Annotated in this window: 62 protein-coding genes, 3 pseudogenes and 2 riboswitches (2 of these 67 only partly in view); of the genes and pseudogenes, 5 read left to right on the top strand and 60 right to left on the bottom strand. The window is 45.8% G+C overall.

What is annotated here, in order from left to right; genetic code table 11:
* From hepT to QMZ64_RS01315, 14 genes are all read right to left on the bottom strand, one after another.
* Nucleotides 1-625, bottom strand: partial view of a heptaprenyl diphosphate synthase component II gene (gene hepT / locus QMZ64_RS01380; protein WP_165427416.1) — the 5' portion only. 338 nt of this gene lie to the left of the window's left edge; the window shows 625 of its 963 coding nt (coding positions 1-625); it begins with the start codon at nt 623-625; its stop codon lies off the left edge, out of view.
* A 29-nt stretch (nt 626-654) separates the two neighbouring features.
* Nucleotides 655-1353 carry a demethylmenaquinone methyltransferase gene (locus tag QMZ64_RS01375; protein WP_165427417.1) on the bottom strand — a complete coding sequence of 233 codons (699 nt, stop codon included), beginning with the start codon at nt 1351-1353 and terminating at the stop codon, nt 655-657.
* A 2-nt stretch (nt 1354-1355) separates the two neighbouring features.
* Nucleotides 1356-2132, bottom strand: coding sequence for a heptaprenyl diphosphate synthase component 1 (locus QMZ64_RS01370; protein WP_265626561.1), 777 nt, complete (start codon nt 2130-2132; stop codon nt 1356-1358).
* A gap of 144 nt (nt 2133-2276) precedes the next feature.
* Nucleotides 2277-2507, bottom strand: coding sequence for a trp RNA-binding attenuation protein MtrB (gene mtrB / locus QMZ64_RS01365; RefSeq protein WP_023857455.1), 231 nt, complete (start codon nt 2505-2507; stop codon nt 2277-2279).
* A 27-nt stretch (nt 2508-2534) separates the two neighbouring features.
* Nucleotides 2535-3104: a GTP cyclohydrolase I FolE gene (folE, locus tag QMZ64_RS01360; protein WP_020451963.1), complete on the bottom strand. Its 570-nt coding sequence runs from the start codon at nt 3102-3104 to the stop codon at nt 2535-2537.
* Nucleotides 3105-3313: 209 nt separating this feature from the next.
* The gene (gene hbs / locus QMZ64_RS01355; RefSeq protein WP_003183006.1) at nt 3314-3592 is read right to left on the bottom strand and encodes a non-specific DNA-binding protein Hbs; all 279 of its coding nucleotides are present in this window, start codon (nt 3590-3592) and stop codon (nt 3314-3316) included.
* Nucleotides 3593-4009: 417 nt separating this feature from the next.
* A complete protein-coding gene (gene spoIVA / locus QMZ64_RS01350) occupies nt 4010-5488 on the bottom strand; it encodes a stage IV sporulation protein A (protein ID WP_020451964.1) in 1479 nt (492 codons plus the stop codon).
* A 200-nt stretch (nt 5489-5688) separates the two neighbouring features.
* Entirely contained in the window at nt 5689-6405 is a 717-nt protein-coding gene (locus tag QMZ64_RS01345) for a hypothetical protein (protein ID WP_165427420.1), read from the bottom strand.
* Between the two features lie 22 nt (nt 6406-6427).
* Nucleotides 6428-6631: a DUF2768 domain-containing protein gene (locus QMZ64_RS01340; RefSeq protein ID WP_145653165.1), complete on the bottom strand. Its 204-nt coding sequence runs from the start codon at nt 6629-6631 to the stop codon at nt 6428-6430.
* A gap of 321 nt (nt 6632-6952) precedes the next feature.
* Nucleotides 6953-7993: an NAD(P)H-dependent glycerol-3-phosphate dehydrogenase gene (locus QMZ64_RS01335; protein WP_165427421.1), complete on the bottom strand. Its 1041-nt coding sequence runs from the start codon at nt 7991-7993 to the stop codon at nt 6953-6955.
* 15 nt (nt 7994-8008) lie between these two features.
* Nucleotides 8009-9319 carry a ribosome biogenesis GTPase Der gene (der, locus tag QMZ64_RS01330; protein WP_243941088.1) on the bottom strand — a complete coding sequence of 437 codons (1311 nt, stop codon included), beginning with the start codon at nt 9317-9319 and terminating at the stop codon, nt 8009-8011.
* A gap of 162 nt (nt 9320-9481) precedes the next feature.
* Nucleotides 9482-9676, bottom strand: coding sequence for a capping complex subunit for YIEGIA (locus tag QMZ64_RS01325; RefSeq protein ID WP_265626554.1), 195 nt, complete (start codon nt 9674-9676; stop codon nt 9482-9484).
* A complete protein-coding gene (locus QMZ64_RS01320; RefSeq protein ID WP_265626552.1) occupies nt 9673-10572 on the bottom strand; it encodes a YIEGIA family protein in 900 nt (299 codons plus the stop codon). The genes QMZ64_RS01325 and QMZ64_RS01320 overlap by 4 nt, the downstream gene beginning before the upstream one ends.
* The gene (locus QMZ64_RS01315) at nt 10569-11171 is read right to left on the bottom strand and encodes a YphA family membrane protein (RefSeq protein ID WP_265626549.1); all 603 of its coding nucleotides are present in this window, start codon (nt 11169-11171) and stop codon (nt 10569-10571) included. Before QMZ64_RS01315 ends, QMZ64_RS01320 begins: the two co-directional genes overlap by 4 nt.
* 72 nt (nt 11172-11243) lie before the next feature.
* On the opposite strand from QMZ64_RS01315, the gene QMZ64_RS01310 reads away from it, so the two are divergent.
* Complete coding sequence (locus tag QMZ64_RS01310) at nt 11244-11375, top strand: YpzI family protein (RefSeq protein WP_003183025.1); 132 nt, start codon at nt 11244-11246, stop codon at nt 11373-11375.
* Between the two features lie 28 nt (nt 11376-11403).
* On the opposite strand, the gene fni is transcribed toward QMZ64_RS01310, so the two are convergent.
* The 17 genes from fni to QMZ64_RS01225 form a co-directional block, all read right to left on the bottom strand.
* Complete coding sequence (fni, locus tag QMZ64_RS01305) at nt 11404-12453, bottom strand: type 2 isopentenyl-diphosphate Delta-isomerase (RefSeq protein ID WP_301441119.1); 1050 nt, start codon at nt 12451-12453, stop codon at nt 11404-11406.
* Nucleotides 12454-12468: 15 nt separating this feature from the next.
* Entirely contained in the window at nt 12469-13617 is a 1149-nt protein-coding gene (rpsA, locus tag QMZ64_RS01300) for a 30S ribosomal protein S1 (protein WP_165427426.1), read from the bottom strand.
* A 217-nt stretch (nt 13618-13834) separates the two neighbouring features.
* Entirely contained in the window at nt 13835-14515 is a 681-nt protein-coding gene (gene cmk / locus QMZ64_RS01295; protein ID WP_265626547.1) for a (d)CMP kinase, read from the bottom strand.
* Nucleotides 14516-14594: 79 nt separating this feature from the next.
* A complete protein-coding gene (locus QMZ64_RS01290) occupies nt 14595-14771 on the bottom strand; it encodes a YpfB family protein (protein ID WP_020451974.1) in 177 nt (58 codons plus the stop codon).
* Nucleotides 14772-14927: 156 nt separating this feature from the next.
* A complete protein-coding gene (gene ypeB, locus QMZ64_RS01285) occupies nt 14928-16280 on the bottom strand; it encodes a germination protein YpeB (protein WP_265626545.1) in 1353 nt (450 codons plus the stop codon).
* A 16-nt stretch (nt 16281-16296) separates the two neighbouring features.
* Nucleotides 16297-17277 carry a spore cortex-lytic enzyme gene (sleB, locus tag QMZ64_RS01280; protein WP_265626543.1) on the bottom strand — a complete coding sequence of 327 codons (981 nt, stop codon included), beginning with the start codon at nt 17275-17277 and terminating at the stop codon, nt 16297-16299.
* A gap of 137 nt (nt 17278-17414) precedes the next feature.
* Nucleotides 17415-18083: a glutamic-type intramembrane protease PrsW gene (prsW, locus tag QMZ64_RS01275; RefSeq protein WP_265626541.1), complete on the bottom strand. Its 669-nt coding sequence runs from the start codon at nt 18081-18083 to the stop codon at nt 17415-17417.
* Nucleotides 18084-18162: 79 nt separating this feature from the next.
* Entirely contained in the window at nt 18163-19131 is a 969-nt protein-coding gene (locus QMZ64_RS01270) for an asparaginase (protein ID WP_265626539.1), read from the bottom strand.
* A gap of 107 nt (nt 19132-19238) precedes the next feature.
* Nucleotides 19239-20204, bottom strand: a complete 966-nt coding sequence (locus QMZ64_RS01265) for a YpdA family putative bacillithiol disulfide reductase (RefSeq protein ID WP_301441091.1) — start codon at nt 20202-20204, stop codon at nt 19239-19241.
* A gap of 89 nt (nt 20205-20293) precedes the next feature.
* Nucleotides 20294-21568, bottom strand: coding sequence for a Glu/Leu/Phe/Val family dehydrogenase (locus QMZ64_RS01260; protein ID WP_020451980.1), 1275 nt, complete (start codon nt 21566-21568; stop codon nt 20294-20296).
* 195 nt (nt 21569-21763) lie between these two features.
* Complete coding sequence (locus QMZ64_RS01255) at nt 21764-22348, bottom strand: genetic competence negative regulator (protein WP_020451981.1); 585 nt, start codon at nt 22346-22348, stop codon at nt 21764-21766.
* A 153-nt stretch (nt 22349-22501) separates the two neighbouring features.
* Entirely contained in the window at nt 22502-23287 is a 786-nt protein-coding gene (locus QMZ64_RS01250) for a metallophosphoesterase (protein WP_265626536.1), read from the bottom strand.
* Between the two features lie 80 nt (nt 23288-23367).
* Nucleotides 23368-23757: a YpbF family protein gene (locus QMZ64_RS01245; RefSeq protein ID WP_229029999.1), complete on the bottom strand. Its 390-nt coding sequence runs from the start codon at nt 23755-23757 to the stop codon at nt 23368-23370.
* A gap of 121 nt (nt 23758-23878) precedes the next feature.
* The gene (locus QMZ64_RS01240; RefSeq protein ID WP_301441090.1) at nt 23879-24673 is read right to left on the bottom strand and encodes a LysM peptidoglycan-binding domain-containing protein; all 795 of its coding nucleotides are present in this window, start codon (nt 24671-24673) and stop codon (nt 23879-23881) included.
* Nucleotides 24615-25259: a CPBP family intramembrane glutamic endopeptidase gene (locus QMZ64_RS01235; RefSeq protein WP_265626534.1), complete on the bottom strand. Its 645-nt coding sequence runs from the start codon at nt 25257-25259 to the stop codon at nt 24615-24617. Before QMZ64_RS01235 ends, QMZ64_RS01240 begins: the two co-directional genes overlap by 59 nt.
* The gene (locus QMZ64_RS01230; RefSeq protein ID WP_301441089.1) at nt 25253-26749 is read right to left on the bottom strand and encodes a RecQ family ATP-dependent DNA helicase; all 1497 of its coding nucleotides are present in this window, start codon (nt 26747-26749) and stop codon (nt 25253-25255) included. Before QMZ64_RS01230 ends, QMZ64_RS01235 begins: the two co-directional genes overlap by 7 nt.
* Nucleotides 26742-27800, bottom strand: coding sequence for a YpbB family protein (locus QMZ64_RS01225; RefSeq protein WP_243943400.1), 1059 nt, complete (start codon nt 27798-27800; stop codon nt 26742-26744). Before QMZ64_RS01225 ends, QMZ64_RS01230 begins: the two co-directional genes overlap by 8 nt.
* Nucleotides 27801-28063: 263 nt before the next feature.
* Here QMZ64_RS01225 and QMZ64_RS01220 point away from each other — a divergent pair, with 263 nt between their 5' ends.
* Nucleotides 28064-28312: a ferredoxin gene (locus QMZ64_RS01220; RefSeq protein ID WP_003183064.1), complete on the top strand. Its 249-nt coding sequence runs from the start codon at nt 28064-28066 to the stop codon at nt 28310-28312.
* 124 nt (nt 28313-28436) lie between these two features.
* Here QMZ64_RS01220 and QMZ64_RS01215 read toward each other — a convergent pair whose 3' ends face one another.
* Nucleotides 28437-29018: an ECF transporter S component gene (locus QMZ64_RS01215; protein ID WP_265626530.1), complete on the bottom strand. Its 582-nt coding sequence runs from the start codon at nt 29016-29018 to the stop codon at nt 28437-28439.
* Between the two features lie 154 nt (nt 29019-29172).
* Nucleotides 29173-29306, bottom strand: a riboswitch (FMN riboswitch).
* A gap of 253 nt (nt 29307-29559) precedes the next feature.
* Here QMZ64_RS01215 and serA point away from each other — a divergent pair.
* Nucleotides 29560-31137 carry a phosphoglycerate dehydrogenase gene (gene serA / locus QMZ64_RS01210; protein WP_301441088.1) on the top strand — a complete coding sequence of 526 codons (1578 nt, stop codon included), beginning with the start codon at nt 29560-29562 and terminating at the stop codon, nt 31135-31137.
* A gap of 251 nt (nt 31138-31388) precedes the next feature.
* Here the strand turns inward: serA and QMZ64_RS01205 are convergent.
* The 18 genes and pseudogenes from QMZ64_RS01205 to QMZ64_RS01120 form a co-directional block, all read right to left on the bottom strand.
* A pseudogene (locus QMZ64_RS01205) lies at nt 31389-32009 on the bottom strand (peptidoglycan DD-metalloendopeptidase family protein); the annotation flags it as partial.
* A gap of 123 nt (nt 32010-32132) precedes the next feature.
* Nucleotides 32133-33239 (bottom strand): RsiX protein, encoded by a 1107-nt coding sequence (locus QMZ64_RS01200; protein ID WP_243943393.1) that lies wholly within the window; start codon nt 33237-33239, stop codon nt 32133-32135.
* Complete coding sequence (gene sigX / locus QMZ64_RS01195; RefSeq protein ID WP_003183073.1) at nt 33175-33759, bottom strand: RNA polymerase sigma factor SigX; 585 nt, start codon at nt 33757-33759, stop codon at nt 33175-33177. Before sigX ends, QMZ64_RS01200 begins: the two co-directional genes overlap by 65 nt.
* 255 nt (nt 33760-34014) lie before the next feature.
* Nucleotides 34015-34428: pseudogene (locus QMZ64_RS01190) on the bottom strand (LCP family glycopolymer transferase); the annotation flags it as partial.
* A pseudogene (locus QMZ64_RS01185) lies at nt 34428-34622 on the bottom strand (two-component sensor histidine kinase); the annotation flags it as partial. The pseudogenes QMZ64_RS01190 and QMZ64_RS01185, both read right to left, overlap by 1 nt.
* A 3-nt stretch (nt 34623-34625) precedes the next feature.
* Complete coding sequence (locus QMZ64_RS01180; RefSeq protein ID WP_243943382.1) at nt 34626-35327, bottom strand: response regulator transcription factor; 702 nt, start codon at nt 35325-35327, stop codon at nt 34626-34628.
* A 401-nt stretch (nt 35328-35728) separates the two neighbouring features.
* A complete protein-coding gene (locus QMZ64_RS01175; RefSeq protein WP_243943380.1) occupies nt 35729-37510 on the bottom strand; it encodes an ATP-binding protein in 1782 nt (593 codons plus the stop codon).
* Entirely contained in the window at nt 37507-38229 is a 723-nt protein-coding gene (locus QMZ64_RS01170; RefSeq protein WP_003183084.1) for a response regulator transcription factor, read from the bottom strand. The genes QMZ64_RS01175 and QMZ64_RS01170 overlap by 4 nt, the downstream gene beginning before the upstream one ends.
* Before the next feature lie 145 nt (nt 38230-38374).
* Nucleotides 38375-39550: a c-type cytochrome biogenesis protein CcsB gene (ccsB, locus tag QMZ64_RS01165; protein WP_265626518.1), complete on the bottom strand. Its 1176-nt coding sequence runs from the start codon at nt 39548-39550 to the stop codon at nt 38375-38377.
* Nucleotides 39551-39562: 12 nt separating this feature from the next.
* On the bottom strand, nt 39563-41203 hold the full coding sequence (resB, locus tag QMZ64_RS01160; RefSeq protein ID WP_265626516.1) for a cytochrome c biogenesis protein ResB: 1641 nt from the start codon (nt 41201-41203) through the stop codon (nt 39563-39565).
* Complete coding sequence (gene resA / locus QMZ64_RS01155) at nt 41203-41739, bottom strand: thiol-disulfide oxidoreductase ResA (RefSeq protein WP_265627789.1); 537 nt, start codon at nt 41737-41739, stop codon at nt 41203-41205. Before resA ends, resB begins: the two co-directional genes overlap by 1 nt.
* 84 nt (nt 41740-41823) lie before the next feature.
* On the bottom strand, nt 41824-42558 hold the full coding sequence (rluB, locus tag QMZ64_RS01150) for a 23S rRNA pseudouridine(2605) synthase RluB (RefSeq protein ID WP_043054363.1): 735 nt from the start codon (nt 42556-42558) through the stop codon (nt 41824-41826).
* A gap of 158 nt (nt 42559-42716) precedes the next feature.
* On the bottom strand, nt 42717-43253 hold the full coding sequence (locus QMZ64_RS01145; RefSeq protein ID WP_023857485.1) for a spore maturation protein: 537 nt from the start codon (nt 43251-43253) through the stop codon (nt 42717-42719).
* Nucleotides 43254-43257: 4 nt separating this feature from the next.
* The gene (locus tag QMZ64_RS01140) at nt 43258-43845 is read right to left on the bottom strand and encodes a nucleoside recognition domain-containing protein (protein WP_020452005.1); all 588 of its coding nucleotides are present in this window, start codon (nt 43843-43845) and stop codon (nt 43258-43260) included.
* Nucleotides 43833-44987, bottom strand: coding sequence for a D-alanyl-D-alanine carboxypeptidase family protein (locus tag QMZ64_RS01135; RefSeq protein WP_265626513.1), 1155 nt, complete (start codon nt 44985-44987; stop codon nt 43833-43835). The genes QMZ64_RS01140 and QMZ64_RS01135 overlap by 13 nt, the downstream gene beginning before the upstream one ends.
* Before the next feature lie 155 nt (nt 44988-45142).
* Nucleotides 45143-45634 carry a YpuI family protein gene (locus QMZ64_RS01130; protein WP_265626511.1) on the bottom strand — a complete coding sequence of 164 codons (492 nt, stop codon included), beginning with the start codon at nt 45632-45634 and terminating at the stop codon, nt 45143-45145.
* Nucleotides 45635-45744: 110 nt separating this feature from the next.
* Nucleotides 45745-46338: an SMC-Scp complex subunit ScpB gene (gene scpB, locus QMZ64_RS01125; protein WP_265626509.1), complete on the bottom strand. Its 594-nt coding sequence runs from the start codon at nt 46336-46338 to the stop codon at nt 45745-45747.
* A complete protein-coding gene (locus tag QMZ64_RS01120; protein WP_075754113.1) occupies nt 46328-47083 on the bottom strand; it encodes a segregation/condensation protein A in 756 nt (251 codons plus the stop codon). Before QMZ64_RS01120 ends, scpB begins: the two co-directional genes overlap by 11 nt.
* A gap of 182 nt (nt 47084-47265) precedes the next feature.
* On the opposite strand from QMZ64_RS01120, the gene QMZ64_RS01115 reads away from it, so the two are divergent.
* Together QMZ64_RS01115 and QMZ64_RS01110 are read left to right on the top strand one after the other, a co-directional pair.
* Complete coding sequence (locus QMZ64_RS01115) at nt 47266-47361, top strand: YjcZ family sporulation protein (protein ID WP_003183108.1); 96 nt, start codon at nt 47266-47268, stop codon at nt 47359-47361.
* Between the two features lie 119 nt (nt 47362-47480).
* Complete coding sequence (locus QMZ64_RS01110) at nt 47481-48002, top strand: DUF309 domain-containing protein (protein ID WP_265626506.1); 522 nt, start codon at nt 47481-47483, stop codon at nt 48000-48002.
* A 10-nt stretch (nt 48003-48012) separates the two neighbouring features.
* Here QMZ64_RS01110 and QMZ64_RS01105 read toward each other — a convergent pair whose 3' ends face one another.
* The 10 genes from QMZ64_RS01105 to QMZ64_RS01060 all read right to left on the bottom strand — a co-directional run.
* A complete protein-coding gene (locus QMZ64_RS01105) occupies nt 48013-48387 on the bottom strand; it encodes a GNAT family N-acetyltransferase (protein WP_165427452.1) in 375 nt (124 codons plus the stop codon).
* A 101-nt stretch (nt 48388-48488) separates the two neighbouring features.
* Nucleotides 48489-48953, bottom strand: a complete 465-nt coding sequence (ribH, locus tag QMZ64_RS01100) for a 6,7-dimethyl-8-ribityllumazine synthase (RefSeq protein WP_003183115.1) — start codon at nt 48951-48953, stop codon at nt 48489-48491.
* Between the two features lie 34 nt (nt 48954-48987).
* The gene (locus QMZ64_RS01095; protein ID WP_165427453.1) at nt 48988-50184 is read right to left on the bottom strand and encodes a bifunctional 3,4-dihydroxy-2-butanone-4-phosphate synthase/GTP cyclohydrolase II; all 1197 of its coding nucleotides are present in this window, start codon (nt 50182-50184) and stop codon (nt 48988-48990) included.
* A 21-nt stretch (nt 50185-50205) separates the two neighbouring features.
* The gene (gene ribE, locus QMZ64_RS01090) at nt 50206-50853 is read right to left on the bottom strand and encodes a riboflavin synthase (protein ID WP_265626501.1); all 648 of its coding nucleotides are present in this window, start codon (nt 50851-50853) and stop codon (nt 50206-50208) included.
* A gap of 11 nt (nt 50854-50864) precedes the next feature.
* The gene (gene ribD / locus QMZ64_RS01085) at nt 50865-51953 is read right to left on the bottom strand and encodes a bifunctional diaminohydroxyphosphoribosylaminopyrimidine deaminase/5-amino-6-(5-phosphoribosylamino)uracil reductase RibD (protein WP_265626499.1); all 1089 of its coding nucleotides are present in this window, start codon (nt 51951-51953) and stop codon (nt 50865-50867) included.
* A gap of 109 nt (nt 51954-52062) precedes the next feature.
* Nucleotides 52063-52213, bottom strand: a riboswitch (FMN riboswitch).
* Nucleotides 52214-52314: 101 nt separating this feature from the next.
* The gene (locus tag QMZ64_RS01080; RefSeq protein ID WP_020452015.1) at nt 52315-52659 is read right to left on the bottom strand and encodes a hypothetical protein; all 345 of its coding nucleotides are present in this window, start codon (nt 52657-52659) and stop codon (nt 52315-52317) included.
* Nucleotides 52660-52921: 262 nt separating this feature from the next.
* Nucleotides 52922-53197 carry a hypothetical protein gene (locus QMZ64_RS01075; RefSeq protein ID WP_265626497.1) on the bottom strand — a complete coding sequence of 92 codons (276 nt, stop codon included), beginning with the start codon at nt 53195-53197 and terminating at the stop codon, nt 52922-52924.
* 54 nt (nt 53198-53251) lie between these two features.
* Entirely contained in the window at nt 53252-54703 is a 1452-nt protein-coding gene (locus QMZ64_RS01070; protein WP_265626495.1) for an RNA ligase, read from the bottom strand.
* A complete protein-coding gene (locus tag QMZ64_RS01065; protein WP_265626493.1) occupies nt 54685-55098 on the bottom strand; it encodes an AAA family ATPase in 414 nt (137 codons plus the stop codon). Before QMZ64_RS01065 ends, QMZ64_RS01070 begins: the two co-directional genes overlap by 19 nt.
* Nucleotides 55099-55312: 214 nt before the next feature.
* On the bottom strand, nt 55313-55553 hold the 3' portion of the coding sequence (locus tag QMZ64_RS01060) for a hypothetical protein (protein ID WP_265626492.1). 29 nt of this gene lie beyond the right edge of the window; 241 of the gene's 270 nt are visible here — the last part of the coding sequence; its start codon lies beyond the right edge, outside the window; it ends in the stop codon at nt 55313-55315.

Here is a 55553-nt window from a genome sequence, read left to right as displayed (position 1 = left end):
TTTGATAGGACATGCCGACATAATAGCCAAACCAGTACAACGTTTTATGAATGTTTTCACCTGCACCGGCAGCAATGGCGCCAAGCTGGCAGCTCGACGCGATCAGAAGGGCTGTCTTGCGCCTGATTCTCCTCAAATAGGTTCTGAGGTTTTGCTCCATATTATATTTATCTTTGATTTGTTCAATTTCTCCAAGACAGACTTCGACAATCGCCTTGGACAAGATTTCATGGGCTTTCGGTTCGTTTATTTTCGTCATCGCTTCAAGTGAGCGAGCGAACAAATAATCACCTGTGTACATTGCAATCCGATTATCCCACTTCGCCTTGATTGTAGGCTGTCCCCTTCTCAGCTCCGCATCATCGATGACATCGTCGTGTACGAGCGAAGCCATATGTATCAATTCCAATGAAACAGCGACATTTTTAATTTTGTTAATATCGTATTCACCGAACATGCCGGAAAGCAGGACAAACACAGGACGAATCCGCTTGCCTCCGGCCTGCAGCAAATGCAGGCTCGCTTCACTGAGCAATGGATAGTCGGAGTGCACGGTCTTTTCAAGCTCTTTTTCTATCAATTCAATATCGTCATTCAAAAAAGAATAAAACGTTGTCAATTTCATATCGATTCACCCGAGTATTTCTGTAGTCATCATCGCTTCCAGCCGACATGTGTAGCCGCTACGCCGCCTGTGAACGGATGATATTGAACATTTTCTAATCCAGCCTCTTCAAACAATGCGGCAAGCTCTTTCATACCAGGAAATTCCCTGGCCGATTCCTGAAGCCATGAATACTCCTTAAAGCTTTTGGCAAACAGCTTTCCAAACATGGGCATAATAAAACGGAAGTACAGGAAGTACAGCTGTTTGAACCCGAACATTTCAGGCTGGGACGTCTCAAGGCATACAACCTGGCCGCCGGGTTTTACCACGCGCGCCATCTCTTTTAATACGGTTAAATAGTCGGGGACATTGCGAAGCCCGAAGCCGATGGTGACATAGTCGAACGTATTGTCCGGGAAGGGCAGTTCCATCGCGTTGCCGTGGATCAATTCGATCTGGCTGTAGCTGTCGGTCTTTTGTTCCGCGATGCTCAGCATGTTTTTGCTGAAATCAAGGCCCTTGATTTCCCCTGTCTCTCCGGCCGCATCAGCGAGCGCGATTGTCCAGTCGCCGGTCCCGCAGCAGACGTCAAGCGCTTTGGCTCCTTTTGGTACGTTCATGAGCCGCATCGTTTTGTCGCGCCATTTTTTATGCTGTTTAAAGCTGATGACGGAGTTCATCTGGTCGTAATTTTTATAAATCTTTTCAAACACGCCGTGTACGCGCTGTTCTTTTGACTGCACCATGATTACCCTTCTTCCACTTTCTGATGATAAGTTCGTTTTTCAGGCCGAATTTCCTGCAGGCGTTTCAGAAGCCATTTTTGGAAGGCGGGCTTTGCAGCAAGAGACTGGTTGATCGCAAGCTTGGCTTCTTCATAAGCCGCAGCAGCCAGCTGTCCGCATGAAGCCTGGCCTTCCGGAAACTCTTTCTGTATGATCGTCTCCAGCAGCCTGGAATCTGAAGCTTTTTCTTCGGCCGCAAACCTTTTAAACACAAGAAAGTCATTGGCGGCTGTTTTCCAGTGAGGCAGGTAAAAGTGGTCGGCGAGATGGTGAAAAAGTGCAGCTTCCACTATGCTGACGCTTTTTTTCAGGCTGTCCGCATCTTTTGCGGAATGGTCGTAAAGCCTGATTTTATGTTCGTTTATTTCTTTGATGGCCGCAGCGAGCGTCCGAATCATATAAATATCCTTCATACCCGATAACAGCGAGTAGTACATGCCGCTGAAATAATCACCGGCCAATACGGTCAGCTGGCGGTTTTTATAGTCGTCCTGCTTAATTGAAGCTGCGGTCGTAACTTCATCATGGGTATCAAGGGCTGTTTGAACAAGCATCGCCGTTAAGATGTAACTTTCCTTGTCAGCTTCTTTTAAATCCGTTTCCTCAAACAGAGCGTAGAAAAGAAACAGCTTATCCTCATCAACTTTCGGCGCAGTCAAATGCTTCGCCAAATATGGATGTGAAAGCTTTTGATTCAGCTTGATTTTCAAATAAGATAATTGTCCGTAGATGTCTTGCAAAGATATCACCCTTGTCCCAAAATTCGCAGTTTTTCTTTTTGATTGATTATGTATCTTTTTTGAGCGGAGAAAGTTTAATTATACCATAATTATGTTGAAAGATATTGTCTTATGCCACGCAAACGGCCATAAAAGGCCGGCTTTCTATTTTTTCGACTCGCTTTTCATCTCGCCGTTTGCCGTCTGAATCAGGGCCTCGCCCCGGATCTTGATCGCAGAGGTGTGCTCGGTAAACTGGCAGATCATCACCTCTCCTTTATCAAGCTTTTCTGAATGATGAAATCTTGTGTCCGTGCCTCTCGTCAGGCCGATCACGTTGACGCCGTCTTCAACGGCTTTGATAACGACAAAATCATTCGATTGATTATTGGTCATGTTCATCGCACACCTTCTCATTTTTAATCATGATGTTTTGATAAGCTCCAACACCTCAGAGCGAGCGGCTACATCTTGTCTAAACGTTCCTCTTACGGCTGAAGTGACAGTTTTTGAACCCGGCTTTTTCACGCCGCGCATCGTCATGCACATATGCTCGGCTTCAACAACAACCATGACACCGTGCGGAGTCAGCGTTTCAACAATGCTGTCGGCGATTGTTGACGTAATCCGCTCCTGCAGCTGCGGGCGCTTTGCCACCGCTTCAACGGCTCTCGCCAATTTGCTGAGCCCTGTCACTTTTCCCCCTTTAGGGATATAGGCTACATGGGCTTTCCCGTAGAAAGGGACTAAATGGTGCTCACACATTGAATAAAAGGGAATATCTTTAACAAGAACAAGCTCTTCGTGATCCTCGCCGAAAATCGTTTTGAAATGCTCTTTCGGATCTTCGTTTAACCCTGCAAATACTTCGGCGTACATTTTCGCGACTCTTTTCGGTGTATCAAGAAGGCCTTCACGGTTCGGATCTTCTCCGATTGCCTCCAATATTTGCCGGACAGCTTGTTCAATTTGTTCTTTGTTGATTTCTCTCATTGTTTTATATCCTCCAGAAACGCATACATTTAATTCAGATTCTAGCACACTTCAGCTTATAAAAGCAAAATGAAAGGTTTTTTGCCGGCAAAATGTTTTCCGTCTGAAAAAAAGCCTTAAAATTATGAAAAGCCCCTTTGAAAAGGGGCTTTCCTGTGAAGAAACAACATGGTATGTATTACGCGCGAAAACGGCATATATACATACAATTATTTTCCTGCTACAGCGTCTTTAAGCGCTTTACCTGGTTTGAAAGCAGGTACTTTGCTTGCAGGGATTTCAATTTCTTCACCTGTTTGAGGATTGCGTCCTTTACGAGCTGAGCGCTCACGAACCTCAAAGTTACCAAAACCGATCAATTGAATTTTTTCACCGTTTTTAAGTGCATCTAAAATTGTATCAAAAACAGAATCAACTGCTTTTGTAGCGTCTTTTTTAGATAGTTCGCTTGCTTCTGCAACCGCATTGATTAGTTCTGTCTTGTTCATGCCTTTCACCTCCTCCCAAAAGGTATCAAACAATAGATTATCATCATTTCTTCACAGTTCAACCTGTTTCTATACCTGTTTGAACAGAAATTTCAAATAAATATAGAAAAGGCATTTCACGGCTATCAGTGAAAATTTCACTTTGAGAGGAACGTTTGTCCAGTAAAGTGAAGATTTTCTGTATGTAGATTAACACATCTGAATAACCATATCAAGCATTTTAAAGCGATGATCCCTTATTCGTCAAGGTTTAAGCAGAATGAAACGAACAAATATTCCTGTTTTTCCTTTTTTAATCATAATCTTTCCTATATTTCCAGCCGCTTGCCCCTGCCGCCTCAATCCCTTTCACGGCGCCTGTTCAGCCTGTTTCAGGCATGAAAAAAAGACCTCCCGTATGATAAGAGGCCTTCCCTTTTATAAGATGATCGCAATCAAGCCGCCTGAGCCTTCATTGATGATGCGTTCGAGCGTCTCCTTCAGCTTATATCTTGCATTTTCAGGCATGAGTGACAGCTTCGCCTGAATCCCTTCTCTGACGATGGAGCTCAGGCTCCTTCCGAAAATGTCGGAATTCCAGATTGACAGCGGATCATCCTCAAAGTCCTGCATTAAATAGCGGACAAGCTCTTCGCTCTGCTTCTCTGTTCCGATGATTGGCGCAAACTCGCTCTCCACATCGACTTTGATCATATGAATCGACGGCGCCACCGCTTTCAGCCGGACTCCGAATCTAGACCCCTGCCTGATGATTTCCGGTTCATCAAGGCTCATATCGGTTAATGCGGGAGCAGCGATTCCATAGCCGGTTTGTTTTACCATTTTCAACGCATCTGATACTTGATCATATTCGGTCTTGGCATGGGCAAAATCCTGCATGAGCTGAAGGAGGTGATCCTTTCCTCTGATTTCTACGCCGACGACTTCCCTCAAAATTTCATCGTACAGGTAATCCGGCGCGTACAAATCGATTTCGGCGATCCCCTGGCCCATTTCAATTCCGGCGAGGCTGGCGCGCTCGATAAAATCAAATTCGCTGAAGTGTCCGACGACGCGGTCGACATCTCTCAGTCTTTTAATATCTTTGACGGTTTCTTTAACGGAATCTTGATAGTTTTCCCTGAGCCAATGATTCTCTTTTAACACCATGACCCAGCTCGGAAGATTGACGTTGACTTCGAGTACAGGGAATTCGTAAAGCGCTTCTCTGAGAACGCTCAGAACGTCCGCTTCCCTCATGCTTTCAACGCTCATCGCCAGCACCGGAATGTCGTATTTCTCCATCAGCTCTTGCCTGAGCGCTTCCGTTTCCGGATGGTACGGCCTTACGGAATTGATGACCATGATAAACGGTTTTCCAACCTCTTTTAACTCATCGATCACCCGTTCTTCAGCCTCGATATAATCCTGTCTGGCGATTTCTCCAATCGTGCCGTCAGTCGTAATGACAACACCGATGGTGGAGTGCTCCTGGATGACTTTTCTCGTGCCGATTTCGGCAGCTTCATGAAACGGAATCGGCTCTTCATACCAAGGAGTGTTGATCATTCTCGGCCCGTTTTCATCCTCGTATCCCTTTGCTCCGGGTACAGTATAGCCGACACAGTCGACAAGCCTTATATTCACATCGAGTCCGTCACTGACATGAACTGACATTGCCTGATTCGGAACAAACTTCGGTTCAGTTGTCATAATGGTTTTGCCAGCGGCACTTTGGGGAAGCTCATCTTGTGCGCGCGCCCGGTCTGCTTCATTGTTGATATTCGGGAGCACCACTAGCTCCATAAATTTTTTGATAAACGTAGATTTTCCTGTACGTACAGCTCCTACGACACCTAAGTATATATCGCCTCCTGTTCGTTCAGCGATATCCTTGAAAATATCGACCTTTTCCAAGTGATCCCCTCCCGGACTTCCAATCCTTTTCAATTTTTTACTTCTTCATCAATCAAAAACAGGACACTATAGTGTATGACGTTGTCCTATTTCAATATGACAGCTTAGGGAAATTTTTTCGGCATACATGAAAAAACCTTTCTCCTCATTGTATGCTGAGGAGAAAGGTTCATGACTGATACTTGCATTTTGACCGATATCTATTCGAGAAAAACAGGTTCCTGTTTGTCATTCACTGTATACTTTACCGAAAATGCCGGAACAAATGGCGTTTCTTCCCACATCAAATCCTGGATTTCCTCACCCGGCTTTACCGTTTTTTTCGACCGCTTCATCAGGTTGGCCAAATCCATTCGGTAATCCACTTGAATGTCGCCTTTTTCATCGACGAGAAGCGGCAGCGAGGTGCCGGAAAGCGGACTCGTCACAGAAGGCGCCTCTTTCAGTCCGAGCTTTTCATGGTCAAGCATGAATAAGTGATTGGATACGACTTTTTTATACGGCGGATACTTGTGCTGATCTTTATACATTTCGACCCGAAGCTTTAACTCCCTGATCATTTCCGACATTTTTACATCAATGAGCTTGACCGTCGGCTTTTTTTCTACATCGACAAGGACGTACAAGTACTCTCCGCCGCTTTCATAGGAAGTGCCCGGCGGCTCAGCCATATACCGGGGGGACAGCCTGTTAAAATCGATAGGGTATTTTTGATAGATTGGCACGCTCATATCCCTTGTCTTAATCGGCAGAAGCCCTCCCGTCGCCTCCCTGAATTCATCAACGGCCGCCTGCACTTCTTTGAGCTGGTGCTGATACGGCACGCTGTTTTTCGCCTTTCTTTCTTCAGGGTACAAACAGCCGCTTAACATGATTGCGGTCAATACAGTAACAAGCAGTGCGTTTACGATTTTCATATGAATCTTCCTTTTTTATGCTTTATTCGTTGACGGGACCGCTGAAGACGACAAAAAAGACGATCACGCCGGAGATGAGCATACATGTATAGGCGACGAACGACGTGATCACTTTTAAAAAACGGTTTTTAAATTTATATCTGCTTATGTATATGGCAATCACCGCTAAGAACATCAGGCCCATTGATCCCAAGGCAAACCACATTTTTAACAGACCGACATTCACATTGAAGCCCTCCTTCTACCTTTTCTTGTGATGTAAGCGTTATATTTCATTTTATATAAGAAAAACCAGAAGTTCAACAGCTTTTCCAATATTTCGAAACGGAAAAAGGCGCAAAAAAACCTGAAGCAAAGAGGGGGGCTTTGCTTCAGGCATAACGATTGTGACTATATAACCCAATTGGTAAGATACAGCTCTTCCAGACTTCGATTCTATTTTATGCAAGTCTTCGGACAAATGTATCCTCTCTTGCCTAAGTCTCCAAAATGTTTCGGTTTTTTTAAACGAACTTAGAGGAGAGTATAAAAGTTGGTGATGGGGTGGTCATTTTATTTGATTTTCGAATGTGTTCACAAGATCTTCCATCTCGTGCGTTTTGACTCTCGCCATCAATGATTCGACTGCCGTCTCAACTTTTTCGCCGTCAAACAATACTTTGTGCAATGCTTCGGTGATCGGCATTTTCACATCAAATTTCTTTGAAAGCTGATAAGCGGCTTTTGTCGTGCGGACCCCCTCAACGACCATCCCCATTTCTTTCAGAACTTCATCCAGTTTGAAGCCTTTACCCAGCATATTACCGGCTCGCCAATTTCGTGAATGGACGCTCGTGCAGGTGACGATCAAATCCCCGATTCCCGTAAGCCCCGAGAATGTCAGCGGGTTTCCGCCCATTTTCGTGCCGAGTCGGGCGATTTCTGCCAAGCCCCTTGTAATCAGCGCGGCCTTCGCATTATCTCCGTATCCCAAACCGTCTGTAATGCCCGCGGCAAGCGCAATGACGTTTTTCAGGGCGCCGCCGATCTCTACGCCGATCATATCCGGATTGGTATACACGCGGAAATTCTGATTCATAAACATATCCTGGATCGCCTGTGCTGATTCAATGCTGCTGTCGGCAGATACGGTTACCGTCGTCGGGTGTCTTAAACCGACTTCTTCCGCGTGACTCGGTCCGGACAGAACGACGATGTCCTCCCTTAATTCAGCCGGAATTTCTTCTTTCATCATTTCAGAAATGCGAAGCAGTGTGTCAGGCTCAATTCCTTTTGAAACATGTACAAAAATCGCCTTTTGGTCGATGAAGGAAACAGCCTGTGCGAGAACTTCGCGGATCGCTTTTGTCGGAACGGCGACGATGATCGTCTTGACATCGGCCACTGCAGCTTCGAGATCTGTTGTGGCATGCACGTTTTCAGAAAGTTTGACACCCGGCAGATAATCTTTGTTTTCATGGTGTTCATTGATTTGCTGAATCAGTTCTTCACGATGGCCCCAAATGCACACATCGTACTGGTTGTCCGCCAAAACGAGCGCCAAGGCTGTTCCCCAGCTTCCGGCTCCCAAAATCGATACTTTTGTCATTTTTACTACACCTCTTTATTTTCTTGCTCTTGCGAAAATCTTGATTGGTGTTCCTTCAAATCCGAAGGCGTCGCGTATCCGGTTTTCCAAAAAGCGTTCGTAAGAAAAATGCATCAGCTCAGGATCATTGACAAATACGACAAATGTCGGCGGCTTCACAGCCACTTGTGTCGCATAATAAATTTTTAAGCGGTTGCCATTATGCGTCGGCGTCGGGTTCATAGCCACTGCATCCATAATGATATCATTAAGAATATTGGTCTGCACCCTCATCGAATGGTTTTCGCTTGCCGTCATGACTGCAGGCATCAGCGTATGGATGCGCTTTTTCGTCAAAGCGGACATAAACAAAACAGGCGCGTAGTCCAAAAATTGAAAATGGTCTCTAACCTTTTCTTCGAATTCTTTCATCGTCCGCTCGTCTTTTTCGACTGCATCCCATTTGTTTACGACGATGACAACGGCTTTTCCCGCTTCATGCGCATAGCCGGCAATCCGCTTGTCCTGCTCGATGATGCCTTCTTCGCCGTCCAAGACGACGCAGACGACTTCTGAGCGGTCGATCGCCTTTAAAGCCCGAAGGACGCTATATTTTTCAGTTGCCTCATACACTTTTCCCTTTTTTCTCATCCCGGCTGTATCAACGATGACAAAGTCTCTTTGATTGTATGTAAACCTCGTGTCAATGGCGTCGCGCGTTGTTCCCGCAATATTGCTGACGATCACGCGCTCTTCTCCAAGCATGGCGTTTACAAGAGAGGACTTTCCGACGTTCGGCCGGCCGATGAGGCAAAATTGAACGACCTCATCCTCATACTTCGTTTCGGGTATGTTTTTAAAATGTTCGCTGACCGCGTCAAGCAGATCGCCGAGACCGAGGCCGTGCGTCCCTGAAATCGGGTACGGCTCGCCAAAGCCGAGGGCATAAAAATCGTATATGCTTGCTCTCATTTCAGGATTATCCACTTTATTAACCGCCAGAACGACGGGTTTTTTTGTACGGTATAAAATTTTTGCCACTTCTTCATCAGCAGCCGTGACGCCTTCGCGGCCGTTCGTCATGAAAATAATCACATCTGCTTCTTCCATGGCGATCTCGGCCTGATGGCGAATCTGCGCCAAAAACGGCTCATCGCCGACTTCGATTCCGCCTGTATCAATCAGGTTGAAGTCGTGATTCAGCCACTCGGCAGAGCTGTATATCCGATCCCGCGTCACGCCAGGTGTATCTTCCACAATCGAAATTCTTTCGCCAGCGATCCTGTTAAAGATCGTGGACTTCCCCACATTGGGCCTTCCAACTATGGCTACGACAGGTTTTCCCATAGTACCCTTCCTTTCAATTCAGTAAAGCTTTTCCATCTTTAAATGAATCATCATTTGTTTCTCTTTTCAAAAAATCAGTTTGAAGAAAGAAACCCTTCTTATTCCATGCAGAAGGGCTTAACTCATATATTATATCAATTTCTAAAAAGATCACAACTGTAATTAAAAATGTTTCACAATCAAATAAAGATCATCTCCTATTCCGTGGGCGATTCCGTCGAGAATGGCTTCAAGGTTTTTCGCGTACGTGTTCATTTCCTCGGGGGTGTCGCAGAAAAATACAGCCGTCCCGCCGATCACCCGGTCGCGCCTTGTTGTGACGACGGCGAGAATGAATTTTTCGATTGATTCGCTCATTTTATCACCTTGCTGTGCTTTTCTTTAATAAATTCCATCGGTATGCGGATGGCGTTTTCCAGCGTCGGAACATCGCCGATCACCCTGATCGCCGTCTCCTTGTCCTTGATGACCGGAAGGACAAAAACCGCGACCCGCCCGTCATTCAAATCCCTTTTCGCCAGCGGCGAAAGAGAGGGTTCTCCAGAATCCCGGTACACGCCGAGCACATTGGAAACGTCGAATAAAATCGCTTGTCTTTGCCCGAGATTGGCAATGGTTACTGCGGAATTAAAATTTTTCGGTTTTAAAATAAAACCCATGCCGTGTTCCAAAATCAGCTTCTGTTTTTCGGGAAGCCCGATATTCATAATGTAAATATTGTCGACATAAAGGCCGGCCCCGTCAAAATGAGGCTTTTTATATTCTATATCGACGATGTCCTTAATAAAGCTTCCGGACATTAAGATCCTGCCCAAGATAAAACAGATGAAAGCTGCAGCAAGGCCTGCCCATACCGATGAAAACAGAATGTATGCGAGGGTCGTCAGAAGCGATGTGAATATGACAATGTAATTTCTGCTTTCAAAGGCGATCGCAATTCCTTCGATATACGTGCTGCCTCTCGAAACGAGTTCATAGCCGTCAAGCTGCGTCAATGTTTCGCGTTCCATATTCCGGACATCCCTGAATTGGGTTGCAGCCAGCGTTAAAAACGTAATCGCTGTATAATCCGATTTTAAGATCGACGGAATAATGATCGCTCCAATGCTGGCAGCGATCAATGCCAGCGCAATATGTATCGTTTTCCCATGAAGGTATGTGGGGTACTGGCGGTAGTCGGTTCGGAGCATGTACACTCTGACAACAATACCGGCGATAATTCCCAAGATAATCGGATAAGTATATTGGCTCATGACATTTTTGCTGCTCCTTTATTCAATCGCTTCCATTTGTGATAGAACTGATGCATCAGCCGTTCATACTGGGAGATTCCGTAAACGAGAACGATCCCCGCTGCACACATTGACAGCCATGAATAACCTCCGGCTGCAATGTCTCCATAAAGCTTTCTGATGACGAACGTATACAAGAGCTCCCCCTGGCACGCACCGAGCACAAACAGCCCGAGACGGGCGGCGAAGCTTTTTTCAAAAGCCGCCGTCATGATGACAAACAGAATGATGATCAGCCATTTAGGCTTTAGGATAAACCAAACAGGGTCATATAATGCAAACAGAAACAAAAAACCGTAAGCGGACACCATCGACAAATGAAGCAGCAGCCGCTTGATGCTTTTATGAAGCCTTAAATAACCGCACAGCATGAAAGCTCCTATATAAAACGACAAATAGGCGGCATTAAAATGCAGAAAGAGTTGAACCTGATACATACTTAAAATGATGTTGAGCAGAATAAATGCTGACGCATAAAAGCGAAAGCTGTTTTTCTCAAGGATAAAAGTCGTCAACACCCATAAAAACCACATTGACCAATAATAATAGAATTCTTCCATATGTTTTCGTCCTCCATTTTCAGTATGGAGTGACTTGAGATTTTTTAAACGTCTGACAAGGAGGGAACAGCGTTGGGAAAAGACAGGCAGGAAAAGAAGCTGAAACAGCAGAAGCGAACGGAATCCGACCGTGATCAGTCCATCAGCTACAATGGTGCAGCTTCTCTCGAAAGCGCGGAGGACGCGCGGAAGCGAAATCCGTAAAAAAACCGGCTCATGAGAAGCCGGTTTTTTAGCGCTTGCTGTAAACAAAGGGGTCAACACCCCTCGCTTTCAGCCAATGATATGTATCACCCTTGATGACGAGCGGTGCTTTTTTCAACTGTTCAATCGTCCGGCACCCCAAGACGGTCATGATCCTTTTGAAATCTTCGATCAGGCTCTCGATTTCGGCGGCTAACGCCTCTTCTCCCGAAGCTGTCAGCACTTGGAGAAAATAGCCCGCCATCCCCGCTGCAGACGCGCCCAGCGCTATCGATTTGGCCAGATCAAGGGCATCTTGTACGCCTCCGGATGCGATAATCGGCTGATCGCCGAACAGAGAGCTGACTTCGGCCAGACTGGCTGCTGTCGATATGCCCCATTGATCGAAAAACTGAACCGCTTTATCCCTGCGCAAATTTTCGATCTTCGAAAAATTCGTTCCTCCGAAACCGCCGACATCGACCGCCTGAACCCCGACGTTAAAAAGCCGGGCCGCGGTATCCCTGCTCATGCCAAAGCCCACTTCTTTTACGGCGACGGGTACGCTGACATGTCGGCAGATATCTTCAATCCGGCGCAGGCGCCCAGTAAAACTGCGGTCGCCTTCAGGCATGACGATTTCCTGAATCACATTGAGGTGAATTTGAAGCATGTCGGCTTCAATCATGTCGACCGCCCGCTTTGCCTGATCCACCGTCGCTTCGCTCCCCAAATTGGCGAATACAAGACCCTTCTGATTTTCTTTTCTGACGATCTCGTATGAAGGACGTTCATCAGGGTCTTTCAAAGCGGACATTTGCGAACCGACTGCGACCGGTATGCCTGTTTGTGCAGCCGCCCTCGCCAAAGCCCTGTTGATCTCAAACGTCGCCTTCCCGCCCCCGCCTGTCATCGCATTGATAAAAATAGGCGAACTTAAAAACAGTTCGCCTATTTTGGTTGAAGTATCAACTTGTGACAATTCCGTTTCCGGAAGGCTGACGTGAACAAACGTAATATCATCAAGCCCGGTCTGACGTATCTGTCCTGTGGACAGGGCATGATCAATGTGTTCTTTTTTTCTTTTCGCTCGCGTCACCATCATCACCAAATTTTACTTTAATTTATTCAGTTTGTCTCCGATCATTTCACCAAGCTGGAATCCTGAAGACTCTTCCTTAGCCTGGTATTGACGGTAATCTTCCTGCTCTGCTTTATCGGTGTTTTCTTCAAGCTCTTTCATGCTTAAAGAAATGCGCTCTTCCTCTTCGTTGACGTCAAGAACTTTCACTTTTACGTCCTGGCCTTCCTCAAGGACTTCATGAGGCGTACCGATGTGTTTGTTCGAGATTTGCGAAATATGGACGAGACCTTCAACTCCAGGCAGCACTTCGACAAATGCACCGAAGCTCACCAAGCGCTGGACTTTTCCGTCCAATACGTCTCCAGGCTTCACTTTTTCGCCGATGTTGGACCAAGGCCCAGGAAGCGTTTCTTTGATTGATAGCGAAATTCGTTCATTGTCGCGGTCAACTGACAGCACTTTGACTTTGACATCCTGGCCTTCTTCGACTACGTCTGACGGTTTTTCAACGTGTGAATGCGACAGCTGGGAGATGTGAACAAGACCGTCAATGCCGCCGATGTCAACGAAAGCACCGAAGTCTGTCAGGCGCTGCACTTTTCCTTCAAGCACCCGTCCGGCTTCCAGCGTTTGAAGAAACTCCTGTTTTCTTTCTGACTGCTCTTTTTCAACAACCGCACGGTGTGACAAAATCACGCGGTTTTTATCTCTGTCAAGCTCAACGACGATTAAAGTAAGCGTCTTTCCTTTATAATCTGTAAAATCTTCAACAAAATGCGCCTCTACAAGCGATGCGGGGATGAATCCGCGCACGCCGATATCGACGACCAGACCGCCTTTGACGACGTCTTTTACTTCGGCTTCAAACACTTCTTTTGACTCAAACTTTTTCTCTAGGTCTTCCCAAGCGCGGTCTGCATCAACAGCACGTTTTGATAAAATCAATGCATCGTCTTCCACTTTTGTCACTTTTAATTCAAGCTCATCGTCAACATTGACGACATCTGATGCTTTTTCAACATGAAGACTTGATAATTCACTGATTGGGATAATTCCGGTTTGCTTGCAGTTGGGGATGTCAACATCGACATGCTTGTCCTCAACTTTCGTTACAATACCTTTCACCACATCTCCAACCTCTGGTACTTGAACATCAATTTGATTCATTTCCTCTGTCATTTCAATAACCTCCTTGGTCCAAACCTACACAGCTTTTGTAAAAACGGTTATTCCGGACGAATTGATATCCGATCCGGACAGCCGATATGTATTAAAGAACCATTCAAAAATGGATATTTGAATGTTCTAAAACATGATTTATTATTACTAACTTCTAATAAAAGCCTGTGTTTGTCAAGTCAAAACATGCAGACAATAAGTAATTTGCCCGGATTTTTTATTTTTGAGCCTTTTTGTCTACAACCTGCAGGATTTTTTCGGCCACCTCATCGATCGTCAGTGAAGTCGTGTCGATTTCAAGCGCGTCGTCCGCTTTTTTCAACGGCGAAATCTTGCGCTCTGAATCGAGTTTGTCGCGGCGCCTGATTTCTTCTGCAAGCGTTTCATAGTTTACATTGTACCCTTTTTTGACGTTTTCTTCAAAGCGGCGTTTTGCCCGCTCTTCAACGGACGCCAAAAGAAATATTTTCACTTCCGCATTCGGGAGAACATGCGTTCCGATGTCGCGGCCGTCCATGACGACGCCGCCTTTTTCAGCCAGCTGCTGCTGCCTTTTCGTCATTTCTTCGCGGATCCCGGCGTGTTTGGCGACGATTGAAACTTGGTTGCTCACGTCATCCGTGCGGATCGCCTCTGTTACATCTTCGCCTGCGATATAAACCTTCTGCTCTCCTTCAGGCGAAACCGTGAGATCGATGGCAGATTCTTTTAACAAGGCCGTCAAAGCCGCTTCGTCGTTTAAATCGACGCCCTCTTTCAGCGCTAAATACGTAATCGCCCTGTACATGGCACCCGTATCGATATAAATATACGACTTTTTTCCGGCCACGATTTTCGCCACGGTGCTTTTTCCGGCTGCCGCAGGGCCGTCTATTGCAATGCATAATTTCTTTTCCATAATTCCTCTCCTTGCTATCTGGTACTCCTTATAGGATTGTATCATGTATTAGGTGAAAAAGGGGAGATTTTAGCGTGAATTACGGCTTAAATGTCTCGATCCATTCGCCGATTTTCATGTTGTTCACGCCTTCATACTGCACGACTTTTGACAGATAAGGCTCAGCCTTGGAGAAATGAAAAAGAAGCTGCACGCAGATTAATATGACCGCCTGTACGACAAGAATCTTAAATAATAACCGTTCGATTGTTTTCATATCGTTCCTCCGCTGCCCGGAAAATTTATTGCGTAGGGCATGTTTAATTTTCACCGGCGGACGTTCCGCCCATACGTTCAGTATGGAAATGTTTAGAACGAATTATTCCGAATGCTAAAAAGGAAAAGGCGTGTTATCCGCCTTTTCCCTCTTGTTTTACAAATCGTTATATATCGGTTCTGCGCTTTTCATTTTTTGGACCTTCTCTTCCGTGCCGTCTTCGGTATTGATAAACATACGGAATGTATCGTTTTCAATCGTGCCGAGAATTTCGTAGCAGAGCACTTCTTGTGAAAGCTCGTTTGTGACTAGAGCAAGACGCGTCTCCTGAACCTTTACGTTGGGATTCAGGCTTGCTTTTGCTTTTTCAAGCGTTAATTTCGGCTTCGGCAAGTCTCTTTTCTTATGGGAGATTAAGAAATCCTTTGCATTAAATCCGGTAATTTCGCCGTCGTCAAGCGCGACCTTGATGCGGATGCTGTCCGGATAGAGCCAGACGCCGTCCTGGAGCGGGACAAACGAAAATACGCCGACGCCGTCGTATTGCGAGCTTTCATCCATCTTCAAGTCTTCGGTTTTATAGCCGTTTTTTTTCAAAAATTGAAGGGCTTTGTTCGACGCCTCGTTCAGGCTGATTTTTTCATCTTTAATTTTTTTGTTTTGGATCAGATAAACCGGATATCCGCCTTTTTCGGTAATGTCCATATAAATATCCGCTTTTTGATCAGGGTCCTGCATGCTGATGCTGTATACATCCCTGTTCGTTTTCTTGCCGCTTTTCGACACTTTGATATTGTAATTTTTGTCCTGAGCGAATTTTTGGGCAATCTTGCGCGCTTCTTTTTCGGATATTCTCTTGCCTTTTAAATGGTCGTACCCTTGCTGCTCTTTTTTCTTGTTCGTCATCTCTGTCGCGCCTAAATCCGTATCCGAAAATGCACTTGCGCTTTTTTCAACAGTTTTAAATCCATTAATAATCGTATTGTCGCTTTGTTTTTGGCCGGACGCGAGCGCAAGCTCTACATCCATCCATCTCAGATTTTTGTCAATAATCAAATGCTGGACATTACGCAATTCATTTTGTATATCCTTTGAATTTTCATATAGCTGATTTAAAGAAGCGTACTCTTTTTTATTAAGCGGCTCTTTGTCAAGGTCGCGCACGGCTGCTTTGTAGCTGAAATCTCCGACCTTTGCCAAAAATTCTTCGGTCTTGTTAAACGGCATTAAGGTCAGCGGCAGCTGGCTGACATTGTTATGCGCTTCAGAAGTCGTCTTCCAGACTTCCGCCAAAGCGGGAGACAGCGTTTTTTTGCTGTTCATCGCAAGCGTGCTCCCGATTTTATCATGCAGCTGATCCACCTGATACGTTAAATCGTGAAATGCCCTTTGATAGTTGTTTTCGGCATGAAGCAAAACGGCGTCTTTCTCCTGATGTTCCTTATAGCCCCAATAGCTTGTTCCGACGATGGCGACACCTAAAAGGGCGATTAAAATTCCTCTGATCATTTATAGCACCTCGCTTTTATTCACAGAAAATGTGTTTACCGATCCTTTTAATTTGCGGTCTGCCCCAAATCCATGAGCTAGTGGCCGTGTCAGGGTTAAAGTAGTAAGTGGCACTTTCTGACGGATCCCAGCCATTGATGGCGTCAAGAACGGCTTTTTTCGCCGTTTCATCCGGCGTCATGTAAATCTGTCCGTCCGCGACAGCTGTAAATGCAAGCGGTTCAAAGATAACACCAGCCACCGTGTTCGGGAAGGTAGGGCTGTCGAGTCTGTTTAAAATAACCGCTGCAACAGCAACCTGGCCGTCATACGGTTCTCCGCGCGCTTCACCGTAAACCGCTTGGGCCAACAGGTTGATGTCGTTGTTCGAGAAGCCGCCCGGCATATTGGCTGCAACGGCATCCTGTTTTTTAGGCGCCTGCTGTTTAGGTGCTGCCTTTGGCTGCGCTTGTTTTTTCGGCTGTGCAGGAGCGGCCTGCTGCTTTTGCTGCGGCTGCTTTTGCTGCGGCTGCTTTTGGGCAGTACCTTGCTGCTGTGCGCCCTGCTGCTGTCTTGCTTCCGCCTTTTTTCTAGCCTGCTGCTGCACTTCTTTTGAAGGTTTCGTCTGATACTTCAGCGGCATCCCGCCGTAATGTGTAAATTGGTTTCCTTTTCGAAGCTGTCTGTGCACGTAGTCGCTGTAATATTTAGTATGATTGATTAAAAATCGTTTTGTTTTCGGCCCGACGAGGCCGTCTGTATCCTTTAAGCCGAACTGATTTTGGAAATTACGGACGGCCCAGTATGTCGCCCACCCGTATACTCCGTCAATTCTGCCATTGTAATAGCCGTTATATTGAAGCCTTGCCTGCAGTTCAATCACATCATCCCCTGTCGCCCCCCGCTGTATCACCTGTTCAGAAAAGGCAGCGCTTTTTTGACTGAATGGAAGTGAAAGACTGGCTGCCATAATGGTACATAAAATGACATTCAAACAAAAAGAACCTTTCGACTTCATGTTTTAAGCCTCCTCCAGCATTTTTGTACCCATATCTTTTGTAGCGAGGCAGATTTTATACACGCTTTCCTTTCTGTTTCATCTTTAGGCAAATATGCCTGACAAGAAAATAAAAAAACCGCCCTTGCTCGAGGCGGTTATTGCTGAAGAGACTGCCCGCCGGCTTTGACGGAACGGGCTTTTTTTGCTTTGCGCAAGCCGAACCACCAAAGAAACGCCATAAAGGGCAGCATAAAATAGATCCAGTTTTTTAAGGCGAGCAGAATATAATCGTAGAGACCGTGAAGCAAAGCCGGAATAAAAAGCGAGCATAACAGCCATTTCATCTTTGTTTTACTTGCGGAAAAACGGGCTTTGCCGATGTAAAAGCCCATGATCACTCCGAATAAGGCATGGCTGGAAACCGGAAGCAAAGCGCGCATAAAAGCGTACTCCACCCCGTTCCCGATGAGATACAATATATTTTCAAGCGTCGCAAACCCCAATGAAAGGCTTGTCCCGTATACGATTCCGTCATAGTGTTCATCAAAGTCGATGTGCTGAAAAGTGCTGACCATCAGCAAAAACCATTTTAAAAATTCTTCCAAAAAGCCGGAAGTTAAAAATGAAACGACAAAACTGCCCTCAGAAATGTGTTCTTTTTCCAATACATACTGGATAAACATCGTCGGAAAAACGAGCAAAACCCCCAGTATAAAAAGGCGGATGACCATATGAATGGGCTCGGATTCATATTTTTCCTTTAAGTAAAAATACATTAACAGTGCGATTCCGGGAGCTAAGCCTGCTGAGATAATTCCGAACATGAGGAAACCTCTTTCCTTTTCATCTCATTCTATCCTACCATGATTCGGATTGTTTTGAAATTGAAAAAGAACGGGCTGCCTAATAGCAGAATTTGTCTTTTATGCCTTCTTCATAGCTTGCAAGAAGGACGGCGAGTTTCATTCTCGCTTTTTTACTGTCATAATCCTTGCCTAAGATGACCCCTTTTTTCGCGAGGTCATAGCTGCTGCCCGCATAGTCATAGGTCGTATACACTTCGCCTTCCTCTGCGCTCGTCGTGATGACGATATAAACGCCCTGATTTAATGCTTGTTCAATATCGCTCATCATATTCGGCGGTACCTGTCCCCTTCCGACTCCTTCAAGGACGATCCCTGCTGCACCCTCGCGGACGGCGGCTCTGATAAACTTGCCGTCTCCATCTAGATAGCATTTGACGATGTCCACTTTAGGAAGCGGTCTTTGCAGCTGATGAACATCCCGCTTTAACGGCTTTTGATAAACGTATACTTTATCATTGTCAATAATCCCTAAGTAACCGAAACCGAATACGTCAAAACCCTGCAGGTTCGAAGCGTGCACTTTTTTAACATAGCGCGCGTTAAAGATCCTCTCGTTAAAAACAACGACCGTGCCGGCTCCTTTTATATCCGGGCTGCACGCTGTATAAACGGCGTGTCTGATATTTGTATATGCATCTGTGCCTTGCTGTTCGGGGGCTCGCTGTGAACCTGTGACAACGACCGGCCTCTCATCCTGCAAGGTTAAATCCAAAAAATAAGCGGTTTCTTCAAGCGTGTCCGTACCATGCGTCACAACCGCGCCGTCATAGCTGCCGTCCTGAAAAACGCGTTCGACGGTTTGTTTGAGTTCTAGTAAATGATGAAATGTAATATGCATACTCGGAAGCTGAAACGCCGGATAGACATCGATCTGGACATCTTCCGGCAGGCTGCACATTTCGGCTAATTCAGGACCGCTGATCGCCCCTGCCGCAAGCCTGCCGCTTTCGGTTTTCCGGCTGGCGATCGTTCCTCCCGTTGTAATAAGCGCTACTTTCTTTTTCATGTCAGGCTGCCTCTTTTCGTGTTGATCTGTGTGCCGATAAAAAAGAGAGCACATCTATTTATAGAATATGCTCTCTTTTGCCTGATCCAAATCATAAAATATCGGTTTTATATTCGTTTTGCAATTTCAGCTGCAATTAAGCCGCCGTGAAAACGTCCGTTTTCAATGAAAATTTCATTTGCGTTGTTCCCGGCCGCAATAACGCCGGCGATGAAGATGCCTCCTTCGTTCGTCTCCATCGTTTCTTCATTAAAGGAGGGACGGCCCGAATTCGCGTCAATTTCGACTCCCATTTTTTGAAGGAAGCCGTGATCAGGGTGATAGCCTGTCATAGCGAACACAAAATCATTTTTGATCTTGGTCTCTTTTCCGTCGACAGAAAAAATCAGCTCGTCTTCCGTAATTTCTTTGACGACCGCCCGGAATTCCATTCTGATTTTTCCGTGCTTGACAAGCGAAAGGAATTCGGGAAGGATCCACGGTTTGATGCTGGAGGAATATTCGTTCCCTCTGTACAGCACAGTCACTCTTGCGCCCGCTTTAACGAGCTCCATCGCTGCGTCGACGCTTGAATTTTTCCCGCCGATAACCGCAACATCTTTATCAAAATAAGGATGAGCCTCTTTAAAATAATGGAATACTTTCGGAAGGTCTTCTCCCGGGACGTTCATATAGTTCGGGTTGTCATAATATCCCGTTGCGATAACGCAAAATGACGACAAATACGTATCCTTTGATGTTTCCACGATAAATTGGTTATTCTCTGTTTTTGTTACGGATTGAACTTTCTCAAACGCGTTGATCCGCAAATTTTTCCGCTTGGCGACTTCCCTGTAATAAGAAAGCGCCTGATTTCTGACCGGCTTGTGATTTTCAGTAATAAAAGCGACATCGCCAATCTCCAGTTTTTCGCTTGAGCTGAAAAAGGTTTGGTGTGTAGGATATTGATAAATGCTGTTGACGATGTTTCCTTTTTCAATGACGAGTGCATCTATTCCGATCTCTTGCATGTGAATAGCTGCTGAAAGCCCGCAGGGGCCTCCGCCGATAATGATCACTTTTTCTTCTTTCATGTTCCGTTCATCTCCTGTCATATCCGGCAAATCAAAAAATCTCCTATTTTATGATAGGAGATTTTTTGGGTTGTTGCAAATGTTTGAACCTATATCCAGCCTCTGAAGCGGGATGCTTCCGCCATCTTGCGGACGCCCACCATATAGGCTGCAAGCCGCATGTCAATCCTGCGGTTGTGCGCCATTTCGTAAATATTGTTGAACGACTTGACCATCATTTTTTCCAAACGTTCTTCAACTTCTTCTTCAGTCCAGTAGAATCCCTGGTTGTTTTGCACCCACTCAAAATAGGACACGGTTACACCGCCGGCGCTTGCCAGCACGTCCGGTACAAGAAGAATGCCGCGGTCGGAAAGAATTTTCGTCGCTTCTAGCGTCGTCGGGCCGTTGGCTGCTTCGACAACGATTTTCGCCTTGATGTTATGGGCGTTTTCCGCGGTAATTTGATTTTCTATTGCAGCCGGCACCAGAATATCGCATTCCAGCTCCAGCAGTTCTTTGTTTGTAATGGTGTCATTAAACAGCTTTGTGACCGTTCCAAAGCTGTCCCGGCGGTCAAGCAGGTAATCGATGTCAAGCCCTTCAGGATCATACAGGCCGCCGTATGCATCAGAAATGCCGACAACTTTTGCACCCGCGTCATACATGAATTTCGCAAGGTAGCTTCCCGCATTTCCGAACCCCTGCACGACGACAGAAGCTCCCTCAATGTCGATGTCTTTCTTTTTCGCCGCCTCTTTAATGCAGATTGTAACCCCTTTTGCTGTCGCAGATTCTCTGCCGTGAGAACCACCTAAAACGAGCGGTTTGCCGGTAATGAAGCCCGGCGAGTTGAATTCGTCGATTCTTGAATATTCGTCCATCATCCATGCCATGATTTGAGAATTGGTAAATACATCGGGAGCCGGCACGTCTTTTGTCGGTCCGACAATTTGGCTGATCGCCCGGACGTACCCTCTGCTTAAACGTTCCAGTTCAGGAAAGGACATATCCCGCGGATCACAGATGATCCCGCCCTTTCCGCCTCCATATGGAAGGTCGATGATGCCGCATTTCAGACTCATCCAAATAGAAAGCGCTTTAACTTCTTTTTCTGTAACTCCCGGATGAAAACGGATGCCGCCTTTTGTCGGCCCTACTGCATCATTGTGCTGGGCTCGGTAGCCCGTGAAAATCTTAACAGATCCATCGTCCATGCGAACCGGAATTTTCACCGTTAAAAAACGGATCGGTTCTTTTAGTAATTCATACACCTCTTCAGGATACCCTAATTTTTCAAGCGCCTTATGTATCACCGTTTGCGTTGATTTCAAAACGTCATGTGTGTTTTCTTCAGTATGACCGGTGTTTTGATCGGCTACCATTATAAGTTAACCTCCTAAAGTCTTTCTGGCATGTTGTCCTTTCAGAGAATAGTATACACCCTTGCACTAATCATGCAAAGAACAATCAACCATTTTTAGTGAAAATATTCGAGAAAAATCTTTTTTGTTATATTCTTATTTTCGGCAGAAAAAAACTGCTGTTTAACACAGCAGAATATCTTTTTTGGATGCGGGCTATTTGAAATATGTCTGAATGGTCTGAACGGCATTGTTTTCCATGATTTTCTTTCCGTATTCCTGAAGCCTGTAAATCGTTAAAGTCGTCGGATTCCCATATTCGGCTAAAATCGAAATCACGCCGTCAGCCTCATGGGAGTCAAAATCGTCGAGACTTAAGAAATACCTGTCTTCATAGTGGTAGACTGTCCCGCCTTGAATACCGATGCGGTCCAGGTTTTTGGAAAGTTCAATCAGATGCTCAAACGTTTGAAATTCATATATAATGTCAACACTTTCGCCAAGTTTGACTTGCATTTCAATATAGTCCTCATCATACTCATTATCGTCTTCATCTGTTTCTTGATTTTTTGTGACAATGATGACCATACCTTGTGCTTGAAGAGAATACACTTCAACAGCGATTGGGCCATTCGCTTCGAACCCGAGCTCTGTATTCGCTTCGTTCATCATGTCTTTAAACAGCTGCTGAACTTTAAATGAGTCTTTCCAAAGGTCTTCTTTCGTCAGCCCCCGGTCTGTCAGATCATCAAGTGTCAGAAAGATTTTGATCTTATTATAATTTAGACGCTCAAGCCGCATAACGTTCCCTCCTGCCTCTTCTTGCACACATCATATATCTTATTATATGGAGATGATGAGTCATAGGTTCTTAATTTTGATACCAGTTTACACTGTGTTTGGGCGGAAGACAAGCACAATGCCGCCTTTTCGTTCCTTTTCAGTGAAAAAGCATCAGTTTCCTTCCATGCCGGGTCCCGGGACCAGCTTAATCAGATGGGTTTCCGGCCTCGCTCCCAGCCGCAGAGGAAGCTTCGACGTGCCATAGCCGTTGCTGATCAAGTACGGCGCCTGATGAACGGTTCCGGTTCCTCCGATTTCACAGAGCCCGAATCTGCCGAGGCGAATCTGTCCTCCGTGGGTATGACCGCTCAATATGAGATCAATACCGTCCGTCTCCTGTATTTGATGATGAATCTCCGGATTATGTGACACAAGGATGGTCGGAAAATCCTGCTGCACGCCTCTGAGCGCTGCCGGGTAATCATCCAATTCGAGCCTGATGTCATCCACTCCGCAAATATTGACGGCTTGTCCTTGATGGTCATGCAAAACCGAAGCATTGCGCAAAGGTGTTACACCGTGTGCCTTGAATATTTCCTGCAGCCTTTCCTGATCAACTTCATAATCGTTATTTCCCCATACAAAATACGTTTTTCCCAAACTTGAAAGCCTTTTGATATTTTCTTCAATTCTCGAATAAGGGACGCCGCCCTCCGCTAAGTCGCCGCCGATCATGACGAGCTGAACCCCGTGTTCTTTCACTTCACGAATCATGTCTTCACTGACTGTCCGCCTATGAATATCTGAAATAAAAAAGACGGTCAATTCCTTATTCAGGCGTCTGAGCGAAAACTCGGCTTTCAACACCCGGTTTTCGCGGGCGACGGCTGACATTTTCCACAATAAAGCAGCAAAACCGATGAAAGCGGCCGAAGCCAGACTGAGCCAATAGATCATGTGCATTCTCCAATCTGTTTTGTTTATCATAAGACGGCTTTATACAAAAAGACGTTTCTTTTAATAAGAAAACGTCTTTTTTATTTGCTTTCGAAATAAAGGTTAATGTCATACTGCTGTTTCATGATCTTAAAAACTGTTTCCCTTGATTTCCACTCTTCAGGCTGGGGCCATAAATCCGTGCTTTTCTGAATAATCTCGCATCTCAGCTTATGAAATTCCCCTTCTGCTTTTTCTTCCTTCTTTTTAAAATAGTAAGCGGTGCTGTATGCAAAAGCGGCCGACAAAATCCACAGCAGATAGACGGAATCATTCAGCAAGCCGGAAAGGAAGCCGTTTTGCCCGAGCCCTTTTGACGCTGCAAACAAACAAAACGAAACCGCGCATATCGCCGCCAGCGCCTGCCACCTGAATGTCTGTCTGGCATAGTTTTCGTACTTTTTCTTCCTTTTAATTAAGGCGCGGAGCATTTGTTTCGTCGGTTCGTCCGTAAAACGGTTCAGCTCTTCAAGCTCGCTTCCCACAGTCCTCACACCTTGTCCTATTTGATAGTACAATGTATATGTATTCGCGGGCAAAATCATGCCATTGTTAATAAATCGGGATATTCAGAACCTGGCCGGCGTAGACATTGTTGCCTGATAATTGATTATAATTGCGGATTTTTTCCTCTCCTGACCGGTTCTTATAATATTTCATCGAAATCCGATAAAGCGTCTCTTTTTCGCCAACCGTGTGCTTCAGCACCTTTTTGGGCTGCGGCGCTTGCTGAACGGGCGGCTTTTGAGCTGCGCTTGCCGTTTTCTTCTCTTGTTCCGCAGGCTGCTTCGGTGCGGCAGGCTTCTTTGCAGCGACAGGCTTCTCCTCAGCTTTTTTTGCCTCTTTAGGCTGCTCTTTTTCCTTTTGCTTTTGCTCGTCTTTTTTTGACGGTTCATCCTCTTTAAGTTCCGATTGTTTGCTTTCTTTCAGCTTTTCTTCTTGAAGGGCGGCGGCTGTATGCTGCGAAGCCGCCTTTTGATCCGCTTCTTGTTCACCGTTTTGATTTTCATTCGTCATACCCGTCTCACCGGATTTGTTTTCATAAAACACATTATCATACTGATCAGAGTTGGAATCGCCGCCTTCGCCTTGGTTCAGCATGTACATAAACACCACGAAGACGATGATCGGAATGAAAACAAACATGACTGCAAGTGCCGTGAATAGCGGATTTCTTTCTTTATTCTTTTTTTTGCTGTGCTTCTTTTTTTTATGATATGTCTGCCTGGAAGGAATGTCATCATCAGGTGTCTTCAGTTCAACAGCCGCGGCCGCCTCCCGGCTCATTTCAGCACGGGCCTTTTCCTGCTCCTTCTTCTTCCTCTCTATCCTTGACATCTCCGTCATGCGAACTCCTCCTTACGTGTTGAAAACGAATCTGGCACGCAAACACAACATCGATCAAAAAGTGTGCCGTGACAGGAACGAATAAATTCCCTGTCCATTCAAAGCTCAATCCGAGCAAAAAGCTGATGGACACAACCATTACAAACAGCAGCCATTTTTTCAAATAACGAAAATGCAAAATCGCGAAAATAATGCTCGCTGCCCAGAGACCGAAATGCGTCTGGATAACGCCTCTGAACAATATTTCCTCTGCAAATGCAATGAAAAGGGTAAGAATCACGATATGCAGGTACGAGCGTTCACGAAAAAGCTTTTCATTTATCCCTTCATCGTCATACATATGCTTCGGAACCCATTTCATCACCATCAGGTCGGCGATAATCACGAGAGCCGCGAGCGGCGCCCCGTACTTCAATATGCTCAAGTCCGATGGATTCCAAAGCGACAAAAAAGCGTCTGCATCATCAAATAAAAAGATGCCCATCAATAATGCGGTAAAAAGCATCAGCATCTGGGAAAAATAGAGCTGTTTCAGCATTTCACTGTCTGACAGGCGACGTATGATTTCCGACTGTTTTTTCAGCATACACGATCACAGCTGGCGGCAAATATGGCATCTAATTCCTCTTCCCACGCTGTCAATTTGTTCATAGACGGACGGTCTCCTTTGACTTCGTATGCTTCAAGACTTAAACCGCAGGATGTACAGCACGCTGTGTCATCCGTTTCCAGCGGTTCTTTTTGTTCATTAAAATAAGCGAGCAGGCTTTCTCTGAAACACCCTTCGCTTTCGGTGACGGCAGCGAACGCAGCCGCTTTTTTCAACTTGAGCTCCCTGCGGCTGTCCATCTCCCTCTGAATGACCGCCCGGCCGTCGCCGCCCAGATGATGCACCTTCTGATAAAGATGTAGAAAATGGCGGGCTTGCGTTTCCGATAAACCGGCCTGCTGCAGAACTTCCCGCCGGCTTCGCTCATCTTTCACTCCGGCAAGCTTTTCGTATAAAAAAACGATATCACTTTGAGAGAGAGCTTCCATTTGAATGAGCTGCTCCTGGATTTCCTCGTCTCCCGGAGCTTTCAGCAAAATGCTGACACTCTGCTTTCCATCCCTGCCCGCACGTCCGATTTCCTGCAGATACGTCTCTGTCGTCTGCGGGAGGCTGAAATGGAACACATATCTGACATCAGGCTTGTCAACTCCCATACCGAAGGCGTTTGTACAGCAGACCACATCAAGCTGGTTGCGGATGAACTGCTGCTGGATCAGCATCCTGTCGCCTGCCTCCATCCCGCCATGATAAAATCCCGTTCGCAATTTAGTCTCATCACGGAGCTTGTCAGCCAATTCTTCAGCCCATTTTCTCGTCGGGCAATAAACAAGACCGGGACCTTGCAGCTTTTGAACCAGCTCTGTCAGCCGCTCCGTCTTCTCAGCGGTATCCCGCAGCTTTTCAATATGAAGCGCAATGTTCGGGCGATCAACGGAATGGATCAAATAATTGGCGCCTTTAAGCCCCAGCATATTTGAAATGTCCTTCAATGTCGCTTCCGTTGCCGTCGCTGTAAGTGCCAGAGTGACGGGATGACCGAGGAGCGCCTTGATGTCTCCAAGCTTCGAATAATCAGGCCTGAAATCATGCCCCCATTGTGAAATGCAGTGAGCTTCATCAACGACAAAAAGGCTGACATTGAGCAATTGAAGCTTATTCAGCATTTGGCCGGACTGGAGCGCTTCTGGTGAAATATACAGATATTTGAGGCTGTGAAGCCGACTTAATACGTCATTTTTTTCTTGGTGTGTCAAAGCGCTGTTCAAGGCCGCAGCCCGCTTCTCTCCGCGCATCTTTAATTGCTGCACCTGGTCTTCCATTAAAGACAAAAGCGGTGAGACGATCAGGACGGTTCCGTCTTTCAACAGCCCTGGAAGCTGATAGCACAGCGATTTCCCGCCTCCTGTCGGAAGCATCGCCACCGTGTCCCGCCCCTCCAGTACGCTTTTGATGATCGTTTCCTGGCCTTTTTTAAACGTATGATAACCAAAATACCGGCGAAGCGCCTGGTGAAGTTTATCCATTCCTGATCACCGTTTTCGACAGAGCGAGGCGGATTTTAAAATAGCTGTAGCGGCCGCCGAGCCCCTCTTTAATTTGTCTGATTTTATTGGTTTGGTTCGCTTTCGCATAATCGGCAATGATTTTCTGCTCCTCTTTTGACACGTACTGATCGATGGAAAAAGACGGATCATGAATGGCAATTTCCACAATGTGATCCTCGATCGTCGCCGATTTCAGCTTTCGAATGTCTGCGATCCGGTCTATTGTATGCCCTTCTTTTATAAGAAAAAGCGTTTTTCTCGTCGATTGTGTGAGACCATCCTTTAAAGGAATGTCCTGAATGAGCGTTTGAAAAAGCGGACTTTCACCATTTTGGGCGGATTGAATAAAATGATGCAGAACATCCCAAAACAGGGCATATATGTACCACTCATCAAGGTTCATTTTTTCGGAAAGCTGTCTAAATGTATAGCCCGCTTTTGCCCCGGAAGTCAGGGAGTGAACAAAAATAGCGGCCTGTTCATCATCGTTCAAAACAGACAGCTTCTCTTTCAGCTCATGGTGAAACTGGGCAGCTGTTTCAGCGGCATTCCGGTTTCTTAAATATTGTTTAACCCAGTTCTGAATCTGATAATCTTTTATGATTGGCAAATACACGCGTTCGCGGTAAAGCTTGTTGGAGAGCACTTGAATCAAAAGCGACATCCTTGCCCACATGATTTTGGCTGCCGCCTGATAATAGCCGCCGTGAAAATGGCGGGGCCACGGGTAAAGGGCAAAAAAGCCGGCAAGTTCCGCTTCTCCTTTTTCGGTGACGGTGTAAGCGCCGCTTTCCGCTTTTTCTCTGACCAAAGACTCCTGTTTCAATTGCTGAACGCTGACTGTCACCTGCTCTCTCGATAGAGCCGAACAAAAGCCGAAGTATTTTGAAACGGCAAATAAACCGGCGTCCTGTATCGTCTGTGACGACCTTTTTCCTTTTAATAAATGATAGACCGCGCTTGCAGAACGCTCACCCTTCATGGATGACAGAATGTCAAGCACAATGGCGTCAAAAAAATGAACCGGCATATCATCACCTACAATCTTCCGGCAACATTCGATCTTTTCTTCTTTTTATTTTAACAGATTTTGCGGAGAAATCGACGTTTAAACTCATTTAAAAGGGGTATGTTAGCAGTAGAACCCTTGTGTGATAAGCATTCTCAATATTTTTGAGTTGAAATGTAAGATTAACACCATTACAATAAGGAATGGGAATAGGTTTCATATCGGATAGATAGAGGGTTAAACCATTTGTTCCAACGAAGAACAATCTGGGAGGTTTTTTATTCATGCCAAAATATACAATTGTAGACAAAGATACGTGCATCGCATGCGGAGCTTGTGGTGCTGCGGCTCCTGATATTTATGATTACGACGATGAGGGAATCGCGTTTGTCACCCTTGACGACAATCAGGGTGTCGTCGAAGTCCCTGACGTCTTGGAAGAAGACATGATGGACGCGTTTGAAGGCTGTCCTACAGATTCGATCAAAGTTGCGGATGAGCCGTTCGAAGGCGACCCGCTTAAACACGAATAAAGCAAAAAAACCTCCGGTGCACAAAGTGCCGGATGTTTTTTTATCTTCGCCAACAAGCAAAAAGAAGCCGGCTCCTTCTGCAACTGAAAATACCCGGCACAGAGCCGGGTATTTTCATGTCTATTTATTTAGCGGCCATGCGGACGTTTTCCTTCAGCCGCGGTTTCAACGAAAGAAAAATCGGCGTGGAGACGAGAGCCACAGCGATGCCTTTGATGAAATTAAAAGGCAGAATTCCGGCCAGAACTGTGGTTTTTAGCGCTTCTCCCGATAACGCTGGAGCATTTAAAAACCAAGTGTAGGCAGGCAGAAACAATAGATAATTTAAAATGCTCATCGAAACGGCCATCACAAGCGTCCCGGCGAAAAGAGCTGTGACAAACCCTTTGGCAGAACTTGATTTTTTAAGCAGCACAGCCGCCGGCAGGATAAACAATGTTCCGGCAATGAAGTTAGCCGCCTGATCAATCGGAATGCCTGAGGCGCTTCCGGCAATAAAGTAATTCAGCACGTTTTTGATCGCTTCAACGGCAATTCCGGCTCCCGGACCATACAAAATCACAGCGAGCAGTGCCGGGATATCACTGAAATCGATTTTTAAATACGGGAATGCCCCCAAAATCGGAAAGCTCAGCATCATTAAAATAAATGCGATGCTGCTCAGCATGCTGATTGAGACGAGACGTCTCACCTTGTTGTGTTTCATTTTGTCACTCTCTCCTTTTCGATCACATCTCACGAAAAGAGGAATGGTTCTTTCCCCTGCCCTAAACAAAAAACCCGCTTTATTGAAAAAGCGGGGCTGTTTTACAGACAGGTCAAATAAACGTTTGAAAATATCATTTCAAAACGCACGGAACCTCCATCTTCTCCCATCCAGACTATACTGTCGGCTTCGGAATCGCACCGAATCCTGCCCCTAAAGAGGCTCGCGGGCTTAGAGCGCTTGCTCATCACCGCCGGTAGGGAATTTCACCCTGCCCCGAAGATTGATCTTATTTATTTTTAATACTGATATTATTATAAATGAATTGTGAAAAAATGTACAGATTCAAAGCTTATGGCCCTGTTTTGGGACGTCCTTCAGGATATTTCGGCAAACTCACTTTTCCCATACGCTAAAAACCGCACATTCACAGTTATTTCATTTTTAATTTTCGTCTTTCCGCGCGAAACTCATTGACACCCTTTATGGAATATGGTAAATTATCAGATATTTATGACGCTTATTTAGGAGGAAATCTTACATGTTTCGAGTATTGGTCTCAGATAAAATGTCCAGCGACGGCCTCAAACCATTAATGGAAGCAGATTTTATTGAAATTGTAGAAAAGAATGTTGCGGAAGCGGAAGACGAGCTTCATACGTTTGACGCTCTCTTGGTGCGGAGCGCCACGAAGGTTACCGAAGAATTGTTTAAAAAGATGACTTCACTAAAAATCGTTGCCAGAGCAGGTGTCGGCGTCGACAATATCGATATTGACGAGGCGACAAAGCACGGTGTCATCGTCGTAAACGCGCCAAACGGAAATACAATTTCAACTGCTGAACATACTTTTGCAATGTTTTCAGCGTTAATGAGATATATTCCGCAGGCAAACATCTCCGTTAAATCAAGGGAGTGGAACCGTTCGGCTTACGTCGGTTCGGAGCTTTACGGAAAAACGCTCGGCATCATCGGAATGGGCCGCATTGGAAGCGAAATCGCGAGCCGCGCAAAAGCGTTCGGCATGACCGTTCATGTATTTGACCCGTTCCTGACTCAAGAAAGGGCAAGCAAGCTCGGCGTTAATGCGAACAGCTTTGAAGAAGTTCTGGCATGCGCCGACATCATTACGGTTCATACCCCGCTCACAAAAGAAACGAAGGGACTTTTGAACAAAGAAACCATCGCAAAGACGAAAAAAGGCGTTCGTCTCGTGAACTGTGCAAGAGGCGGCATCATCGATGAAGCGGCGCTTTTGGAAGCTTTGGAAAGCGGACATGTCGCAGGCGCTGCCCTCGACGTGTTTGAAGTCGAGCCTCCGGTCGATTCAAAACTGATCGATCATCCGCTTGTGGTCGCGACTCCTCACTTGGGCGCTTCAACGAAAGAAGCCCAGCTGAATGTCGCTGCACAAGTTTCCGAAGAAGTCCTTCAGTATGCGCAAGGAAATCCTGTGATGTCCGCGATCAACCTTCCGGCCATGACAAAGGATTCATTCGAAAAAATCCAGCCTTATCATCAGTTTGCCAATACGATCGGAAACCTTGTGTCCCAGTGCATGAATGAGCCTGTTCAAGATGTAGCCATCCAATATGAAGGCTCTATCGCCAAACTTGAAACGTCATTTATTACGAAAAGCCTTTTGGCCGGATTCCTGAAGCCGAGGGTCGCGGCTACCGTCAACGAAGTGAATGCCGGCACTGTCGCGAAAGAGCGCGGCATCAGCTTCAGCGAAAAAATTTCTTCCAATGAGTCAGGCTATGAAAACTGCATTTCTGTGACTGTCACCGGAGATGTGACGACATTCTCTTTAAGAGCGACGTACATTCCGCACTTCGGCGGTCGCATCGTTGCCTTAAACGGCTTTGATATCGATTTTTATCCGGCAGGACACCTTGTGTATATTCACCACCAGGATAAACCGGGGGCTATCGGCCATGTCGGACGAATTTTAGGAGACCATGACATCAACATCGCCACTATGCAAGTGGGCCGAAAAGAAAAAGGCGGAGAAGCGATCATGATGCTTTCATTTGACCGCCACCTTGAGGACAACATTTTAAATGAGCTGAAAAACATTCCGGATATCGTGTCTGTTAAAGTCATCGATCTTCCTTAATAAAAAGCCCCGGAACCTGAAAGAAATTCCTTTCGGGTTCCGTTTTTTTAGGAACTCTCCTTGATCTCAAGCAGCTGGCGGGGATAAATCTGCTCTCCTTTCAAATCGTTCCATTCTTTGAGGTGCCGGACAGTAACGCCCATTTTTTCAGCGATATGATGGAGCGTATCCCCTTTCTGCACCACATATGTGCCGGTCTTCGGCTCATCGTCATGAAGGAGGAGTGTTTGGCCAGCCTTAAGCTTCGAATGTTTCAACCCGTTTATTCTCATGATCTCCTCGATTGATATACCGCTATCCTTGCTGATTTTCCAGAGCGTGTCCCCTTTTTGAACAGTTACCGCACCGCTCATTGTCCCGGTGTTTTGATGAACGTGGACAGCATTTTGCCGGAGCGCTTCTTCACGAAGCACTGTCAGCGGATTGATTGCATATCTTTTATCTTCAGTCCATGAACCGTGATGCATTTCAAAATGCAGGTGGGTTCCGGTCGATATTCCCGTATTGCCGATGATTCCGATTTGCTCGCCTTTTTTCACCAGTTCTTTTTCCTTTTTCAGGCGTTTGCTTAAGTGGGCATAAACGGTTTCATATCCGTTGTCATGTTTGATAAATATCACGTGGCCGTAGGAGTCCGATTGATACGATTTGCTTACCGTTCCGTCTGCGGCAGCCGCTACAGCCTCCCCTTCGGGAGCAGCGATGTCAATCCCCTTATGCTTTCCGTCTCTCGTCCCGAATTGATCTGTGATCTCCCCTTTAATCGGTTCAATCCACTCTGAAGCTGCCGCCCCCGGTGCGGTGACGAGAAACGCAAGCCCCGAAAGCCATGCGATCGCGAACAGGAAGTTTTGATGTCTGAGTATCTTCAAGGTTTTCCATATCCTCCTATTACAAGCATCTGCGGTAAAATTCCCCCTATTCGGAGACAGCTTAGTATACTTCCAAATCAATACATTTTATACATCAAAAAAAGACTCCTCTCAGGGAGTCTTTTAGCTTTCTATCGTTATCGGATTCGGTGCGTACGGAACCTGTACAGATTTCGACAAGTCATAGGCGCCGACCTTGGTTGTGGATGCATTTTTAAATTTCACTTTTGTGAACCCGAAATCTTTGGCGGTCAATAGAAGGCCTTCCACCATCAAGACGTCTTCAGGTTTATTTTCAATATTCGCGGAGGAAGAAAATTGAATGATCAGTTCTTTTCCATTCTTTTGGATATCTTCAATCTGCGTATCATCGGATAGGATGGGTTGTAAATGAGTGCTGCTTTCTTTATTTTTCATCATCTTTATCGCTTCCTGCACCGTTTCGTAAGATTCGCTTGAAGGTGCAAGGAACCGGCGTCCGTCAGAGCTTTCATATAAATAGTAGCCTTTTTGCGTCTGATGCATAATCGCCATATCGGCGAGCATTCCAAATGATTCAAATTCAACGCCGGATTTATCATCGGAAATAAACAAAACAGAATCATACGAACCCCATTTAAAGGTTTCATTGATCACATTTTTCAGCCGTTCGAAATCTTCCACTGAAAGCTCCGGTATTTTTTCATTTACTTGAATCGTCAGTTTTTTACCGTTTTTCTGTTCTTTGAACTTCACCTGATCAAGATAAGCTGTATCAAATGATGTAAATTGGTCCACTTTAAGCCGGCTGTAGGCGTGAAGCGCATCTTCAAGATTCGTCATGCTTATGCTTTTCTCAAGACTTATCGGGACAACGACAGACTTGGACTCATCAAGGAAAGCGAAGGTGATATAGTCGTCTTTTTGACTCTGGGAGACGACAAACGTATTTGCAGGTTCAGACTGGGCAGCATCAGCCTCCGTCTGCACCAATTTTCCGTCAGATGAAATGTTTGCGTCGGCGCTGTTTTGAGATCTGATCTGTTCGATTAATTGAGGAGTGATCAGCATCAGAAGAAAGAGAACCAAAACTGTAGCAGCAAATGCGCCGACCCGTTTTTTCGGTGATTTACGCTTAGGTGCGAGAATCAGCTTTTGATAGATCTGATTTGCCGAACGATTATCCTTAACCGTTGGAAGTTGGCTTAGTAACGCCTTCAGCCGTTCTTCGTTCCATTCTGACTTCTTCATTCTTTGGATCCTCCTTCAAAAGCTCCATCTGTTTACGAAGCACTTTCAGACCGCGATGCTGAGTGGTTTTTACCTTGCTTTCGGAAAAATTTAAGGCTTTTGCCGTTTCACTGATCGAATACCCTTGGATAAACCGCAATACGATAACCGATCTTTGATCAAGCGTACACTTGTCAAGGGCCTCGAAAATTTCCTTCAGGTTTTCATTCTGCATTACGATGTCCTCAGGCAGAGGCTTGCGGTCTTTTACATCTTGTTTCTCCCAGTCAAACGTCCCCAAAATCCGCTGGCGGATCGTCTGCTGCTTTCTGAACCAGTCGATCGCAACGTGCCGCGCAATCGAAAGAAGCCAGGTTTTTTCACTGCTTCTGCCTTCAAATGTTTCATAAGAATGCAGGACGCGGATGTATACTTCCTGAACTAAGTCTTCTGCCTGGTTTTTGTCTTTTACCATATAAAATAAAAACTGAAATAAATCCTGATGATACTGATCATATATTTTCTGAAAGGTTTCTTCCACCTGAAACCCCTCCGTTCAATTTATTGTCGTTTGTCAATCTTAAAAAGTTACATTACAACTATTACAACTATATTACGAACATATGAAAATGGAAAGAGGGTTTTACTAAAGTTAAGGTTAATTTTAACTTAACAAGCATAAAAGCACCTGTTCTAAATGAACAGGTGCCAAGCTTCTCACTGAGCTGTGTCCGAATACTCATAATCGGAACGTTCCTTAAGACGGATCCTTTGAAATGGCCTGATTTTCATCCGTTTATGACTTTAAGTCCAATTGTTGGCGAAGTTTTTTGGAAATCGCCTTTCTCTTTTCGTCAGTCACCAGGTGATACCATAAGCCGTCAACTTTTTTATCTTCACCCTCAATTTCTATCTGTTTAATATCCTTGGCAGCTTCTTTATAAGAATGTTGAATATCGATCATCTTGTCCAGTGTTAAGTTTGTTTTGATGTTTTTTTCTAATGCTGTCAAAATCTCTTGATAGTTTGTTAATGATTTTAATTGGGCACCTTCATGAATAATTTCGTTGATGATCTCACGCTGCCGCTCTTGGCGTCCAAAATCACCGCGGGGATCGTCTTTTCTCATCCTAGCATATGTCAAAGCAGTTTTGCCGTCAAGATGCTGCTTCCCTTTTGACAGATGCGCGCCTTCAAGGGTGAAATCAATTTATAGTGATTGATTAAAAATGCCTGGTTTACATAGACGATACTGTTTTTTTTCAGTTCGACTAAATCAGATGTTACAATTTTTTCATTACTCGACCAAATCACGTTCTTAACCGTGTGATTGAGCACAAGGAAAGAGAGAGAAAAAATCAGAAAAAAGCCAACAATAAACTTGCCCTTGATGGTCCGTAACACTCTCTACTCCTCCTGCTTCTCGAATTTATATCCGATGCCGAACACCGTTTTAATCAAGTCGCTTGCATCAAGCTTTTTGCGGAGTCTTTGAATATGGGTATCAACTGTGCGGGTGTCACCGAAAAAATCGTATCCCCAAACGAATTCCAAAAGCTCTGAACGCGTAAAAACTTTTCCCCGATGGTCAACCAAAGTCATCAGCAGATCATATTCTTTAGGAGTCAATTCGACGGCTGATCCGTCTTTTTTCACCAGTCTTTCACCCGGAACGATCACAATATTTTTAAACCGGATCTCATCCTCTTTTTCCGTTTCCCGTTCGTTCACATGATAGGCTTGTTCCAGACGCCGAAGGATCGTGCGGATTCTCGCGACAACTTCGCGCAGATCAAACGGCTTTGTAATATAGTCGTCGGCCCCGAATTCCAACCCGAGTATTTTATCCGTGATATCTGATTTGGCGGTGATCATCAGGATCGGAATATTATAGCTTTCGGTCACTGTTTTGCAAATATCCAATCCGCTGCAGTCAGGCAGCATCCAATCGAGCAGCAGAAGATCAGGTTTGAACTGATCTAATTCCCTCATGCCTGAGGAGCCGTTATTGACCGTGCACGTTTCAAAACCTTCGGACGTCAGCCCGTATGAAAGCAAATCAGCAATTGCTTCATCATCTTCAATAATCAGTATTTTGGTTTTATCCATAAAGTCATCATTCATTCCCTGTTTCAAGCTTATTTTTCTAAAAATCTCTTTTGTTCCTCGCATCCTTCTATAGAGATGATACATAAATCTAAACCAACATTTGACTTTCCGCAATTGGATCGCTGGCGGGCTATAAGGCGCAGAAAAAATGAACGGCCTTTTATAATGATCAGAACGGGTCCATATCCGGTTTTTACTATGACAAAGTTTCCGGTTATCCCAAATTCTTCATCGATGATCATCTGTCTTTTGGAATTCCCACTCTTTTAACGGCAACAAAGGCAAAAACGTTTCAGGATAAGCAGACATTTTACAAATTGGATACATTTTGTTCTCAAATAACGGAGCACCTGTTCTGCATGAACAGGTGCTCTTTGTTTCTTATGGAACAAGATTGTTCGTCAAATTTGGCCATCATCCTGCTTATTTCTTGGAATGTAAAACGTGAAGGAAGTCCCTTCGTTCAGCATGCTGTGGACGGTGATCGATCCGTTGTGTGCATCGACGATGTTTTTGACGATCGCAAGTCCGAGGCCCGTCCCGCCTTTTCCTCTCGTCCTTGCTTTATCCGCCTTGTAAAAGCGTTCAAAAATAAACGGCAGGTCCTCTTCGGGAATGCCGCTGCCCGAGTCTTTCACGGCGATCTTCAGCCCGCTTTGCGCTGACTGCACATCGACATGTACGGTGCCCCCGGCATTTGTATGGCGGATCGCGTTGTCTATCAAGTTTGTTAAAACCTGCTCCATTTTGTCCGGGTCAAACACAAATTTGGCTTCATGCAGATCAAGATTGTGAGAAAGCGTAATCTCTTTGTCCCCGGCCACTCCGTAAAACTTCCTGAACACCCTCTCGAAAAATTCGCGGAGCTCCACCGGTTCAACGTTTAAGGAAATATGGCCCGCCTCCATTCTGGCAAGGTCCAGCAAATCATTCACAAGCCTTCCCATTCGTAAAGACTCGTCATAGATGACCTGCGCGATTTCCTTTTTTTCTTCCTCAGAGCTTGCAATGTCGTCAACGATCGCTTCGCTGTACCCTTGAAGCATCGAAATCGGTGTTCTCAGCTCATGGCTGACATTGGCGATAAAGTCTTTTCTCAGCTTATCAAGCCGTCTTTCCTCCGTCATATCCCTCAACACGGCGACCGCTCCGCGCACATGTGACTGATTGTACAGCGGACTCATGAGCAGCACCCATGTTCTGCCTTGCAGGGTCATTTCAATCATCTGTTCCTTCTCCGTGCTGACGGTGTTTTGAAAAAGCTCGCGCGCTTCAGGAGGCAGTTCATGGCCTTCTTTTACATTCATGTTCTGCTCATAATACCAAGCCTGTAAAAAGCGTTCTGCCGGAGGGTTAGTCACAAGGATCGTCCCGTCGATATTGATGGTGATCACGCCATCTGCCATACTGCTTAATATATTCGACAAATGCTCCTTTTCCTGATTGAGCGCCGTAATATGGAACTTCAGCTGGCGCCCCATTTGGTTAAAGGCAATCGCCAGCTCGCCGATTTCATCCTGGGTCAGAATCGGAATTTTCGTATCAAACTTCCCTTTTGCCAAATCCTGTGCACCTTGCCGCATTTTTCTGAGCGGGTAGGTAATCCGGCTCGACAGGAAGAAAGCGAAAATCGTCGTTAACACAATCGCAATTGCAGCGGCAAAGAGAATATACCTTGTCGTATGCTGTGTCGTATCTTTCACGGCAAGAAGCGACTGAGAAAGAAACACCATGCCTTCATCTTCGCCTTTCCCGTACGGTACACCGACAATCAGCTGATCGTTCTTTTGATTGGAGATGACCGTCCGCTTCTGCACTTTTTGATGCTTCTGAAGCGCTTCGTTCAGATCGGGATCATTTTTAATATCTTTTAATGTAATGGAAGCCACTTTTTGATTTTCCCGCGGTGAATCCCAATATTCATTCTCATTTTTGATAACGGTAATGCTCGTCAGTTCATCGGCAAGCTCCCATGTAATCGATCTGGCTGTCTCCTGGTCTTTATGGTTTTCCATGATGACGGCCACCTTGCTGGCGAGCTTTGTCAAATCAGCTTCCGCTTCATCAACATGGTAGTTTTCAATAAACTCAAGCAGAAAGAACGTAAGGATAAATAAGACAAATGAAACCAAAAGCAGTATGGTAAACCACAGTTTACCGACTACGCTCTTCCAAAACTTCATTCGTTTCCGACCTCAAATTTATACCCGACACCCCATACTGTTACGATTTTTTTCGCAGCTTTCGGCGAGACTTTGTTCAATTTTTCACGTAGACGTTTAACATGGGTGTCGACCGTTCTCAAATCACCGAAAAACTCGTATTGCCATACTTCCTTCAGCAGCTTTTCACGATCGTATACTTTATCAGGGGTTTTGGCCAGGAAGTAAAGCAGTTCATATTCTTTCGGCGTCAGGCTGACTTCGGTTCCGTCCGCCATAACTCTGTGTGCATCGTGATCAATGGATAAGTGAGAAAAAACAAGAACATTTTTTGCCGTTGTATCTGTATTCAGGTAAGAGGTTTGCGATGATCTTCTCAAGAGCGCTTTGACTCTCAGCACCACTTCCCTCGGACTGAAAGGTTTTACAATATAGTCATCGGTTCCGACTTCAAAGCCCTGCACCCGGTTCGCTTCTTCGCCTTTCGCCGTCAGCATGATGATCGGAGTGGCTTTTTTGTCGCGTACTTGGCGGCATACTTCAATGCCGTCTGTTCCGGGCATCATCAAATCGAGCAGGATTAAATCGTAATCGTTGCCCAGGGCTTTATCGATGGCTTCGTCGCCATTCTCGGCTTCCTCGATCTTATAGTTTTCCCTTTCCAGGTACATTTTTAAAAGTCGTCTGATTCTTGCCTCATCGTCTACTACTAATATTTTTGTCTCTTTCGTCTGTTCCATCGTAAACCTCCTGATTTGAATCTTCTTACATTCATTTTATTAGAAAAGCGATTGTAAGCCAAGCTAAGAATGGCCTTTCCGCACTTTAAAACGATAAGCTGCGGAAGGCCCGGCGAAAAGCCCGGACCTTCCTGCACCGCACGGATCATGCATAAGAGTGAAGTCCGGCGATGACAAGGTTTACAAAAATAAGATTAAACATAATAATGGCAAAACCGATGACGGCGAGCCACGCCGATTTTTCGCCGTGCCAGCCTCTTGAAAGCCTGAGATGCAGATAAGCTGCATAAAACAAAAATGTAATCAGCGCCCAGACTTCTTTCGGATCCCAGCCCCAGAATCTGCTCCATGCCAGCTGTGCCCATATCATCGCGAAAATAAGCGCGCCAAGCGTAAAAACCGGAAAGCCGATCGAAACGGAGCGATAGCCGATTTCATCGACAAGGTCAAGGTTCACATTTTTCACGAGCGGCTGAAGAAGCTGACTGATGCGTTTTCTGATGATCAGCCTGATGACACCGTAAAGCAATGCGCCGGTTCCAAACGACCAGAGAACCGTATTCAGCTTCCGGCCTGAAAAAATAGGCGGCACATTGACAAACGGCTCCATTCTCTCCTCTGTTAAAAGTTCGCCTTTGTTCGGTCCGATCAGAGCGGGAAGCTCGTAACTCATGACGTCTTCCTGGTTGTCTTTATCAATCCACTTGAACTTCGCTTCATAGCCCCCAATGCGGAATGAGGTCGTGACAAGGATAAACGCGAGCGTTGTCACAAGCATAAACATGACAAATTCGAGCCAGAACGTTTTTTTGCCCGGCTGTGACTGATCCACATGCTTGAGCAGAAAGATCACGCCGGCGACAAAGCTGATGGCGAGAATCGCCTGTCCGAGAGCTGCAGTCGTGACATGAATATAAAGCCAGTTGCTTTGAAGCGACGGAATCAGCGGTGTGATATCGGTCGGAAACATGCTGGCATATGCGATTAACAGCAGGACAACAGGCAGTGTAAACAGACCCAAAGCAGACAGCTTGTAAATAAAGTAGATGATGATGAACGCCAGAACGAGCATCATGCTGAAAGCCGTTGTGAATTCAAAAAGATTGCTGACAGGTGCGTGTCCGGAAACGATCCATCTCGCAATAAAATATCCAAACTGGCATACAAATCCGATGATCGTGATCAATACTGCGATCGACGCCCAGCGGTTCTTCTTCTTCCGGTCTGAAGCCTTGCTCCTGATGGAGCCGCCAAAAAAGAAGACCGCTGAGAGATACAAAAGAAATGCCGCGTACAATAAATTGCCGCTTAACTCTGCCATGAAAACCCCTCCCTATGCTGGCCGTTTATTTTTTTCCTTTGACAGTTCTTTTTGATCGGCCGGTTCGGATATCCCCGTATCCTCAAGTACGGCCTTCAAGTCCTGCTTCAGCCCGTACCAGTTTTTGTTCGTATGTCCGGCGACGAGCACATGCCCATCCAGCGTTCTGAGCCAGATCCTTCTGTGGTGCCAGTACATCCCCTGGATGACGCCGATCATAAAGATGGCGCCGCCGACCATGAGCACCCATAAAGTCAAATCTTTTCTAATGGTGAGGCCTGAGAGATTTTTCGTTTCGACGTGGTCAAACTTCATCTTATATTTATTGTCGTCAGAACCTTCGATTGTTTCCTGAATCGCAACGAAACTCTTTTCTCCTTTAGGCTTATCCGGGGCGGTGATCTGGAATACAAAAGCCGGATTGTTCGGATTCCTCGTTTTCGTGCTCGGCTCTCCGTCTTTGTTAAAATAAAAGTCCGGCAGGTAGCTTGCAATATGAACTTTGTAACCGTTGCCAAGATCATATTCCGGTTTCGGCTCCAAGAGGTCGATTGCCACTTTGCCGAAAGATTTCCCGCTGTCTTTTTCAATCAGCTGAAACACCATTTTGTCGAGCTCGCCTTCCTTGTAAGTCAGCTGATAGAGTGCATATGAACCGAATTTCAGCGGGTCATTGACCCTGATCTTGCCGCTTTTCACTTTCTTCAATTCAGGCGCTTCACCCGGCAGGCTGTCATTTTTTCTTTCATACAGTTCAACATCGGTTTGATATGTTTTTGCGACAGTCCCGTCACCCGCTTTAGTAATCGCCTCTGAAAATACGTCTTTTTCTTTTTCACTGTCGTACATTTCTTTTGTAAACCGGTTGTTTTTCAAGTAGTAATGGCCGTCAGTTCCCGGGATGGGCACGGTCTCCCCTTCCCTGATCCAAAGGGTTTCGTCGACATACATGCCCGGAACAAATCTGAGCATGACCCCGATGAGGAATATGATCAGCCCGATATGGTTCACATATGGGCCCCACCTTGAAAAACGGCCTTTTTCCGCAAACAGGTTGCCGTTTTCTTCTTTGACGCGGTATCGTTTTTTCTTCAGTTTACCGACGATTTGCGATCTGGTGTCTTCAGACATGTCCGCTTCCGTCCGGCTGAAAAGGCGCTGCCTCTCCATAAAGTTCGGATTTCGCGTGACGCCCTGATTTTTCAGCGCCCTGTACAAAGGAACGACCCGGTCAAGACTGCAGATCACAAGCGATATGCCGATTGAGGCAACCAGAATAATAAACCACCATGAACCGTAAAGATTGTGAAAACCGAGAGCATAATAGATTTGTCCGAGAAGCCCGTATTGTTCGCTGTAGTATGTATCAGCCTGCGCACCCGGCGGCAGGAACATTTCCTGCGGGAAAATCGTTCCAAAAGCAGATGCTGTCAGCGTAATGACGATCAGCCAGACGCCGACCTTCACAGACGAAAAGAAGTTCCATATTTTATCTACGATTGTTTTGTTATATGTTTGAGAGCGTCTCGCACTTCCGTCATACCGCATGTCAAGGAGTTTGGCATCCTGTTTGACGAGCGGCTTTCCGCACGATTCACACAAAACGGTACCCGTCGGATTCACATGGCCGCATTCGCATTTGATTTCTTTCATCATGACGATCCCTCTGGTTTGATCATATTCATATAATCATGGATCATCCGTTCTGTCATCGTTCCAGACACGACCTTGACAACCTCTCCGTCAGGGTTGATCAGAAACGTGGTCGGCAGCGGTGTGACATCGTAGGCGTTCAGAACCTGCCTGTCTTTATCAAGCACAACCGGAAAATTGACGCCGTAGTCTTTCATAAAGTTTCGGACGGCAAGGTTTGATTCGCCGACATTGACGGCGACGATTTCAACCCCTTGATCCTTAAACACTTTGTATTGATTCGCCATGTAAGGAAATTCTCTTTTGCATGGTTCGCACCATGTTCCCCAAAAGTTTAAAAATACCCCTTTGCCTTTTAGCTCGTCCAGTTTGAGACGGTTGCCGTCAACATCCTCCAGCGAAAAATTGGGAGCTTTTTCCCCCACCGCCACACTCTCCGTCTTTTGAAACACGGCGCTGTACAGCGTGTAGCCAAGCGCTGCAAGCAGCACAAGGAGGATGCCTGTCCGAATGTAAAAACGCTTTTTTTTCATAATCCGCCCCCTCATTTAGACATTCAGTATCATTATATCATCTCATGACTGCCTGCCATTTGCCTTTTTTGAAGGTTGTGTGAAAATTTAGAAAGCCGCTTTACCGTGTTCGGCCAATGCCCTGAGCCTTTTCACTTCATGAGGCGTGAGCTCTCTTTTTTCCCCGGTTTTCAAGCCCGCCAGGTTCAAAAAAGCGTACTCTTCCCTTTTCAGCTTGAGCACTTCGTGTCCGATGGCTTCAAACATTCTTCTGACCTGACGGTTTCGCCCCTCATGGATCGTGATTTGGACGATGCTTGTCTGCTTTTTCTTATCGAGTGACAAAAGCTTCACTTTTGCCGGAGCTGTCTTTCCTTCCTCAAGGCGTACGCCCCGCTCAAGTTTTTTTAAATTCTCCTTTAAAGGAATGCCTTTCAGCTTTGCCACATACGTTTTATTAATTTCGTATTTCGGGTGCATCAATTTATTAGCGAAGTCCCCGTCATTCGTTAACAATAAGAGGCCGCTTGTGTCATAATCAAGCCTTCCGATCGGATAGATCCGCTCTTCCACTTCTGTGAAAAAGTCGGTCACAACTTTCCGGCCTTTGTCGTCTTTGACTGCTGATATAACCCCTCTCGGTTTATACAGGAGAAAATAAACGGGTTCTTCGCTTTCGAGCTGGACGCCGTTTACCTCAATCCGGTCGGAGCTTGATACTTTGACGCCGAGCTCTCTGACGGTTTTGCCGTTGACCGTGACTCTCCCTTCTTTTATAAGTTCCTCCGCCTTCCGCCTTGATGCAATACCGGCGTGGGCGATTACTTTTTGAAGTCGTTCCATATCTTTCACCTCATGTATTATCTTACTTTTTTCCAGACTAACAAACAAGTTTGCGGGCGCCTTCTTCCTTAGGAAAGAAGCACTCCGCCCTTAAATGTATCCTTTCTCACGTCAAAAGTAAAACAGTTTTGGCAGAAAAGCAAAAAAGCGCCTCTTGATCAGGCGCTTCCAAACAGCAATGTTACAATAATCACAGACGCAATAATTCCCGCTAAATCAGCAAGCAGTCCCACTTTTAAAGCATCCCCCATTTTCTTGATTCCGACCGCGCCGAAATAGACGGTCAAAACATACAGCGTCGTGTCTGTCGATCCCTGCATGACAGAGGCCAGCCGGCCGATGAACGAATCGGGTCCGTAAACTGCGATCAAATCGGTCGTCATGCCGAGCGCCGCCGTTCCCGAAATCGGCCGGATCAGAGCCAGCGGAACCACTTCCGTCGGAATTCCCACGGCGGAAAACACCGGCTTTAAAAGATTCATAAAAAAATCGAGCGCCCCTGAAGCACGGAAAACGGTGATCGCGACAAGCATACCGACCAGATAAGGGATAATGGAAAACGCAATTTGGATTCCTTCCTTCCCTCCCTCAACAAACGCTTCATAAGTCGGAACTTTTTTGAATGTGCCATACAGCAGAATCGTGGCGATGATAAACGGGATAAGGGCCAGAGAAAGCCAATTGATGAATTCCAAATGCTCACCCCTTCTTTTTTCTTCTATAATAAAAGTATCGGTCAATGAAGATCGCAAAGATCCCCGATATTAAAGTCGCCAAAATGGTCGGCCCGACGATGTCTGTCGGCGCCTTTGCATCATATGTCATCCTGACCGCGATGACGGTCGTTGGAATCAAGGTAATGCTTGACGTATTGACCGCCAGAAAAGTGATCATTGAGCGGCTCGCTTCCCTGCGGTTCCGGTTGAGCGCCTTCATCTGTTCCATCGCTTTAATGCCGAGCGGTGTCGCCGCATTGCCCAATCCAAAAAAGTTGGCCATTAAATTGGATAAAATATAACCCATCGCCGGATGATCCGGAGGGATCTCGGGAAACAGCTTTGAAATGAACGGCCGGCACAACCTGCTGAATTTTTCGAGAAGCCCGGATTGTTCGGCGATTTTCATCAGCCCCAGCCAAAAAACAAGGACGCTCATCAGGCCGATCGAAATCGTGACGGCTTCCTTCGAACCTTTAAATACGGCTTCATTGACTTCCTGAACCGTTCCGTTGAAAAGCGCAAACACCAGACCGATCACCGTTAAGCCGACCCAGATTATATTGACCATGATGAACCGCCTGCCGCTTTTTGGAATACGGATTGAAAGGTCTCGAAAAACGATTTTTTCGGCTTTTTGTTGCGTTCGTTTTCATAATAGATCGGTACGCTTGCAATCGTTTTTCCGTTGAACATGACGTTCATTTCCCCGATGATGTCCGGGATTTCTTTTTTGTTTTTACGCCACGATTTTTTCGGTTTAAGAAGCTCGATGTCAACCTTCACGTCTTCTTTTTCATCTTCGTTTAACAAATATGTGACATCCCGTTTAATAAAAGCTTTATTCCCGTAAAAAGAGTCTTTTAATTTCGGAACCTCGCCTTTTTTGGCGATGATATATGTTTTGTAGTGGCCGTATACATAGTTGAACATGTTCATATGATCATTCCAGTCGTCAGGGGCATTGATGGTGACGGCGATCAAATCAGTTCCGTCTTTCGATGAAGTGGAGACGAGCGTGCGCTTCGCCAGCTTGGTATATCCCGTCTTCCCGCCTGTACTGTATTCGTAAAGCCCTGTTAAAAGCTTGTTTTTATTTCTCCAGATGCCTTGCATCGTTTCTGCCTTATAGCGCTTCGTTCCGACGATTTTTTGGTACGTTTCGTTTGTCATCGCATATTTCGTCAAAAGCGCCATATCATAGGCCGAGGAATAGTGGTCAGGGTGGTCATCGAGTCCGTGCGGATTGCGGAACAGGGTGTTTTCCATGCCGAGGTCGGCCGCTTTTTGATTCATCATGTAGACAAAGCCTTCCAGGCTTCCGCCCACATGCTCGGCAATCGCAACGGCTGCGTCATTTCCCGATCTCAGCATCAAACCGTAAACAAGGTCCTTCAGTTTCACCTTTTGCCCGCTTGTCAAATAGATCGATGATCCTTCCGTTCTGACCGCTCTGTCGCTGACCGTGACCGTTTCATCCAATTTGCCCGATTCTACGGCCAAAATGGCTGTCATAATCTTCGTAATGCTTGCAATGCGCCGTTTTTCATGCTCATCCTTCGCAAACAATACCCGTCCGGATTGCCCGTCCATGACAATCGCGCTTTTTGCGCTGACATGAAGGGAAGGCTGTGCTTCAGCGATTTGGTATGAAGAGCATAAAAGAGAGCATATGATGATGGCTGCTGCAGCCTGTTTTAGAAAAAAGCGCATTTTCTCTCACGTCCTTGTGGTTGTTTGTACAAGTTTATGCGCTTGTCTTTCCGTTATGAACACCAATTGGATGATTCTCCGAGAAAAATCTAAAAGCAACTTAAAAACTCCCCCTTTCATGAAAGGGGGAGTTCCGGCTCACGGTTCATTTTAAGCTATGATCTCGGTTGAACCATCTTCATCCGATAGTCAGTCGCATAGTATTCCAATTCTTCTCTCATCGATTGATATTCTGTTTCAAGCGAAGCCATCAATTTTTTTAATGAGGCCGGCGCTGGTTCGTGAAAGCAAATGGCGTTTTTTCCCGTGTAGGCCGCTCTGCTGTCTTCGTACCAAGTATCTTTTTTCGGTGTAAAAAATTCTTCTATGCATCGATGATAGATCTGATAGAGCGTCCTTTCGGCGGCAGCGTCCTGAAAAGGATTCTGCTGCAGTCTGATTCGGCAGGCCAGAAGCCCTTCTTCACAGTAAACCGCCAGCTTTCTCAAGTTGCTGAGGACATCGCGATAATAATCTCTGCTCCCGGGCTCTTCGGCTTCAAGGGATGAGAGCGTCGTTTCGTTTAAATAATCGCTCAGCGTCTGAACGGTCTGTGCTAAAAATTCGCCTGCCTGCTCGGTTTGGGCTCTTGCCATAGATTTTCCCATTGGTGTCGGCACCCTCTCCTCATCGCTTTGTTACAATCGTATTCTTTAATGAAATTAAACATAAAAAATACGATAATATATATTATCATACTTCGGTCCTTAAGGTGAGTCTATTTTAAATCTTCGAACGTCTGGTTAAAGTTCTCAAAGAACAGATCGGCTTCTTCCTGAACCCCGTCTTCTTCTACATTTTCGGGCAGCGGCGGAAGTTCTTCAAGCGTTTTTAAGCCGAATTGTTCAAGGAATGTTTCGGTTGTACCGTACAAGATTGCCCGGCCCGGTCCGTCCGCCCGGCCTACTTCGCACAACAGCGCTTTTGCGACAAGGCTCTGGAGAATCCGTTCAGATTTGACCCCTCTGATCTCCTCGACTTCCGCTCTTGTAATCGGCTGCTTATATGAGACGATGGCCAAAACTTCGAGGGCAGCCTGAGAAAGCCCTTTTGAAGGGGCTTCAATCAGCTTTTTCAAATAGACGGCGAATTCTTTTTTGGTCGAAAGCATGTACGTATCCGCGTACTCGACAAGCTCGATGCCCCTGTCATCTTTTTCATAGGTTTCTTTGACATCAAGCATAATATCCTGAAGCTCGGCTTCTTCGATCTCCAAAACGGATAATAGCTGTTTTTTTGTCAGGCCCTCGTCGCCGGCGGCATACAAAAGCGCTTCGACAATGGCTTTCCAATTCACGATATCAAGCGTCATGAATCGCTTCACTCCCTGTTATGTAAATGTCTGAAAAGTTGTGTTCCTGTTCAATGATGATCAGCTGGTTTTTCATCAGCTCCAAAATCGCCAAAAACGTCACAACGAGATGCTCTTTCTGTTCGTACGGGAACAGTTCCATAAAATGCATCCTTTTACGGGACGATTTCAAACAATCGACGATTTGCGTCATTCGTTCTTCTATCGGTATTTCCTGTCTTGAAATTCTAGTTTCAGACGGCCGGCTGATTTTTTTGCGGTTCAGCACCTTTTGAAACGCCCCGAGCATGTCGTAAACGGTGACGGACAGCTTTTGCTCGCTGAGTTTGATTTCCTTGGCGTAGTCGCTTAAATCGCTCGGCGGCTTCGCGAATGCTTTTTGCCGCTCTTCCTCGCGCTCCTTCAAATTTTGCGCGGCACTTTTGTATTTTCTGTACTCTATTAATTTTTCAATCAATTCTTCTCTCGGGTCCTCTTCCTCCTCGAGAAACTCTTCGTCAAACAGCTCCTCTTCCTGCTTTGGAAGGAGCATTCGGCTTTTAATGCTGAGAAGGGTCGCAGCCATCACCAAATATTCGCTGGCCACGTCGAGCTCAAGTTCGCGCATCGTATGCACATATAATAAATACTGCTCGGTTATCTTCGCAACAGGTATGTCATAAATGTCTATTTCAAGGCGGTTGATTAAGTGCAGCAGCAGATCCAGCGGCCCTTCAAACGCCTCGATTTTCACCTGATATTCCATGTTCATTTCTCACCATTTTCAAAATCGCTTCTAAGCCGGCTAAAACTGGCTACCCTTTAGTATAAATTACGCGTCTGCATGAAGTCCAATATAATTTAAGAAGCTTTGGCATTCGCCTATACGATTTGAGCGTATGCTGCATAAAATACTGTGTAAAATCTTAAACCTGAGGAGGGAACAACATGGGAGGTAAAGGCTTCGGCTACGGCGGAGGATTTGCTTTGATTGTCGTTCTGTTTATTTTGTTGATTATTGTAGGAGCGGCATGGATCTATTAACATAAAAATGAGAAGCGTCCGTTACCCGGGCGCTTTTTTCATAGCTGGATATATCAGCCGTTTTTCCTCCGTTCCGTTCTTATGATACACTTTAACGGAAACTTAAAGGAGGATGTCAGATGTATCCCCAAGCTTATATCGATTACCTGGCCGAATTCCACGGGGCAAGGGATTATTTTGAATGCCACGAAATTTTAGAGGACCATTGGAAAAAAGACCCTCCCGGCGAGCGGAAATCATACTGGGTCGGGTTGATTCAGCTGGCTGTCGCACTCTATCATCAGCGGAGAAACAATTTTGCCGGCGCAGAGAGATTAATGGCGAACAGCATCCGCATCCTGGCGGCCGAAAAAGACGCAGTCGAATCGCTCGGATTGGATTACAGCCGCTTCATCAAGCTGTTAAGGAAGACTTACCAAAAAATTAAAGCCCATTCTCCTTATGAAAGCATCATGCTTCCGATCACAGATGAAGCTTTGATCAAAGCATGCCGGAAACAATGTGAAAAAAGGTCGTATGAATGGGGAGCAAACGATGCACCGGACGCCTTCATCATCGATAAACACCTGCTGAGAGACCGGACTGAAGTGGTTGCCGAGAGGGAAAAACAAATCGAACGGCGAAAAAAGAGCAGAGGCTAGTAGCCTCTGCTCATTGGTTATATGTGATGTCTTCATTTTCGTGATCCTGACAGCGCGCAAAGAATCCTTTAGTTAATTCATTCGGAACCAGCGGTTTAGGTGCAAACATTTGCGAAATGGCCGACACCATTTTTTTGCCGATTCCTTGATGACGGTGAGACGGGTTTACACTGATATGCTTGATCTCGACTTCTTCTTCTCTTTTCTCTACTCCTACACAGCCGACAATATCCTCGCCTTCTTTCCATAGGAACAGCTGCCTTTCAGTGTCCGTTTCATAGTCTTTAATTGTCTGCTGAAGCTGCTTGACGTCCTTCTCATTCGGCATAAACGAAAGGAGCCCCATCGCAATCTTTTCGAATGACTTTTTATAACGAATTAACATAAATACCCCTCAATATATCAAAATGTGGATCTAACGAAGGCTAGTCGCTTCACATCACATTATAAACATTTTTATAACCTTTTTAAACTCTTTTTCGGTAATTATTGAAGCGACCGGGTCAGGTTCGCCATTTCAATCGCTGCCGCGGCAGCTTCTGCACCTTTATTTCCGGCTTTTGTTCCGGCGCGTTCTACCGCCTGCTCGATCGTGTCTGTCGTCAATACGCCGAAGATCACCGGAACGCCTGTTGACATGCTGCTCGCCGCAATCCCCTTTGCCGCTTCATTGCAGACATAGTCATAGTGGCTTGTCGCTCCTCTGATGACCGTGCCAAGTGTAATCACGGCGTCGTATTTTTTCGTTTCAGCCATTTTTTTGGCGATCAGCGGAATCTCGAATGCGCCGGGAACCCAGGCGACATCAATATCATCAGCTTTGACCCCATGTCTCAACAGCGTATCTTCTGCACCGCTTAGAAGTTTGCTTGTAATAAAATCGTTGAACCTTGACACAACGATCCCAATTTTCAAATCTGTTCCAATTACATGACCTTCTATTTTATTCATATGAATCCCGTCCTTTTTTGTGATTGATTTTAGTTTAAAAATGAAGCATATGCCCCAATTTTGATTTTTTCGTTTTTAAGTACTTTTCATTATCTTTTTTTGTCTCCATCTGCAGCGGCACCCTGTCTGCGATCGTCAGTCCGTAGCCTTCGAGACCGGCAATCTTGCGCGGATTGTTCGTCAGCAGCTTCATTTGTTTCACGCCGAGGTCTCTTAAGATTTGGGCGCCGATCCCGTAGTTGCGAAGATCCGGGAGAAAACCGAGCTTTTCGTTAGCCTGCACGGTGTCATATCCTTCTTCCTGCAGCTTGTAAGCTTTCAGTTTATTGATTAAGCCGATTCCTCTTCCTTCCTGTCTCAAATACAGGAGCACGCCCCGGCCCGCTTGTTCGATTTGCGCGAGCGCGGCAGCAAGCTGCGGGCCGCAGTCGCAGCGGTAAGAGCCGAAAACATCGCCCGTCAGGCATTCTGAGTGTACGCGGACAAGGACAGGTTCGTCTCCGAAAGGTATATCGCCTTTGACGAGTGCTATATGTTCCTTGTCATCGATTTCATTTGTATAGCCGTAAACCTTGAATGTGCCGAATTCGGAAGGCAGCGTAATCTTCACTTCTCGGTTGATCAGCGTTCCCTTGCTGTAGCGGTATTCGATCAAATCTTTAATCGTAATCATTTTCAAGTCGTGCTGGACGGCTATTTTTTTGAGTTCGGGAACCCTTGCCATCGTGCCGTCTTCATTCATGATTTCGCAGATGACACCGGCAGGCGCGGATCCGCACGCCTCCGCAAGGTCAACGGCCGCCTCCGTATGTCCGGCTCTTTTTAAAACGCCGCCTGTTTTCGCAATTAAGGGGAAAATGTGCCCCGGTCTTTTAAAATCGCCCGGAAGCGCGTGATCATCAATCAGCGACATGACAGTCAACGACCGCTCCTGAGCGCTGATCCCCGTCTTTGTATCGCGGTGATCCACACTGACCGTAAATGCCGTGTGATGAGAATCGGTATTTTCGTCCACCATCGGATGGAGGTCAAGCCGTGAAGCGATCTCTTCATTAAGCGGCGCGCAGATCAACCCCCTTCCGTGCGAAGCCATAAAGTTGATCACTTCAGGTGTTGCGTATTCTGCCAGCGCAACGAAATCGCCTTCGTTTTCCCTGTCCTCGTCATCGACCACGATGATGACTTTTCCTTGCTTCAAATCGCGTATCGCTTCTTCAATTGTGTGAAACATAGGCGCTCAGCCTCCTTTCATTTAAAACCCGTTTTCTTTAAAAAATGATTCAGTCAATGGTTTTGCCTGTTTGTCTTGTTTTGTTTGGTGGAGAAACCGGTAAATGTATTTGCCGATCATATCGCACTCGATATTGACGATGCTTCCGGGCTTTTTTTCCGAAAAAATCGTTTCATCCAATGTGTGCGGGATAAGCGAGACTGTTACTTGATCTTCCGTCAGTCCAAAAATGGTGAGGCTGACGCCGTCTACGGCGATCGAACCTTTTAACACAAGCATTTTGGCCAGTGAAGGGTCAAGTTTTAAATCATAGTATACGGCGTTAGCCGCTTTTTCTATGCGCACGATAGACGCAGTGCCGTCGACATGCCCCGACACCATATGCCCGCCGAAGCGGCCGTTTGCCGCCATCGCCCGTTCAAGATTGACGCGGCTTCCTTTTTTTAATGTGCCGAGTGATGTTGCTTTCAGCGTTTCAAGCATGACATCCGCCGTGAAACTGCCGGAACCGAACTCATTTACGGTCAGGCAGACTCCGTTGACAGCAATGCTGTCGCCAAGCTTCACATCTTCGGTCACTTTGCTGGATTGGATGACTAAAGACATGGCGCTTCCCGCCTTTTTCATGTCTAAAATCGTTCCGACTTCTTCAATGATGCCTGTAAACATATGCCACCGCCTTATTCTTTTATCGGTTTTGCCGCCAGCTTTATATCCTGGCCGATTTTGGTAATGGTTGTGAAATGCAGTAAGGGGACATCTTTCATCGATTGAAAGCCTTCACCGGAGAGGATGCTGGGAGATTGCAGCCCTCCGATTAATTTAGGGGCAAGATAGAAGATCATTTGCTGATAGAGTCCTTCTTTGACGAAGCTTGCGTGAACCGTCGCACCACCTTCGACAAAGACTGAAGCGATTCCTCGGTCTGCAAGGTGCAGAAGCACGTCGCGCACCGGAAGTTCATCCGCATCCAGCACGGTTACCTGTACACCTTCTTTTTCCAGGTTACGAACCCTTTCGGGATCTGCCTTGGACGTCGTGTAAATCCAGGTTTCCGCTGCTTTATCCTGAATGACTTTTGACTGAAGCGGGATTGACAGCGTCGTATCGAGAACGACACGCACCGGCTGATTCACTGCACCGGGGAGACGGCATGTCAAACTCGGGTCGTCTGCTTTTATTGTGCCCGATCCAACTAAAATACTCTGGTGGTTTTTTCGGTATTGGTGAGCGTCCATCCGCGCTTCTTCAGAAGTAATCCATTTGCTGTCGCCTGTTGCGGTAGCGGTTTTGCCGTCAAGGCTGGCAGCTGCTTTTAATGTCACATACGGAAGGCCTGTCCGCATAAAATGCATGAACTTTTCGTTCAGCTCTTCCGCCTGTTCTTTGAGAACGCCTGTTTCGACCTCGATCCCGGCGCTTCTCAGCATCCCGATTCCTCTTCCGGAAACGAGCGGATTCGGATCTTCGGCTGCCACGACTACCCGCTTCAAACCGGAACGAATAATCAGTTCCGCGCAAGGAGGGGTTTTGCCGTAATGGCTGCACGGTTCAAGCGTCACATAAATGACGGCTCCTTCCGCATGGCGGCCTGCCATTTGAATGGCGTGCACTTCTGCATGCGCTTCGCCGTATTTTAAATGAGCCCCCATCCCGACCACTTCACCGTCTTTGACGACAACGGCTCCGACAAGCGGATTGGCCCCTGTCTGACCTTCGCCCTGCTTCGCAAGCTCCAATGCAAGATTCATATAATGCGCATCTGTCATGAATTTCCCTCCCTTCTTCCAAAAAAATAACCCCGGATGTCGATCCGGGGGTTTGTTTTTGTGCATGAGAAATAAAACTATGCATCATCATAATTTTTCACATAGTCTCTTCATCCTTCTCCCATCCAGACTTTCACTGTCGGCTTCAGCTTCTCACTGAATCCACCGCTTTGCACGAAGCACAGCGGGTCACGGGCTCTAAAGCTGTCTCTCGCTTTATTACCGCCGGTCGGGATTTTCACCCAGCCCCGAAGGATACAATCGATATTTACTTGTCCTTATGCGTAATTATAGCCGCCGTATATTAAAATTGCAATGAAAACTGCTTGCACAGAAAAACCCTCTGTTTCTCAGAGGGTTTTTAATCTGCCACCTTGACGACTTTGATTAATCCGTCGATTCTGTTGGCATTAGAGAAGTAGGCCTTTACTTTGTCTCCTTCTTTAATGTCGGACAGATCCTGGTTGAGATTTTTCGCATTAAAAATGATCTTCGTTCCGTTATCTGATACCCCGTGGTATTCAGTGCCGTCAATTTTGGTGATCTTATATTGATAAATGGTATAGTTCTTTTCCTCAGATGAGACGGTTTGGCTGAGCGCCGTTGAGACATCTTGAACGCTTCCGTTTTTTAAATAATAAAAGCCTCCGGCCAGTACGGCAGCCAAAACGAGCAGAACCGTGAGCTTGAATCTTATTTTCCCCATGATCAAAACCTCCAGAACACGTTCTGAACTATCCTATGTTTATTTCCTGTGAATGATGAAATAAAACATGTTCGATTCAGACGGAAAATATGTGGTTTTTAAGTATAACGCAATATGAAGGGAAATCGTTTCATATACAGACGAAATACTACTTATAACCTACGAATGTACATTCTGGTTTAGGGGTGCATGTGAAAACAAGCTTGAAAATTGAGTCCAAATAACTATGTTTTAAGAAACCGTTTGTTCTGGTTTCTTCGCTTTATGTTTCGCTGTAAAAGTCGTTTCGGATGGCAATAACAGACTGATTTTTAAAATACTCGCTGTCTTTCGTTTTGGCCCAGGCGAGCAACTTCACATGTTCGGAATGGAACAGGGCCTCGTGATGGGGCGAGCGAGCAGCAGCCGCGCCGAGTCTGTGCTTGATACCGCGCACGAACTTCCAATATTGATAGAAAGGCAGTTTTAATTTTGTCATAAATCCTGCCGAGTCTTCAATCACATATCCTTCCTCTTCAATCGACGGGTCATTTGACACAGACAGATACCATTTATAAAAATCGGTCCACTGGTCAAAAGAAATGACTTTTTGCTAACATTCTACGCAAAATGTCTCCACAAAACAGAGGACATCTTCATACGGCAGCTTTTCATATTTCATCTGTCTTTTGACAATGTCGAGAAGGACAAGCTTATCCGATTTGCACTCGATAATGTGCGGATCTTTTTCTGGCAGCACGACTTCAAATACTAACGAAACATTGCGTTTTTTTACATATTCTTTTACATCCTCTATCTGAGATGCGTCAAACGTTTTGTGAAACAGCTCTTCCACACATTTCGCATGGCCGTCTTTTTGTCCGCTTGCCGATGTATAAGATTTTGAGGTGAAAACGAGCTCATCGGTTTCAGAATTGTAGCCGACCGTTCCCAAAAATCCATTCGCCTTATCATAAACAGTGACCGGAAAGCGCAGCGTGTTAACGAGAACATGCATTTTCGTCGTCAGGCGCTCATCGATGTTGAAAAATTTGTTGTAGCTTCTGCTGACGATTTCCTTGGTGTTTCTATTGATAAACAGCCCTCTTGCCTTCATGCTGACGCCGTCCCATTTTCTCTCCTGAAAAGCCTTCCTCGTAAAGTTAAAAGAGGAAATGCCGCCGGCTAATTTTTGCTCAGACACATAATCGTGTTCGTCCAAATGCTTTAGAAAATGGTCGACCGTCAGCTCCTCGTGTTCGTGATGAGAATCAAGCGAAGGAACGGACGTTTTAAACACATCATTTTTTATCTCATGTGTTTGAATTCCCGACCGATCGATGGTGACAACCCTTAAATGCCCGCCGTGCTCCACCTGCCCTTCCAGGTTATATGATTTTGCGGCTGCATGCACTGGAAGCCGGAACATGTTTCGGTGCCCGTGGATTTGAATGATGTTCCACCCTTCCATATTTTTTGTAAAGACATGGTCGATATCTGTCTCATATCCGCCGACACCGTTGATCAGCTGGCTGGTAGCCGTAAGCAGAAGGTTGTCAGGAAGCGCGGAAATGCCTCCGTGCGTGATGATGTAAGCATCTTCTCCATACGTGAAGTAGACAATTTGGTGGAAGCGCCTGGCCAGTTCCCTGATATCTTTTTTGTCAAAGCCTGCTTCGTCTAATTCCGGTTTTGTCTTCTTGTTGAATACGCTGCTTCTTGTCTCTTCATCATGCCCGTATTGCTTCAAGTATTTATCATGATTTCCTTCGAGCAAAATCACATTTTTACGATCTTTGATACTGAGCAGGAATTGAAGAACTTTTGCGTTTTCTATTCCTCTATCAAGCATATCACCTGTAAAAATATATAACTCGTCATCTTCGAGTCTGCCTTTCAAATAAGAATCCAGCACCGTAAAACAGCCGTGCACATCCCCGATCACATGTATTTTTTTGTAGCTGTCGAGCCGCCTCGGCTTATACTGCATCACATCGTCAAATTCTTCCGGCTTGATGACCGTTGTCCAGGAAGGCGCAGGTTCGGTTAAAATCCGCTCGTGCATGGCGTGGGCACCCGCTTATGCTCGGCCCTCTCCCGGTTTCTCAACAGAGCCGTCTCAAGCGGAATATCGGAAAAATCCACCACATACGCTCTGTAGCGATACTTTAAAACGAGAGTTTTATAGCTTGAAATCATGCTTGGTTTCGCATGGGTGGCATCAACGACGGTGAATTCCCCCCTTTCCATCCTTTCTTCAAGGAGGGTGAACAAAAGCTTCCATACCTTGCCGTCATTTTTTTGGGAAATGTCGTATTTCCCTTCCAAATTTAACACGGGTGACTGATGGATCAGCCTCAGCTGATCCGCAGAAAGCGTATATTGATTCAATTGATGATCCCTGATCCAGGTTGATTTTCCGGTGCCGGGGCAGCCTCTAAGCAGTACCAAAGTCCTCATGATTGATCTCCTTATTCAGTTCTGATAAGTTTTATTATAAAAAAATTTAGCATTTCTTCCAATAATATACGTCCTTATTTGCATTTTGTTTCAAAAATAGATCCCCTAAAAGGGACTTTTTTCGTGTCCTTAATGAAACTTCACATCTATCCTCTTTTTATCGGACATAAAAAAGGCAGTGCTGATATAACCAGCACTGCCCTTTGACGGAATATTATGTTACATTTCGTTCTCCAATATGAATCGGTGACGTTTTGCCAGATGTTACGTTTCTCTCAGCGACATGTACCGGTACGGATGTTACATTTCTCTCAGCAATTTGCACCGGTGCGGACGTTACGTTTCTCTCGGCGATTTGCATCGGTGCGGACGTTACGTTTCTCTCGGCGACTTTCATACCATCTGTTTGCGTCATCAGCACAGCACTTGCCAGAGAAAGTCCTGCTACTGAAGCA

The sequence above is a fragment of the Bacillus sp. LB7 genome (genome assembly GCF_030449715.1).
In the GTDB taxonomy this organism is placed as follows: Bacteria; Bacillota; Bacilli; order Bacillales; family Bacillaceae; genus Bacillus; species Bacillus paralicheniformis.
This window is presented reverse-complemented; position numbering and strand designations above follow the sequence as displayed.

Excerpts from the sequence above, each read along its gene's own strand:
- QMZ64_RS01375 (WP_165427417.1), bottom strand. The coding sequence starts at position 1,353 with ATGGTGCAGTCAAAAGAACAGCGCGTACACGGCGTGTTTGAAAAGATT.
- mtrB (WP_023857455.1), bottom strand. The coding sequence starts at position 2,507 with ATGACCAATAATCAATCGAATGATTTTGTCGTTATCAAAGCCGTTGAA.
- folE (WP_020451963.1), bottom strand. The coding sequence starts at position 3,104 with ATGAGAGAAATCAACAAAGAACAAATTGAACAAGCTGTCCGGCAAATA.
- hbs (WP_003183006.1), bottom strand. The coding sequence starts at position 3,592 with ATGAACAAGACAGAACTAATCAATGCGGTTGCAGAAGCAAGCGAACTA.
- QMZ64_RS01345 (WP_165427420.1), bottom strand. The coding sequence starts at position 6,405 with ATGAAAATCGTAAACGCACTGCTTGTTACTGTATTGACCGCAATCATG.
- QMZ64_RS01335 (WP_165427421.1), bottom strand. The coding sequence starts at position 7,993 with ATGACAAAAGTATCGATTTTGGGAGCCGGAAGCTGGGGAACAGCCTTG.
- der (WP_243941088.1), bottom strand. The coding sequence starts at position 9,319 with ATGGGAAAACCTGTCGTAGCCATAGTTGGAAGGCCCAATGTGGGGAAG.
- QMZ64_RS01325 (WP_265626554.1), bottom strand. The coding sequence starts at position 9,676 with ATGAGCGAATCAATCGAAAAATTCATTCTCGCCGTCGTCACAACAAGG.
- QMZ64_RS01320 (WP_265626552.1), bottom strand. The coding sequence starts at position 10,572 with ATGAGCCAATATACTTATCCGATTATCTTGGGAATTATCGCCGGTATT.
- QMZ64_RS01315 (WP_265626549.1), bottom strand. The coding sequence starts at position 11,171 with ATGGAAGAATTCTATTATTATTGGTCAATGTGGTTTTTATGGGTGTTG.
- rpsA (WP_165427426.1), bottom strand. The coding sequence starts at position 13,617 with ATGACAGAGGAAATGAATCAAATTGATGTTCAAGTACCAGAGGTTGGA.
- cmk (WP_265626547.1), bottom strand. The coding sequence starts at position 14,515 with ATGGAAAAGAAATTATGCATTGCAATAGACGGCCCTGCGGCAGCCGGA.
- QMZ64_RS01290 (WP_020451974.1), bottom strand. The coding sequence starts at position 14,771 with ATGAAAACAATCGAACGGTTATTATTTAAGATTCTTGTCGTACAGGCG.
- ypeB (WP_265626545.1), bottom strand. The coding sequence starts at position 16,280 with ATGATCAGAGGAATTTTAATCGCCCTTTTAGGTGTCGCCATCGTCGGA.
- sleB (WP_265626543.1), bottom strand. The coding sequence starts at position 17,277 with ATGAAGTCGAAAGGTTCTTTTTGTTTGAATGTCATTTTATGTACCATT.
- prsW (WP_265626541.1), bottom strand. The coding sequence starts at position 18,083 with ATGTTCGGAATTATCTCAGCAGGCTTAGCTCCCGGAATCGCACTGTTA.
- QMZ64_RS01270 (WP_265626539.1), bottom strand. The coding sequence starts at position 19,131 with ATGAAAAAGAAAGTAGCGCTTATTACAACGGGAGGAACGATCGCCAGC.
- QMZ64_RS01265 (WP_301441091.1), bottom strand. The coding sequence starts at position 20,204 with ATGAAAGAAGAAAAAGTGATCATTATCGGCGGAGGCCCCTGCGGGCTT.
- QMZ64_RS01260 (WP_020451980.1), bottom strand. The coding sequence starts at position 21,568 with ATGGTAGCCGATCAAAACACCGGTCATACTGAAGAAAACACACATGAC.
- QMZ64_RS01255 (WP_020451981.1), bottom strand. The coding sequence starts at position 22,348 with ATGCGGCTTGAGCGTCTAAATTATAATAAGATCAAAATCTTTCTGACA.
- QMZ64_RS01250 (WP_265626536.1), bottom strand. The coding sequence starts at position 23,287 with ATGATCTATTGGCTCAGTCTGGCTTCGGCCGCTTTCATCGGTTTTGCT.
- QMZ64_RS01245 (WP_229029999.1), bottom strand. The coding sequence starts at position 23,757 with ATGCTCCGCGCCTTAATTAAAAGGAAGAAAAAGTACGAAAACTATGCC.
- QMZ64_RS01240 (WP_301441090.1), bottom strand. The coding sequence starts at position 24,673 with ATGACGGAGATGTCAAGGATAGAGAGGAAGAAGAAGGAGCAGGAAAAG.
- QMZ64_RS01235 (WP_265626534.1), bottom strand. The coding sequence starts at position 25,259 with ATGCTGAAAAAACAGTCGGAAATCATACGTCGCCTGTCAGACAGTGAA.
- QMZ64_RS01230 (WP_301441089.1), bottom strand. The coding sequence starts at position 26,749 with ATGGATAAACTTCACCAGGCGCTTCGCCGGTATTTTGGTTATCATACG.
- QMZ64_RS01225 (WP_243943400.1), bottom strand. The coding sequence starts at position 27,800 with ATGCCGGTTCATTTTTTTGACGCCATTGTGCTTGACATTCTGTCATCC.
- QMZ64_RS01220 (WP_003183064.1), top strand. The coding sequence starts at position 28,064 with ATGCCAAAATATACAATTGTAGACAAAGATACGTGCATCGCATGCGGA.
- QMZ64_RS01215 (WP_265626530.1), bottom strand. The coding sequence starts at position 29,018 with ATGAAACACAACAAGGTGAGACGTCTCGTCTCAATCAGCATGCTGAGC.
- serA (WP_301441088.1), top strand. The coding sequence starts at position 29,560 with ATGTTTCGAGTATTGGTCTCAGATAAAATGTCCAGCGACGGCCTCAAA.
- QMZ64_RS01200 (WP_243943393.1), bottom strand. The coding sequence starts at position 33,239 with ATGAAGAAGTCAGAATGGAACGAAGAACGGCTGAAGGCGTTACTAAGC.
- QMZ64_RS01180 (WP_243943382.1), bottom strand. The coding sequence starts at position 35,327 with ATGGATAAAACCAAAATACTGATTATTGAAGATGATGAAGCAATTGCT.
- QMZ64_RS01175 (WP_243943380.1), bottom strand. The coding sequence starts at position 37,510 with ATGAAGTTTTGGAAGAGCGTAGTCGGTAAACTGTGGTTTACCATACTG.
- QMZ64_RS01170 (WP_003183084.1), bottom strand. The coding sequence starts at position 38,229 with ATGGAACAGACGAAAGAGACAAAAATATTAGTAGTAGACGATGAGGCA.
- ccsB (WP_265626518.1), bottom strand. The coding sequence starts at position 39,550 with ATGGCAGAGTTAAGCGGCAATTTATTGTACGCGGCATTTCTTTTGTAT.
- resB (WP_265626516.1), bottom strand. The coding sequence starts at position 41,203 with ATGAAAGAAATCAAATGCGAATGCGGCCATGTGAATCCGACGGGTACC.
- rluB (WP_043054363.1), bottom strand. The coding sequence starts at position 42,558 with ATGGAACGACTTCAAAAAGTAATCGCCCACGCCGGTATTGCATCAAGG.
- QMZ64_RS01140 (WP_020452005.1), bottom strand. The coding sequence starts at position 43,845 with ATGGTCAATATAATCTGGGTCGGCTTAACGGTGATCGGTCTGGTGTTT.
- QMZ64_RS01135 (WP_265626513.1), bottom strand. The coding sequence starts at position 44,987 with ATGCGCTTTTTTCTAAAACAGGCTGCAGCAGCCATCATCATATGCTCT.
- QMZ64_RS01130 (WP_265626511.1), bottom strand. The coding sequence starts at position 45,634 with ATGGGAAAATCTATGGCAAGAGCCCAAACCGAGCAGGCAGGCGAATTT.
- scpB (WP_265626509.1), bottom strand. The coding sequence starts at position 46,338 with ATGACGCTTGATATCGTGAATTGGAAAGCCATTGTCGAAGCGCTTTTG.
- QMZ64_RS01120 (WP_075754113.1), bottom strand. The coding sequence starts at position 47,083 with ATGGAATATCAGGTGAAAATCGAGGCGTTTGAAGGGCCGCTGGATCTG.
- QMZ64_RS01115 (WP_003183108.1), top strand. The coding sequence starts at position 47,266 with ATGGGAGGTAAAGGCTTCGGCTACGGCGGAGGATTTGCTTTGATTGTC.
- QMZ64_RS01110 (WP_265626506.1), top strand. The coding sequence starts at position 47,481 with ATGTATCCCCAAGCTTATATCGATTACCTGGCCGAATTCCACGGGGCA.
- QMZ64_RS01105 (WP_165427452.1), bottom strand. The coding sequence starts at position 48,387 with ATGTTAATTCGTTATAAAAAGTCATTCGAAAAGATTGCGATGGGGCTC.
- ribH (WP_003183115.1), bottom strand. The coding sequence starts at position 48,953 with ATGAATAAAATAGAAGGTCATGTAATTGGAACAGATTTGAAAATTGGG.
- QMZ64_RS01095 (WP_165427453.1), bottom strand. The coding sequence starts at position 50,184 with ATGTTTCACACAATTGAAGAAGCGATACGCGATTTGAAGCAAGGAAAA.
- ribE (WP_265626501.1), bottom strand. The coding sequence starts at position 50,853 with ATGTTTACAGGCATCATTGAAGAAGTCGGAACGATTTTAGACATGAAA.
- ribD (WP_265626499.1), bottom strand. The coding sequence starts at position 51,953 with ATGACAGATGCGCATTATATGAATCTTGCATTGGAGCTTGCGAAGCAG.
- QMZ64_RS01080 (WP_020452015.1), bottom strand. The coding sequence starts at position 52,659 with ATGGGGAAAATAAGATTCAAGCTCACGGTTCTGCTCGTTTTGGCTGCC.
- QMZ64_RS01070 (WP_265626495.1), bottom strand. The coding sequence starts at position 54,703 with ATGCACGAGCGGATTTTAACCGAACCTGCGCCTTCCTGGACAACGGTC.
- QMZ64_RS01065 (WP_265626493.1), bottom strand. The coding sequence starts at position 55,098 with ATGAGGACTTTGGTACTGCTTAGAGGCTGCCCCGGCACCGGAAAATCA.